This is a genomic window from Heminiphilus faecis (assembly GCF_008728965.1).
GTDB classification, from domain to species: Bacteria; Bacteroidota; Bacteroidia; order Bacteroidales; family Muribaculaceae; genus Muribaculum; species Muribaculum faecis.
In genome coordinates this window covers 1-57,671 of record NZ_VSMC01000018.1, presented here as the reverse complement: position 1 = coordinate 57,671, position 57,671 = coordinate 1, and the positions used below count along the sequence as shown (strand labels likewise).

40 protein-coding genes (1 of these 40 running past the window's edge) are annotated in these 57,671 nt (G+C 45.9%); 23 read left to right on the top strand and 17 right to left on the bottom strand.

The annotated features are described in order from the left end of the window. From FW767_RS08875 to FW767_RS08860, 4 genes are all read right to left on the bottom strand, one after another. Positions 1–1,139 carry the 5' portion of an AAA family ATPase gene (locus FW767_RS08875; RefSeq protein ID WP_150980528.1) on the bottom strand. 3,136 nt of this gene lie to the left of the window's left edge, so the window shows 1,139 of its 4,275 coding nt (coding positions 1–1,139); it begins with the start codon at positions 1,137–1,139; the stop codon falls past the left edge of the window. A gap of 108 nt (positions 1,140–1,247) precedes the next feature. Continuing rightward, complete coding sequence (locus tag FW767_RS08870) at positions 1,248–1,565, bottom strand: helix-turn-helix domain-containing protein (RefSeq protein ID WP_121699668.1); 318 nt, start codon at positions 1,563–1,565, stop codon at positions 1,248–1,250. A gap of 683 nt (positions 1,566–2,248) precedes the next feature. After that, a complete protein-coding gene (locus tag FW767_RS08865) occupies positions 2,249–3,220 on the bottom strand; it encodes a FecR family protein (protein WP_121699669.1) in 972 nt (323 codons plus the stop codon). Positions 3,221–3,249: 29 nt separating this feature from the next. After that, positions 3,250–3,816 carry a sigma-70 family RNA polymerase sigma factor gene (locus tag FW767_RS08860; RefSeq protein ID WP_205523878.1) on the bottom strand — a complete coding sequence of 189 codons (567 nt, stop codon included), beginning with the start codon at positions 3,814–3,816 and terminating at the stop codon, positions 3,250–3,252. A 166-nt stretch (positions 3,817–3,982) separates the two neighbouring features. On the opposite strand from FW767_RS08860, the gene FW767_RS08855 reads away from it, so the two are divergent. From FW767_RS08855 to FW767_RS08830, 6 genes are all read left to right on the top strand, one after another. Beyond that, positions 3,983–7,396 (top strand): SusC/RagA family TonB-linked outer membrane protein, encoded by a 3,414-nt coding sequence (locus tag FW767_RS08855; RefSeq protein WP_205523877.1) that lies wholly within the window; start codon positions 3,983–3,985, stop codon positions 7,394–7,396. A 9-nt stretch (positions 7,397–7,405) separates the two neighbouring features. Further along, on the top strand, positions 7,406–8,821 hold the full coding sequence (locus tag FW767_RS08850; RefSeq protein WP_150980523.1) for a RagB/SusD family nutrient uptake outer membrane protein: 1,416 nt from the start codon (positions 7,406–7,408) through the stop codon (positions 8,819–8,821). Positions 8,822–8,843: 22 nt separating this feature from the next. Further along, positions 8,844–10,796 (top strand): outer membrane protein assembly factor BamB family protein, encoded by a 1,953-nt coding sequence (locus tag FW767_RS08845; protein WP_121699673.1) that lies wholly within the window; start codon positions 8,844–8,846, stop codon positions 10,794–10,796. A gap of 86 nt (positions 10,797–10,882) precedes the next feature. Further along, entirely contained in the window at positions 10,883–11,869 is a 987-nt protein-coding gene (locus tag FW767_RS08840; protein WP_121699674.1) for an MBL fold metallo-hydrolase, read from the top strand. Positions 11,870–11,900: 31 nt separating this feature from the next. Further along, positions 11,901–12,803 (top strand): glycerophosphodiester phosphodiesterase family protein, encoded by a 903-nt coding sequence (locus FW767_RS08835; protein WP_121699675.1) that lies wholly within the window; start codon positions 11,901–11,903, stop codon positions 12,801–12,803. Between the two features lie 31 nt (positions 12,804–12,834). Then, positions 12,835–14,172, top strand: coding sequence for an MFS transporter (locus FW767_RS08830; RefSeq protein ID WP_205523879.1), 1,338 nt, complete (start codon positions 12,835–12,837; stop codon positions 14,170–14,172). A 189-nt stretch (positions 14,173–14,361) separates the two neighbouring features. Here the strand turns inward: FW767_RS08830 and FW767_RS08825 are convergent, their stop codons facing one another. Both FW767_RS08825 and FW767_RS08820 read right to left on the bottom strand, forming a co-directional pair. Further along, on the bottom strand, positions 14,362–16,839 hold the full coding sequence (locus tag FW767_RS08825; protein ID WP_147438791.1) for a hypothetical protein: 2,478 nt from the start codon (positions 16,837–16,839) through the stop codon (positions 14,362–14,364). Between the two features lie 210 nt (positions 16,840–17,049). Beyond that, positions 17,050–18,057, bottom strand: a complete 1,008-nt coding sequence (locus FW767_RS08820) for a glycerophosphodiester phosphodiesterase family protein (protein WP_121699677.1) — start codon at positions 18,055–18,057, stop codon at positions 17,050–17,052. Between the two features lie 254 nt (positions 18,058–18,311). Here FW767_RS08820 and FW767_RS08815 point away from each other — a divergent pair, with 254 nt between their 5' ends. Continuing rightward, on the top strand, positions 18,312–19,214 hold the full coding sequence (locus tag FW767_RS08815) for a glycerophosphodiester phosphodiesterase family protein (RefSeq protein WP_148464391.1): 903 nt from the start codon (positions 18,312–18,314) through the stop codon (positions 19,212–19,214). A gap of 63 nt (positions 19,215–19,277) precedes the next feature. Here the strand turns inward: FW767_RS08815 and FW767_RS08810 are convergent, their stop codons facing one another. After that, complete coding sequence (locus FW767_RS08810; protein WP_150980520.1) at positions 19,278–20,285, bottom strand: glycerophosphodiester phosphodiesterase family protein; 1,008 nt, start codon at positions 20,283–20,285, stop codon at positions 19,278–19,280. Positions 20,286–20,507: 222 nt separating this feature from the next. Here FW767_RS08810 and FW767_RS08805 point away from each other — a divergent pair, with 222 nt between their 5' ends. Next, positions 20,508–20,801: a RyR domain-containing protein gene (locus FW767_RS08805; protein ID WP_121699680.1), complete on the top strand. Its 294-nt coding sequence runs from the start codon at positions 20,508–20,510 to the stop codon at positions 20,799–20,801. Further along, positions 20,798–23,020 (top strand): hypothetical protein, encoded by a 2,223-nt coding sequence (locus FW767_RS08800; RefSeq protein WP_121699681.1) that lies wholly within the window; start codon positions 20,798–20,800, stop codon positions 23,018–23,020. Before FW767_RS08805 ends, FW767_RS08800 begins: the two co-directional genes overlap by 4 nt. On the opposite strand, the gene ypfJ is transcribed toward FW767_RS08800, so the two are convergent. From ypfJ to FW767_RS08785, 3 genes are all read right to left on the bottom strand, one after another. Then, complete coding sequence (gene ypfJ / locus FW767_RS08795) at positions 23,005–23,877, bottom strand: KPN_02809 family neutral zinc metallopeptidase (protein ID WP_121699682.1); 873 nt, start codon at positions 23,875–23,877, stop codon at positions 23,005–23,007. The genes FW767_RS08800 and ypfJ overlap by 16 nt on opposite strands. A 93-nt stretch (positions 23,878–23,970) precedes the next feature. Beyond that, positions 23,971–26,262 carry an NADP-dependent malic enzyme gene (locus tag FW767_RS08790; RefSeq protein WP_121699683.1) on the bottom strand — a complete coding sequence of 764 codons (2,292 nt, stop codon included), beginning with the start codon at positions 26,260–26,262 and terminating at the stop codon, positions 23,971–23,973. Between the two features lie 204 nt (positions 26,263–26,466). Continuing rightward, positions 26,467–27,699: an MFS transporter gene (locus FW767_RS08785; protein ID WP_235898092.1), complete on the bottom strand. Its 1,233-nt coding sequence runs from the start codon at positions 27,697–27,699 to the stop codon at positions 26,467–26,469. Between the two features lie 121 nt (positions 27,700–27,820). Here FW767_RS08785 and FW767_RS08780 point away from each other — a divergent pair, with 121 nt between their 5' ends. The 8 genes from FW767_RS08780 to FW767_RS08745 all read left to right on the top strand — a co-directional run bounded on the left by FW767_RS08780 (position 27,821) and on the right by FW767_RS08745 (position 40,414). Beyond that, the gene (locus tag FW767_RS08780) at positions 27,821–28,576 is read left to right on the top strand and encodes a glycosyltransferase family 2 protein (RefSeq protein WP_121699684.1); all 756 of its coding nucleotides are present in this window, start codon (positions 27,821–27,823) and stop codon (positions 28,574–28,576) included. A 14-nt stretch (positions 28,577–28,590) separates the two neighbouring features. Then, positions 28,591–29,316 (top strand): glycosyltransferase family 32 protein, encoded by a 726-nt coding sequence (locus FW767_RS08775; RefSeq protein ID WP_121699685.1) that lies wholly within the window; start codon positions 28,591–28,593, stop codon positions 29,314–29,316. 1,079 nt (positions 29,317–30,395) lie between these two features. Beyond that, positions 30,396–30,980, top strand: coding sequence for a DUF3575 domain-containing protein (locus tag FW767_RS08770; protein ID WP_121699687.1), 585 nt, complete (start codon positions 30,396–30,398; stop codon positions 30,978–30,980). 15 nt (positions 30,981–30,995) lie between these two features. After that, complete coding sequence (locus FW767_RS08765; RefSeq protein WP_121699706.1) at positions 30,996–32,426, top strand: DUF3868 domain-containing protein; 1,431 nt, start codon at positions 30,996–30,998, stop codon at positions 32,424–32,426. A 19-nt stretch (positions 32,427–32,445) separates the two neighbouring features. Further along, entirely contained in the window at positions 32,446–34,437 is a 1,992-nt protein-coding gene (locus FW767_RS08760; protein ID WP_121699688.1) for an Mfa1 family fimbria major subunit, read from the top strand. 12 nt (positions 34,438–34,449) lie between these two features. Continuing rightward, positions 34,450–35,502, top strand: a complete 1,053-nt coding sequence (locus FW767_RS08755; RefSeq protein ID WP_121699689.1) for a FimB/Mfa2 family fimbrial subunit — start codon at positions 34,450–34,452, stop codon at positions 35,500–35,502. Positions 35,503–35,542: 40 nt separating this feature from the next. Further along, positions 35,543–36,853 (top strand): hypothetical protein, encoded by a 1,311-nt coding sequence (locus tag FW767_RS08750; RefSeq protein WP_205523876.1) that lies wholly within the window; start codon positions 35,543–35,545, stop codon positions 36,851–36,853. Between the two features lie 135 nt (positions 36,854–36,988). Further along, positions 36,989–40,414 (top strand): DUF4906 domain-containing protein, encoded by a 3,426-nt coding sequence (locus FW767_RS08745; RefSeq protein WP_121699691.1) that lies wholly within the window; start codon positions 36,989–36,991, stop codon positions 40,412–40,414. Positions 40,415–40,828: 414 nt separating this feature from the next. Here FW767_RS08745 and FW767_RS08740 read toward each other — a convergent pair whose 3' ends face one another. Further along, a complete protein-coding gene (locus FW767_RS08740) occupies positions 40,829–42,301 on the bottom strand; it encodes a nicotinate phosphoribosyltransferase (RefSeq protein ID WP_121699692.1) in 1,473 nt (490 codons plus the stop codon). An 84-nt stretch (positions 42,302–42,385) separates the two neighbouring features. Between FW767_RS08740 and FW767_RS08735 the strand changes: the two genes are divergently transcribed. From FW767_RS08735 to FW767_RS08725, 3 genes are all read left to right on the top strand, one after another. Next, entirely contained in the window at positions 42,386–42,937 is a 552-nt protein-coding gene (locus FW767_RS08735) for a helix-turn-helix domain-containing protein (RefSeq protein WP_121699693.1), read from the top strand. Positions 42,938–43,027: 90 nt separating this feature from the next. Continuing rightward, positions 43,028–44,272 (top strand): SO_0444 family Cu/Zn efflux transporter, encoded by a 1,245-nt coding sequence (locus FW767_RS08730; RefSeq protein WP_121699694.1) that lies wholly within the window; start codon positions 43,028–43,030, stop codon positions 44,270–44,272. A gap of 83 nt (positions 44,273–44,355) precedes the next feature. After that, positions 44,356–44,679 (top strand): hypothetical protein, encoded by a 324-nt coding sequence (locus FW767_RS08725; protein ID WP_121699695.1) that lies wholly within the window; start codon positions 44,356–44,358, stop codon positions 44,677–44,679. 569 nt (positions 44,680–45,248) lie between these two features. On the opposite strand, the gene FW767_RS08720 is transcribed toward FW767_RS08725, so the two are convergent. After that, entirely contained in the window at positions 45,249–46,847 is a 1,599-nt protein-coding gene (locus FW767_RS08720; protein WP_205523875.1) for a tetratricopeptide repeat protein, read from the bottom strand. Positions 46,848–47,321: 474 nt separating this feature from the next. On the opposite strand from FW767_RS08720, the gene FW767_RS08715 reads away from it, so the two are divergent. The 3 genes from FW767_RS08715 to FW767_RS08705 are packed head-to-tail and all read left to right on the top strand — an operon-like array spanning position 47,322 to position 49,816. Next, entirely contained in the window at positions 47,322–47,693 is a 372-nt protein-coding gene (locus tag FW767_RS08715; protein ID WP_121699697.1) for a hypothetical protein, read from the top strand. Between the two features lie 12 nt (positions 47,694–47,705). Further along, on the top strand, positions 47,706–48,587 hold the full coding sequence (locus FW767_RS08710) for a peptidylprolyl isomerase (RefSeq protein ID WP_121699698.1): 882 nt from the start codon (positions 47,706–47,708) through the stop codon (positions 48,585–48,587). Then, on the top strand, positions 48,584–49,816 hold the full coding sequence (locus tag FW767_RS08705) for a M16 family metallopeptidase (RefSeq protein WP_121699699.1): 1,233 nt from the start codon (positions 48,584–48,586) through the stop codon (positions 49,814–49,816). The genes FW767_RS08710 and FW767_RS08705 overlap by 4 nt, the downstream gene beginning before the upstream one ends. A 64-nt stretch (positions 49,817–49,880) precedes the next feature. On the opposite strand, the gene FW767_RS08700 is transcribed toward FW767_RS08705, so the two are convergent. From FW767_RS08700 to FW767_RS08680, 5 genes are all read right to left on the bottom strand, one after another. Continuing rightward, positions 49,881–50,624, bottom strand: a complete 744-nt coding sequence (locus FW767_RS08700; protein ID WP_121699700.1) for a porin family protein — start codon at positions 50,622–50,624, stop codon at positions 49,881–49,883. Positions 50,625–50,645: 21 nt separating this feature from the next. Further along, positions 50,646–51,353: an SGNH/GDSL hydrolase family protein gene (locus FW767_RS08695; RefSeq protein WP_121699701.1), complete on the bottom strand. Its 708-nt coding sequence runs from the start codon at positions 51,351–51,353 to the stop codon at positions 50,646–50,648. A gap of 130 nt (positions 51,354–51,483) precedes the next feature. Beyond that, positions 51,484–53,850, bottom strand: coding sequence for a glycoside hydrolase family 127 protein (locus FW767_RS08690; protein ID WP_369863432.1), 2,367 nt, complete (start codon positions 53,848–53,850; stop codon positions 51,484–51,486). A gap of 1,937 nt (positions 53,851–55,787) precedes the next feature. Then, positions 55,788–56,495, bottom strand: a complete 708-nt coding sequence (locus FW767_RS08685; protein ID WP_147438792.1) for an RHS repeat-associated core domain-containing protein — start codon at positions 56,493–56,495, stop codon at positions 55,788–55,790. Continuing rightward, positions 56,492–57,520 (bottom strand): hypothetical protein, encoded by a 1,029-nt coding sequence (locus FW767_RS08680; protein WP_121699708.1) that lies wholly within the window; start codon positions 57,518–57,520, stop codon positions 56,492–56,494. The genes FW767_RS08685 and FW767_RS08680 overlap by 4 nt, the downstream gene beginning before the upstream one ends. Positions 57,521–57,671: the final 151 nt, after the last annotated feature.

The window sequence follows — 57,671 nt, the reverse complement described above, 5'->3', positions numbered from 1 at the left end:
TCTACTTTCTTAATAAGCCCTTCTTCCAGTTTATCAAGTGCCATGGCAACCTCCTCATCGGACAATTCTCCTATCTCAATAATTGTGGATTTATCCTTAAGGCTATTTAAAACAGAATCATATTCAAGATCATATTTACGACACGAAACAACAGCTTTAACATTAGTCCAATCTTCCAGTGATGATAGTACTGCCATTGTCATATTTAAGTGTGTTCTATCGTTAGTGAGAGATTGAGACAGTGCATCGATTTGATCTATAATCAGAATCACGTTCTCAGCTGATGAACTGTAATATGCCAATGTATCACGCAATTCGCCTAAAGTGATAGGATTACCATTATCATCAATAGAATCAGCTTTAATGCATAAATACTTGATACCATCATTCCGGTTCTTAGAAATCAGTTCTTTTAATACAGCTGACTTACCTACTCCGGCATCACCTGCAAGAAGACAAATGGATTTCTCATTTCTGCTGATATCTTTCGTAATCCATTGCATTACTTCATCAACCTGATACCTATATATATGGGAATCTTTTACACCGTGTAATTCAGAGGAAATGAGATTAAAGCACATCCTTTGTTTTGAAGCAAACTGATCTGCCAATTTTCGGTCATCCTTAATGGAATCCATTTTCTTTTTATATAGTTCACGCCAAAGTTCAATAGTTTCTTTTACATTGTTTTCTGAGCATTTTTCACTATCAAGAAAATGATATCTTGCTGTATTTTGTATGTGATCTGACTTATTTCTAAATTCTTCTATTGAAGTTTCGCTAATATTTCTCCAATAAATTTTTTTGCGCTCATAATCACAAGCAATAAATAAGACAAGTTCACCTTTATGTCGTTCTGCATATGCATAAATCGACTGAGGAATGTCATAATATACATCCCCATTTTTCTCTGGATAAGTAAGATGTTTAACTTGAACCACAACCTTTTCTCTTGCGGTACCATCAGGACACAGAATATCAAGATATCCATCAATATTCGGCAATGTACCTCCTTCCTGGAGCTGGCAACAGTCAACTAAATCATCCGGGAAGAAAGTCTTCAAAAACCGAATTGAACGGCTATCCAATTTACTGGATTCCGTAACATTAACATTTGGAATTAGTTCCCTATCGCTCATAATTAAAGGCCATTTTCTTGAATATATTTTAGAAAATTGCTCGTTGTCCTCAACAAGGCCAAACGACCGACCAAACGATTGTCATAAATGATTTCTATCTGCTTTATGCTATTCATTTTTCTTTCCTCTTTTACGTGTAACACTTTGCTCATTCAATACATCATCAAGAGTCTGATACTGCTTTTGCGCAAAAAGAGCATCAAAGTCAGTAAGTGCATTCAAGGCGAATCCGACTTGAAGCAAACCTTTCAAAGAAATTTCCCCAGTCTGCTCGAATCTCCGGTAAGTGGCGAACTTGACTCCTGCTCTTGCTGCCAACCCTTCTTGAGTTAAGTCCAATTCAAGCCTCCGCGTCTTGACTCTTGCTGCAATTTGCAAAGCAATATCACTGGGACTTGAAATATTAAAAGCTACTATATTATTCATAGCTTATATATTTACCAATAAACCAATAAAATATTATTCAATACAAAAATAAGACTTATTCCTGAATATACCGCCAAAATCAGAATTTATTTGCATCTCAAAATGAAAAACAACTTTACTTTATCCTCGTATTCATATATACGTGCATTAAAGTAAAGCCAACAGAGGGAGAAAAAGAGATGGCTTCGCCAAAGCCGAGCCGAACCATATTTGCCGATTTTCTCTTTTGGCTACAAAAGACACAGAAATCCAGTTCACAAAACAGGCATGATTCGAGCCCTTGTCAAGCCCAAAAGACAACCAGAAAATCTGTGAATACATCTCTGATTTTGCATCCATAATCGGCGAAATAATCACAGATAAGCTTTATCTTTGCGAACCGGAAGTTTCAAAGCAAACGAGGATTATTTTTCTCTTTTCCCTTCGTTTAAAGCAAACTAAGGTTAAAAACGTTAAATCTTCGATTTTCGGCGAAAAAACAAGTAAATTTTTGAGGCTTCTATCTTTTAAGTCGTAAACTATTGCTAATCAATTAGCATAATATGCTGCATCGAAATGTATTATAGCATTCGGTGCTTCTCACGGTTTCGTTACAATTGGATTTGTCACGTGAGGGTAGGGAACGCCATGATGTATGCTCCGCTATAAGTGTGAAGCATATGTATGAAACTATATTAGTTTAATTATGGCATAAAAGTCAGTGTATTATCGGCTTCGTTTATTGAAATCGATATATTTAATGTGTTTTCGAGCACGTACCTGACTTGTTTTAAGTCGTTTATGGGCAACGAACCGGTAAATAATATGTGTTTGATATCGTTATTCACTATAACTTCTTTGCCATAATATAGTTCTAAATCTTTTGCCACATCAGACAATGTGGAAGATTTAAAATAAATTATTGATTGTCCTGCAGTCCTTTTATAGTCTGAAGTATCATCAATAATCTCAATTTCTCCGGTTTCGTTATGTATAATTGCAGTTTCTCCGGAATGAAGCAATTTTTTACTGTCGGATATAAATGAGGTTAGTTGAAGGGAGCCTTCTTCCAGATAAATTTCAGTATTATTTTTATTTTCGCGTGCATATAAAGAGAATATTGTCCCTAAAACTTTGATTTCAAGATCCGATACTTTTAATTTAAATGGAGCATCCGTATTCTTTTTTATGTTGAAATGTCCTTCTCCTTTATATTCAATCTCTCTTTTTTCAAAATTGAAAGATTTTATGTTATATGATAATTTGGATTTGGGGTTCATTAAAATTCTAGACCCATCCGGCAGAATAGTCATGGAAGACTCTCCCTTGTCCGTTTCGATAATGATGTTATGAGAGATTATCGTGTCGTATTTTTTCAAATCATTGTAGTAATTAAAAAGCAAAATGCCTGATAGTAGTATTGCCGGCAGCGTAATGGCTGCGCACGCTTTATAGAAACGATGCAATATTATCTTACGTTTTTCAGTTTTGATTTCTTCATTTAATCTGTTTTGTATTGCATCAATGTCTGATTCTGTAAAGGTGAGATTGGACTCGCAATTGTTCAGACACTCATCTAGCTCTTTATCTGTCATTAAGTCTACTTCTTCCTTAAAATTGATGAGTTCTTCAGAATACATCTTACCGTCTTTGAATTTCCTGACTCTATTCTTCATATGCTTATACTATATAATCGATAAGAGAACTAAACTTTGTGATCCCTCCTTAAAATATCTAATTTTTTTTTTAATAATTTCAATCCTAAGGAGATGCTATTTCTAACGGTCTTGGATGATATTTTTAATTTCATAGCAATTTGTTCATTAGAGAGTCCCTTTATTCTTGAAAGAGTCAAAACTGTCTGAAGTCTAGATGGTAATAATTCTAATGCTTGGTTAAAAATATTCAAAAAATCATTATATTCTAGTTCATTATTTTCTTGACTTATCAAGTCATTTTGAAAGAGCATGTAGTCTTCATAGATCGGAACCGTCAAAGAATGCCTAAAGAAATCAATACGACGCTTATAGGCAATATGAAAAAGAAATGTTGATAAATCAGTTTCCAAATCAATATTTTTATGATTCTTCCATAGACTTAAAAATATATCTGAAACAATTTCCTCAGCATCTTCTTTGTTATTAGTAGCACTCGCAATATAAATTAAAAGTCTTTTCGCATATAATTGGTATATCATATTAAAGGCTTTGACAGACCCCTTTTTAAGAGATGCGACAAGCTCTGTTTCTGATATATTGATTGAATTAGCCAATTCTATAACAATTAGAAAATTTTGTCAAAAGTATAACAAATATTTGACTTCTCCTATATACTATGAGAATAAATTAAAACATGTTGTACAACATATTTTTAACACGGGACATAGCCTTGTGCAGTACGATTACAATAATAAATACTAATCATTTATCATTTTTCATATGAACAGTTTTCCTAAAAAAACATTTTCGGTACTGCTGTGTATTTTCGTTTGTGCTGCCATGTTTGCACAAACGAAAACCATAACAGTAGGCATTGAGAATGGAAATCTTAAAACGCTACTCGAACTTATAGAAAAGCAGAGCGATTATGTGTTTTCATATCGTGACGATGTAGTAGATAATAAAGTAATAACCGTTGACGTAAAAAACGCGCCTGTTTCTCAGGTATTGGATAAAGTTTTGGCTGGCACTAACTTGTCATACAAAATTGTCTCTGATAAATCAATAATAATTACGGAGACAACGGATAATAAACAACATAGTAAGGAATCTAAAATTACAGTATCTGGCAATGTTGTTGATTCCACAGGAGAACCAATTATTGGTGGTACAGTTCGTGTAAAAGGCAGCCAAGTGGGAACTGCGACTGATATAGATGGTAATTATACACTCAATAATATTCCTTCTGATGCGACACTCATATTCTCTTACATAGGATATAATCCACAAGAAATTATTGCTTCTGATACAGCTGCGCTATCAATTGTGAAATTGATAGAGGATACGCAAGTCCTTGATGAAGTTGTAGTCGTAGGTTATGGCGTTCAGAAAAAACGTGATGTCTCTACTGCTATATCCCAAATCAAGTCTGAAGACATCGCAAATCTACCAGCAAGTGACTTCCGTCAAGCTATGGCAGGAAAAATGCCAGGTGTATCTGTTATGCAAACTTCCGGAGACCCCGAGGGCAACAACATGATGGTACGAGTACGTGGTGTTAGCTCTGCAACTGCTGGTAATGACCCTCTATATATTGTTGATGGCGTACCTGTTGAAAATGGGCTTGGCAATATAAATCCGAACGACATCGAAAGCCTCGAAGTACTAAAGGATGCATCTGCTGCTGCAATTTATGGAAGCCGTGGTTCTAATGGTGTCATAATAATAACTACAAAGAAAGGCACAACTGAACGAGCAAAAGTATCATATGATGGTTATGTTGCTTGGGATAATATCACTAAAAAGATTGATTTGATGAATGCATATCAATACGCCGAGTTTTCTGCAGAAGCTCATACTAATGCATATCTTGATCTGCATCCAGGTGGAACAGCTCCAAATGGGTCTAGACCTGAGTCATATTCAAATTATCCAATCGAACTGGAACCTTATCTTCAGGGTATGAGCGGTTTAGTTGATACTGATTGGCAAGATGAGATTTTTCGTACAGGTATTTCTACTAATCATAATATCTCTATTAGTGGAAAATCTGGTGATACAAACTATTTTGTATCGGCCAATTATCTTAATAAGGAAGGTGTAATAATAAATTCTGATTACAAGAAATATTCATTCCGTGCGAATCTCGATGGTAAATATCAGAGATTAAGCTATGGTGCAAATATGTCTCCTTCATATTCAGAGAGTAATCGTGTGAATGCCTCAGGTTCGTATTCTAGTGGAGGTGTTGTTCAGTCTGCATTGACTTCTTGCCCAATTTGGCCAGTGTATAATGACGATGGCTCTTTTAACTATCAGGGAAATGGTTATTGGCGTGTTGGTAATGATTATCAGCATAATGAAATACTGAATCCGGTTGCTCTTGCCACACTTTGTAAAGATAAGGTAACTCGATTCAATTTTACAGGCCGTATATATGTCGGGTTTGATTTTGGTCGTGGTTTTAAATTCCAAACATCGCTTGGTGGTAACTACTATGGAGCGAACAACGAAACATATAGACCATCTACTTTACCTTTGCTTGGTAAAGATTACTTTGATAAACCTTCTAATCCGATTGCAGAGGCCTCAACTGGAAGTTACTATAATTGGTTGATTGAAAACCAACTCACATGGTATCGTGATTTTGGCAAACATTCGGTAAATGCAGTTGTTGTTCAATCAGCCCAAAAAGAGACTTATAAAGGTGTATATGTAAAGGCAACAGATTATCCCAATGACTATATTCAGACAATCACAGGTGGAACTGTATCTGATGGTACTTCTAAGACTACACAATGGTCATTGGCGTCATACTTAGCCCGTGCCCAATATTCTTACGATAGTAAATACATGCTGTCTGCTGCAATTCGTGCTGATGGTTCATCTCGTTTCGGCAAAAATAATCGTTGGGGGTATTTCCCCTCTGCATCTGCCGCATGGAGATTCACCCAAGAGAATTTTTTTCGCGATCTGACTTCAATGAATTGGCTTGAAGATGGAAAACTCCGTTTCAGCTATGGACAGACTGGCAATTTTAATATTGGCAACTATGAGCATCTTTCTACAATGGGTATTGAAGAATATATCTTAGGTACAGGAAATGGTCAATTGGTAAGTGGCTACAAGCCTACTTCTGTTGATAATCCTGACTTAACTTGGGAGAAAACCAGCATGATAAATGTCGGTCTTGATTTGCGGGCGTTTAATGGCTATTTGACATTTATAGGTGAATTCTATTACTCGGATACGCATGACATGCTGCAACAGGTACTTGTGCCACGTTCAACCGGTTATGGTACCACACTGATGAATATTGGCAAGGTCAATAACCATGGCTTGGAGTTTTCAATTGGTTCACAACACTCTTACTCTAATGGACTCTCATATAGCTTTAACGCAACTTGGGCTAAAAACTGGAATGAAGTGAAAGAATTAGGTCAAAATAATGCACCTATTATATCCAGTGGATCTGTAGAACATGCATATTATATCACCGAAGTTGGTAAACCAATAGGGTCTTACTATTTGATGGTTGTGGATGGTGTTTTTAAAAATGAAGAGGAAATTAAAGCATATCCTCACTTTGACAATACTCGTCCCGGTGATTTTAAGTTTGTTGATGTAAACGGTGATGGAGTTATTGATGTTAATACTGATCGTGCTGTTGTTGGTAATTATATGCCAGACTTTACGTATGGTTTCAATGGACAACTCATGTATAAAGGTATTGACTTGGCATTCTCATTCCAAGGCGTTTATGGCAACGAAATACTAAATCTCAACAGACGTTATCTTGATAATATGGAAGGTAATACGAATGGAACAATAACATCACTTGATCGTTGGAAATCACCTGAAAATATAGGAAATGGCTTAACAAACAGAGCTAACAGGAAACAAACAGGGAATAATGGCCGCACATCAACATGGCACGTTGAAGATGGCTCATATCTACGTTTGCAGAATCTTACGATAGGCTATACTTTACCGTCCAATTGGCTTAAACGTCTTCATATTGAGAAATGTAGACTTTATGTTTCTGGTAATAACCTTGTAACTTGGACCAATTATTCAGGCTACAATCCTGAAGTAAGCATGCGTACCGCTAACGCTCTTACTCCGGGAGAGGACTATGGAACATATCCTCTTTCTCGTACATTCATGATTGGTCTAAACATTACTACATTTTAAAGAATTATTATGACTGCATATTTAAAGAAAGTATTTCTACTTTTTGCCGTACTGGTGGCATTTATACCAGCCCTGACTTCCTGCACAGATAGTTTCTTTGATCTTAAGCCGGACGATGAAGTTATAGGTGACAAGGTCTATAAAACTGAAAACGACTTTGAGCTAGCTGTCAATGCCTGCTATTCAAAGTTGCAAACACAGATGGACTTCTACATAGAAATGTGTGAATATCGTAGTGACAATTTAACTCTTAAGGCTCCGACGGCAGGAACCCAAGATCGTTATGATATAGACATGTTTAGAGAAACGTCGGCCAACGGCATTCTTGACAAACTTTGGGAAAATTTTGACAATGGCATTTACCGTTGTAACAAAATACTCGATAAAATTGATAATGCGGAATTCAATCTAACCAAGAAGAAGCAGTTTAAAGGAGAAGCTATGTTTGTACGCGCTCTTACAACATTCAACATGTATCGTGCATGGGGAAATGTTCCTGTTGCGCGTCGTGTCCTCTCAGTCAATGATGCTTTGCTGCTTGGTCGTCCTTCAGACCAACAGATGTATGAGTACCTTGCCGGAGATTTGGAACAAATAATCACTGAAAATATGCTTCCTGAGAACTATGACAGTAAAGATGTAGGCAGAGCTACGTCTGGTGCTGCCAAAGCTCTTCTTGCGAAAGTTTATTTGACATTCAAACAGCCTCAAAAAGCAGCTAATTTGCTACAAAGTATGATTGGCTCTTACGAACTTCTTCCCAACATAGTAGATGTCTTTGATGTAAATAACAAGATGAACAGAGAAATTATTTTTGCTGTCCGTTATAACAAAACAATAGTTGGGGAAGGTCATGGAGCTTGGTACTCACTTACAAATTTAACGGATGATAATAATCGCACTGATGCGCTAAATCATCTTTATGATGGTACGGATGACGATCGTGCAGATTTATTGGAATACTTACAGGTTCCAGGCGTGAATACTTGTCTAATGCGTAAATTCTATGATACACGTGATGAATCAACTCGACAATATGGATCTGACAATATTCTGATCCGATATTCAGATGTTGTATTAATGTACGCAGAAGCACTTAATGAAGTTGCATATTCAGGTTCACAAGACTCTGAAGCATTAAAAGCTTTAAATATGGTTCATACACGAGCAGGTCTTACGCCAATTGATATTGCAGATGTGCCTTCGCAAGATGAGTTCCGAAAGGCGATTCTTTTAGAACGACAGAAAGAATTTCCATATGAAGGACACCGATGGTTTGACAGCGTACGTTTAGGCGGTGCAATAGAAGCTGCTGCCGCTGACGGTAAATCGATTAACGATTATCAGCTGTTATATCCGATTCCTTTGTCCGAGATTGAACGTATCAACAATACCGACATACTGTGGCAGAATCCCGGTTACTAATCATAATCAATAAAAAAACGACATGAAATTTAATATATTAGGCTTCGGCCTCCTATTTGCAACGCTTCTGTCTCTCAGTGCTTGCGAAGATGAGAACAGCTATTCGGCTCCTCTGTCTCGATTTGAAGTCGAAGATCTGACAGTGACTTCAGGCGATGAGTCTGTAACCATGCAATGGAAAAAACAGGCCGACAAACCTGACCCTGAATCGTATCTGATTACGTGGGTGTCAAGCAGTGCTGATGAAGGCGCTAAGAGTGAGGAAGTTGATGGTAAAACCACGTCCTATACCGTAGAGGACCTGACAAACGACGTAGCTTACACTTTTGGAGTTCAGGCTCGTTATGCCGATGGTCTGGCTCAAATGATCAAAGCTACGGCAACTCCTAAAACCACCCGTATACCTGTTACCGATTTTAAGGCAACTGCAGGTGATAAGTGTGTATTTCTCTCTTGGACTGAGCCGGTTACTGATCTTAATTACAAATACGAGATTATTGTGTTGGAAAACAATAATGCCTTGAAAACTCTTGAGGTGCCTCAAGGAACAAAATCACTTCTCGTATCAGAACTCAGCAACGATATCGAATATCGGTTTGACATCAGTGCCGTATATAACCATGGCCGTTCAGAGACATTGTCTTCTTCTGCCACTCCCGGTCATATTACAGCTATCTCCTGCTTGCCGGAAAATCCACATGTATTTGAGCTCTGCAAACTGGAGTATAACCCTGCATTCTTTATAAATGGTACCATCTCTTCGGTTCAATGGAGTGTTAACGGCTCGCCGGTATCTGCTAACGAGAGCTTGGTAACTATGTTTAGTATTGCCGGTAAAAATACTGTCACTGTTGAAGTTACTTTCACTGACGGAACAAAAGCAAGCGGAAGCATTGATATTAATGTTGAAAACTTCGCTTGGTCCGAATTTCCCAATGCCGGTTATCAGAAGGCTTCAAATTTTGCTTTCTCGGCCGATGGACAGACTCTGTATAGTGTATCTCAGACAAGCAAGACTCTTTTTGCAATAAATGCCATTACCGGTCTTGCCCGTTGGCAACAGACTTTTGAAGCGGCGACTTATGGTGCCGGTATTGCAGTAGGACCTGACGGCAAAGTATATATCGGAACTGAGGATAAAAATGGTTCTCTTTACGCTCTTACTGAAAATGGCACTATTCGATGGACGGCTACAATGGGAGCGGCAGTCAAAGCTGCACCTGCGGTGACATCTGACGGTTATGTTTATGCTCTGTGCGATGGAGCGAAGCTCATTGCATATGATGCCGACAATGGCAATCAGATCTGGTCGGCCCAGCTTTCTGGAAATGCCGGAGGTGTGGTTGTTGACGCTAACGGTAATGTATATGCAGGAACATCGGCCGGTGTATGGTCGTATAGCTCAAGAGGCGATAAGCGCTGGGCTTCGGAAGCTCTGGTTGTTACAGAACGTGGAGGTTCGCTCGCCATTAATAGCAAAGATAATATCATCTATGCCGTTCTTAAGGCTAAAGCTGGCATTGCAGCACTTGATATGAACAGCGGAGCGACAAAATGGACATATCCGACGTCTAACAATGACTGCTACCACCCTGTTGTTGACAATGACGGCAATGTATATTTCTGTGAGAAGAACGGTGGCCTTTATGCGCTTACATCATCCGGTTCTGTTAAATGGAAGTATACCGATAATCTGAATTATACCTACTCAGGTTTTGCTTTGGGCGAAAACGGTCATGCCTATATCACACAATACGGCTCGCCGTTCGCTATTCTTGATTTCGATCCTGATGGCAATGCCAATATCCTGTCAAATATCACACAGACAATGTCGCCCGTATGTATAGGTCCTGATGGACGTCTTTACTATGGTTGCAACGGTTCGATACAGTCATACAATATCGGAGTACAGCCGTTGCGTGCCGGATGGTACTGCTGTGGTGGCAATCTTCAAGGTTCAAACTCTCTTAGATAGCACCGATGAAAGTTGACAAACGGCTTCAATTTAGTACTCTGGGCTTTGCTCAGAGTACTATTTGGGTTCTATTCCTGTGCTGTTCCTTGACGATATCAGCTTGCGGAGGTAATGACGACGGCCTGTCGCAACCGGCTCCCGAAGAGCCCGATAATCATCCCTCGCAGGTTGAGACTGTGATGAATGAACTGTGGGAAACCTCATGCTTGTTATCTGATAAGTCAGTGCGTATAGCCAATTATAATACAATACAAAGTTGGGCTGATGTTTGTCCGTTTGATAATGTATTTCTGAAATATATTAAAACTGACAACGTCACGGCGGTAGCATTGGAAAAGTCATATCCTGCTTTGAAATGTTATGATATGGCTTTTGATAAAGTGCTCAATGCTCTTAAAACTGGATTGCCCGCCGGCGCTTCTCCGCGCGTCTGGGCATTATATAACATGGGTATAGTGGTGCAGACCCATAAAGGCAATTATGCTGTCGACGTTTATCATAGACGTGGTGCGGAATTGGCGCCGTATATTGATTTCTATGCAATAACACATATACATGCTGACCATAAATGGGAGCCTTTAGCCGTTATTATGTCGGAACTTGGGAAGCCCGTATTGACTAATTTTACTATTAATGGTGTGAATAACAGTCAGTATCTTTCAACCGTTGAGAAAGATTATACTATTGGAGAATTTAAAATTCACTCTTTTATTACTCATCACAACAGTTCTGATTTGGCCACTCTTGCCATTACCGCTTTCTATGTGGATGGAGGAGGACTGAAACTGCTTCATTCCGGAGATAGCAACTTCATTGCGGAGGAATTTGAGACAATGCGAGACAAAGAGGTAGACTATTATGTGTTCAGATATGCCGTCAATTCTCTAACTGAGAATAATGTGTTGGGAAAGATTGTGAACCCGAAAGTTGCAGTACTGAGCCATATACTTGAACTCGGACATAAAGATATCGCAAACAGCCGTTGGAGTTTTGAACTCGGTCTTGACCGCGCCGGTCGACTTAATTGCCGCACTGTAGCCATGCCTTTCTGGGGAGATTATATGTCTATGTGATGAAAATTATCTTTTATAAAACGATCAGATTATGAAAAAGATATTATTAGCCTGCTCAATGCTGCTGGCGATGACTGCTTACGCGTCAGAACCCAACCGGGCAGACGTACTGCGTGAAAAACTATTGTCCGGCGACACCTCTGAGGTTCTTGTGGTAGCTCATCGGGGCGACTGGCGCTATGCTCCCGAGAACTCGATTGCCGCCATTGAACATTCGATAGCTGTCGGAGTCGACATCGTAGAGCTTGACCTGCAGCTGTCGAAGGACTCCGTTCTCTTTGTGATACATGATTCAAAGCTTGAGCGGACTACCACCGGCAATGGACGTATCAGCGATTGGACTGCCGATTCCTTGCGTACACTCAAACTGAAAAACGGAGCGGGAATACGTACTATGCACTCTTTGCCCACTCTTGAAGAGGCCATGCTTGCTGCAAAAGGGCGTGTGTTGGTCAACTTGGACAAGGCCGACCGTTATTTCGACCTGCTTATGCCTGTACTGGAGAAAACAGGAACGTCTTCGCAGGTTATAATGAAAGGGTCTAAACCTGCGGCACAAGTGGACAGTCTGTACGGTGCATATCTTGATAAGGTTATTTATATGCCGGTGGTGAATCTTGACAAGCCTGATGCACGAGAACTCATGGACGGGTATTTTAACCGTTTAAAGCCTGTGGCTTATGAACTTGTATATGCGACAGATGATGATAACGGATATGCCATAGAGCTGAAGTCGCGTCTTGATGGCAAGGCATTGATATGGTATAATACACTGTGGGACACTTTGTGCGGCGGTCATGATGATGACCGTGCGTTGAGTGATCCTGACGGCGCTTTTGGGTTCCTGATCGATACTCTGGGCGCACGTATCATTCAGACTGATAGGGCTGAACTGCTGCTTGATTATCTACGCTCTCGTTCATTACATAAATAATATGGCTATGTCGGAATTAAACCAAGGAGGCATATTATCACGCATAACGAATTTTTATCGGATTTCAGCGCCGGCAGAATCTGCATCGACTTCTGACAATTTCAAAAAGTTGAGATGGGCTACCTTCCTGTCTGCGACTTTGGGCTACGCAATTTATTACGTATGCCGATTGTCTATGAATATTGTGCGCAAGCCTATTGTCGATGATGGTATATTTACCGAAACAGAACTCGGTATCATCGGTTCATGCTTGTTTTTTGTTTATGCTGTAGGCAAAATGGCAAACGGATTCCTTGCTGACCGTTGTAATGCCCGCCGGTTCCTTGCTACGGGATTATTGTTTACTGCATTGATAAACCTTGTGCTGGGTATGACGTCGATGTTTCTTGTGTTTGCTGTGCTATGGGGCCTAAATGGATGGTTTCAATCTATGGGGGCGCCTGCGTGCGTGGTGTCACTCAACAGATGGTATTCGTCACGTGACCGTGGAACATTCTATGGTTTCTGGTCGGCCAGCCACAATATAGGTGAAGCTATAACATTCATAACGATAGCGCTGCTTGTCAGCTGGTCAGGATGGCGTTATGGAATGATTGGTGCGGGAATAATTGGAGTGATCGGCTTGCTGATAGTGCTTCTTTTCATGCGTGACACGCCCCAGAGTCTCGGATATCAGCTTTCCGAGCCTAAAAAGGAGGTAAATGAAGGAAAAGCGGAGGATAAGGCCGATTTTAATAAAGCGCAAAAAGCGGTACTTCGGAATCCGGCGATTTGGTGTCTTGCTCTTGCCAGTGCATTTATGTATATTTCGCGCTATGCTGTGAATTCATGGGGCGTATTCTATCTGCAGGCCCAGAAAGGTTATGATACATTGGACGCGTCATTCATTATATCCATAAGCTCTGTGTGCGGTATTATTGGTACGGTTGCCTCGGGTCTTATCTCCGATAAAATTTTTAAGGGTAATCGCAATTGGCCGGCATTGATATTTGGCTTGTTGAATGTTAGCGCATTATGCTTGTTCTTACTTGTTCCCGGAGAGCATTTTTGGCTTGATGCTACCGCCATGGTTATGTTTGGCGTTGGTATCGGTGTCTTGATATGCTTTTTAGGCGGCCTCATGGCTGTTGATATAGCTCCGCGTGCGGCAGCAGGAGCCGCGTTGGGAGTGGTCGGCATTGCAAGTTATCTTGGTGCCGGTTTACAGGATATCATGAACGGCATACTTATTGAAGGTCATAAAACAATCGATGCATCCGGAGCCGAAGTATACAACTTCACATATGTGAGTTGGTTTTGGATTGGAGCGGCGGCACTGTCGGTCGTTCTTACAATGTTGGTTTGGAATGCTCGCCGAAATGACAATTAGTATTTATAAGCAGGTTAAGGTTATTTAGGTTTATAGCTACATATAATTCTCCGATATTCAGGGATTATGTGTGATTTATTCAGGCGATTGGTTAATACAAATTATACCGTAACCCTGACGATGATAAGAAGATTCTTATCAGACAAATAAAGTCGTCCGCATCGGACGACTTTATTTATTTAACAGGTTCTATTGTGTGGCTTCTCGGATATAAAATTTATAACCGTTGTCCTGACCGGGATCATACGGTCCTGTGCTCAGTGAGTTATTTGACTGTATCTTGTAGTCTGTCAGATGGAGATATCCGGAAACTGCATCGTCAAAAAGACTGATCTTATATACTCCCTCCTGATCTGTCGGGGTTATTTCCCATTTATATGCCCATTCATAATCAGGATTATATTTCCCGACAGCCACTTTATTATTGATTTCGGAGCTGCTTAAATCGGCATGCAGGTATAAACTTGAATCATCGACTTCAATAAAGTATGACGAGTCCGGGTTCTTTGTGATACGCCATTTAAAGGTTCCGGCTTCAGATTGAGTGCGGCTGTCAATGACCTCGGTCGTCTTATTGGCCAATGAATCTGTGCCGACACAGACGTCAAGGTTATGATTGTTCGCAATTATGATATTGTACACTCCTGTTTCCAGTTCACGTGTGACAGTCACTCTTTCAAATATCCATTTAAATGTGGACGGATCTTGCGACGGTCTATGATATGAAAATTTAATCGGAGAGTTGTCTTTGAGCGGTCCGGTTGGATATTCGAGATATTTCAACTTGTCTGCTCCGTTTTCAATGAAAAATGCGCCGGTCTTATCTCGCGTGGGCTCTAAGAACCATTTGAAGAAGGTCAAAGCATCGTCTTTATAGAAATTTTCCATGTAAATTTGAGCTCCTTCCGATATATCTTTGTTATGTGGAGCCATGTATAAATGTGCTGTGGCATGTTTTCGTATAATAAAACTTCCGTCTCTGATGGGATTTCCATGATTGTCAGTCTCATATTCGACCACCCAATATGAGATTGTCGGATCAGACGGGTCGAATCGGTCAAGTTCTATTTTTGTTCCGGGGGAAAATGAATAATTGGCCGGATGCATGCAGAAATTCTGGTCCGCAAGCGGTTTGATTTTGTATATTCCGGGAGTCAATGTGGCTATCTGCCTGTTTGCATTAGGATTAAGACCATCATAAAAGACTTGCCATTCACGTGCGCTGGGTTCTTTTTGATTCTTGTCTTTTGTGAATGTTACATTGTTGACCGTCGGAAAATTGCCGGAATAAACAGCCATTGTCTGGGCCATCACTGGTCTGATGACAATATGACGTCCTAATGGGTTGGGCTTTTCAACGATGTATTGATAATAAAGTTTGTTGTCGCTTCCGCCACGTTCGCGTATGTCAACTGCTGACCAGTTCGGTAAATTGATGTCAGCAGGATACATTGCCATATTAGTGTAAGAAGCATTATAGATCCAGTATGAATCGCCCTTGAATTTGTCAAAACTATAGTGACTCATTAACGACGGGTATGGATCTCTGGAAGCAAGTAATATTGTTGATGAAGTTGTTATCGGCCGGGCCGGTAAAAGTTCCATAATTGTATTGTAGCTGTCTATAAGCTGGTAAGTCCGTTTGGGCACAAATGCATTTAGAGAAAGTTCGTATGCAGACTTAAGCGGCCTGAATTTCCATTTATAATATGGAGCTTGGGCCGAGGTATAAGGAGTGATTCGAACTTCTCCTCTGATACCTTCTAAATATTTATCTCTATTTGCGTTTGCCCGTACAAAGAAATATCCGTCATTAGTAGGATCTATGTACCATCCAAGCAATCTGCCTTGTCCATAGTCTCCTTCTAAAATTACATATGGTTCCGATGTAGACTTTATTCCCATGAATAATGAAGTATAGGCCATTCTTATTCTGAAAACACCGGGTTTGTCCTCTACAGGTTCAAATACATATTGATATGTCAGCTCTTTATCCGGAGTTTTAGACACCATGTCAAAGTTATAACCGGGATCTATATTTTTATTTCGTGTTTGCACAACTTTATTTGTATCGAAAGCATATGACATCTCATACATACCGTTAGGAAGACTTTCTGTAGCATGCAATTCTAAGATTTGATCTTTTGTAATAACTTGATTGTATACCTTAAAGTCATCTAAATACCTATTGGAAGTGTCTGGAATACTTCCTAATCCCCAATTGGTTGCCAATTCGAGTGTTTGTCCTCCCATATAAAATAATGCGTATTCCAGACATGAATTAGGATAAAACATGTATAGATATGTCATATTGTTTTTACTGACAAGGAATACTTGATACCATCCTGTGCGGTGGGTGAAATTAACCGGATCCCAATACCAAATACCCCAATTCTTGAATTTGTGTTCTTTGACATTGACTGTATAACGGTCTACCACAGCCCGGTCTCTTCTATGATAGAAGCCAATCAGGTTGCAATTGTCATGAGCATAATAGCTGAAAAACACTCGATATATTTTATCGGTATCTTCCCATGGATAGACGCCTGAATATCTGGAATAGTCCGTATCAATGAAAATCCAAAAACTAATAGAGTATCCGTTATCAATTGATGCGCCTTCGAAGAAGCCGGGAGTCTCGATGTATGCGTTGGGCGAAAATTCCATGGCGCCTGCCACATTGCCGAACCGGTCGGCGAAAGAATAGGTGCTGCCTCGTTTTAAAGTACCGTCTTTACGATTTATGACATCCCTATAATCCAGATTATTGAGCGGATAAAAACGTATGGGCTTTGGCGGTTGTGCTATTGCGGCTTGCATCACAAAAAAGATGCCAAGTATGAGTGCGTATATACGGGTTTTCATAATTATGTCTGTTTATTTATGTCTGAATCCCAATTTTTCTAAAAACTCTATAAGGAGTTCACTGCGGTCTGTTATGACGTAGGTAGCGCCGTTTCCAAGAAGCCATTCCCAATTGCCCCGGCCATCGTCAAGGAAATTATTTGGATCTTTATCTTGAAAATCATATGGTCTTACAATCGGGTCGGTATCGGTCAGCGGTATCTTTTCAGCTATGACACCGTCGCCAAGTTCCGGCCAGAACGAGTATTGTCCTACCCATATCTTGGCGGCATCGACAATGGGTACATATCTTAATATCGGGTCTTTTGACTGCTTGTATACCAGTTCCATGGCATAGATGTTTTTCTGTCCGACAAAATCCATTATATAACTGTCTAAGTTAGGCGTTGTAGAAAAAGCTATCGGCGTATAGATAAAATCATCTAACGTTACATTAACCTCTTTTAGCAATGCCTGTAAATTCTGAAGGGTGAGTTTTCCTTTGACAATTGACTGATAGAGCATGTTTTTCTCCTTCAGCAGTGTTAGGACGCGCTTCATGGTCTCGTTAAATAGTTTGCCTCCTTCCTTTATGTCCAACGCTATGACCGCCTTGTCTTTTAGATAGTCGAGGGCGTCGGTTAACGAGAGCATAGGGTATTGCGATACGGAGCCGTCCTCATTACGCAGATTCAGGGAGTTTACGTATGACCAATTAGCTTCTCTTAATCGTCCATACCCTGTGGTGATTCTGTCAAGACAGGCATCGTGGAATACCACCATGACATCATCTTCTGTGATGCGGACATCCATCTCGATAATATCGGCCCCCAATTCGATAGCCATACGGTATGCTTCTTCCGAATTTTCAGGATAAGTCGACCAATATCCTCTGTGTGCTGATACCAGCACATATTCTTCATATTTTTCCCGGTGTTTGATAATGTCGAGAACTTTTAACAGTGAAGGGCTTTGCGCATTGGCATAAAAGCCGCTTGAAATGAGCAAAAGGCTCAGCTGGAGTAGTAATTTAAATTTCATAGGCCCAAATATTTTTTAAGAAGAAGCTCTAAATGTTAGACATATTCAGTATCTTATTTGTTTATGAAAATTTATCTTTTTTTCAAAAGTTTTCGTAGTTTGAGTGTTAAAGCATAATTACTTTACCATAATGCCGCAAGGACTAATTGCAATCATGTTGTATAACATGGTTTTTTAATGGGACAAGCTCTGCCGATACACGATTACAATAATGTGCGGGTTATCACATTATGGATAGATAAAACGATCAGATTATGAAAAATATATTATTAGGCTGCTCAATGCTGCTGGCGATGACTGCTTACGCGTCAGAACCCAACCGGGCAGACGTACTGCGTGAGAAAATATTGTCCGGCGACACCTCTGAGGTTCTTGTGGTAGCTCATCGGGGCGACTGGCGCTATGCTCCCGAGAACTCGATTGCCGCCATTGAACATTCGATAGCTATAGGTGTCGATATCGTAGAGCTTGACCTGCAGCTGTCGAAGGACTCCGTTCTCTTTGTGATACATGATTCAAAGCTTGAGCGGACTACCTCCGGCAAGGGACGGATAAGCGACTGGACTGCTGATTCCTTGCGTACACTCAAACTGAAAAACGGAGCGGGAATACGTACGATGCACTCTTTGCCCACTCTTGAAGAGGCTATGCTTGTTGCAAAAGGACATGTGTTGGTCAACTTGGACAAGGCCGACCGTTATTTCGACCTGTTGATGCCTGTACTGGAGAAAACCGGAACGGCTACGCAGGTTATAATGAAAGGAAATAAGCCTGCGGCACAAGTTGACAGTCTGTACGGTGCATATCTTGATAAGGTTATTTATATGCCTAAGTTAAACCTAAACAAGCCCGATGCGCGAGAACTCATGGACGGATATTTTAATGAACTCAAATCGGTTGTCTATGAGCTGTCATATTCAAACGACGATGCCATAGGATATGCCATGGAGCTGAAGTCGCGTCTTGACGGCAAGGCATTGATATGGTATAATACACTATGGGACACCCAGAGTGGCGGTCATGATGATGACCGTGCGTTAAATGATCCGGATGGAGCATACGGTTTCCTGATCGATACTCTGGGTGCACGTATCATTCAGACTGATAGGGCTGAACTGCTGCTTGATTATCTGCGTTCTCGTTCATTGCATAAATAACGGCAGTACTGTATGTCAGTATGATATACTAATTGCATGCAGAGGCTTTCGTAATTGTCGTATCTATTTATGCCTGAAGCCCAATTTCTCCAAAAACTCTATCAGAAGTTCACTACGGTCTGTTATAATATATGTAGCTCCGTTTCCAAGAATCCATTCCCAGTTGCCCCGGCCATCATCAAGTATGTTATTAGGATCTTTATCCTGAAAATCATATGTTCTTACAATCGGGTCGGTATCGGTCAGCGGTATCTTTTCTGCTATGACACCGTCACCAAGTTCCGGCCAAAACGAGTATATGCCTATCCATATCTTGGCGGCATCAACAATGGGTACATATCTTAATATCGGGTCTTTTGACTGCTTGTATACCAGTTCCATGGCATAGATGTTTTTCTGGCCGACGAAATCCATTATATAGCTATCCATGTTTGGGGTATTGGCATAGGCTTTAGGCGTATAGATAAAATCATCTAATGTCACATCGGCTTCTTTGAGAATTAACTGCAGGTTCTGAAGAGGATATGTGCCTTTTATAATTGACTGATAGAGCATGTCCTTTTCCTTCAGCATGGCGAGGACTCGCTTCATTGTCTTGTTGAGCAACCGGCCTTTTTCTTTTATATCCAACGCTATGACCGCTTTGTCTTTTAGATAGTCGAGGGCGTCGGTTAACAAGAGCATAGGGTACTGCGATACGGATCCGTCTTCATTACGCAGCTTAAGAGAGTTTATATAACTCCAGTTTGCTTCTCTTAATCGTCCATACCCTGTGGTGATTCTGTCAAGACAGGCATCGTGGAATACCACCATGACATCATCAGCTGTGACGCGGACATCCATCTCGATAATATCGGCTCCCAATTCGATAGCCATACGGTATGCTTCTTCCGAATTTTCAGGATAAGTCGACCAGTATCCTCTGTGCGCTGATACCAGCACATATTCCTCATATTTTTCCCGGTGTTTGATGATGTCGAGAACTTTTAACAGTGAAGGGCTTTGCGCATTGGCATAAAAGCCGCTTGAAATGAGCAAAAGACCCAGTTGGAGTATGGAGCCGAGTTTCATATAGACAAATTTTTATCAAGAAGAGTATCTATATGTTAGACGTATTCATCGTTTGATTTGTTTGTAAAAATTTTACTATTTTAAATAAAATTGATGCGTCAGGCAGCGATTGATATGATTGACTTGAGTGAAGTTGTGTTTTTTTCAGTTTAAAACTGATCATGTTCGATGCTTTGATTTCAAGGATTATCCTTATATTTGTGAAAAATAATTAACAGGATCATGACAAAACATTACATTCCCCAACCTATATCGACCGATGATGTGGTCCTTTCTCCCGAACTGCTTGAACTTTCCGAGTCAATAGCCCGCAACGTGCATGAGGTATGGGCGCAAGGACGCATGACCGAGGGATGGACTTACGGCGAGAACCGCGATGATATAAATAAAAGACATCCCGGTCTGGTGCCTTACGAGCAGCTCTCCGAAGGAGAGAAGGACTATGACCGCAATACGGCGGTGGAGACTCTGAAGCTGGTGACCAAACTCGGTTTTACAATAGAAAAGAAGTCATGAAGCACAAAAAGGCAGGACTGCTGTGCCGCATGTCCCGATTTATTGAAAATCTTGCGTGTCATCCGTTGAGGATGATTGATAACGCTGTTTCCGGAGGCATGGGAGTGCAGGTATTGACTCTTGCGGTAGTCGTTGTCGCAATACTTGCTCTGTTTGCTACGGTTATAGCTGTCTATACGCTCATAGCTGAAGGACGCGGCGATTTTGTCGGCTCGCGTCTATGGAAGATGTATCACGTCTTTGTCGATCCCGGCAACGGCATGGAGGTTTCCGGAGCTTGGACGGGATGGAAGCGTATAGGTGTGATGTGTATCGGCATAACGGGGTCGATATTTTTCGGCGGACTGCTTATATCTACTATATCAAATATAATCGAACGAAGGGTCGATGCGCTGAAGTCGGGACAGTTTCGTTATAAACGCATAAAGGAGCATTTCATTATTCTCGGTTATGATGAGCTTGTGCCGAGTCTGATAATGGATCTGCATAATGACGTTGCTACGTCGGATAGTCCCATCGTTCTTATGACCGGACAAAATGTGTCATCAGTCAAGGAGATGTTGTTTTCGCAACTGGACGATACCGTGACCGATAAGTTGATAATATATTCCGGCAACATAAACTCCAAGGAGGATCTTTCGGGCCTGAATTTCAATGCGGCCAAGGAGGTGTATGTATTTGGCGAGGAAGGGGAGATAGGCCGCGACTCAAAAAATATAGAGTCGCTGCGCTATATCAACGAATTGCGCGACAAGCCGCTTCATAATACTCCTCTTGTGACTTATGTTCAGTTCAGCCGCATAACCTCTTACTCCAGCATACAGAAGTTTACTTTGCCTCCCGAATATTATATAAGGAAGGAGGTACTCTACACCAACGCCTCCAAGCCCAATCTGTATTACAGACCGTTTAACTTCTATGAGTTGTGGAGCCGTCGCCTGTGGGGACTGTATCGCGACGAAAAGACCCGGATGTCGGGCGACTACGACCTGCTGGATTTCGTACGGACTGATGAGTCACTGTCAACATTTGCCTCTCGGTCATCGGAGTATTATGTGCATCTTGTCATTGTAGGCTTTAACCGCATGGGGCGTGCGTTGCTGCTTGAGGCGCTCAGGGTGTGCCATTATGCCAACTATGACGACTCCAAAACACCTGAACAGCGCGTCAAGACTCGCATTACCGTAGTCGACCGTTATATGGATAAGCTTAAGGATACGTTTGAGGCACAGTTCCCTAACATAGGCACGCAGATATATGATATTGACGTGGATTATGTAAACGATGATATAAACTCACCCGTAATGCGTAAGAAGCTTGTGGACTGGAGTCGTGACAAGTTGTGTAAACTTACTGTGGCGATATGTGTCTATGAGCCTGATCTCGGATTGTCGATGGGCTTGTCATTGCCGCCCGATGTATACGAGAGCGACGCCCGGGTGCTCATACGTCAGGAGAAGCTCAACGGTCTGGGGCAGTTTATACACAATGATTTCACCGGGCGCTTCAAGAATGTGAAGATATTTGGCATGCATGCCGGAGGCATACGAAAGAAAGTGCTTGATGATAGGCTGGCGGCCTACATAAACTACAGTTATGAGTCGTCAGGTTTTATTGACAGACATTATGAAAAATATGCGAAGGTGCTGTCAGGTGAATGTCGCCCCGGCGATTCTGATTATTGCGAATTTGAAAAGGAGAAGGCCGATGCTATGGCCGCGTGGTACAGGCTGCCGGAAAACATGAAGTGGGCCAACCGTTATCAGCTTGACTGCTATCCCAATTTCTGCCATGTGTTTGGCTGCGGCATAATACATGACGATGCCGCGACTGTCGAGACGCCGTCGGTAATTTCTAAAGATAAACTGGAGGATATGATGCGCATGGAGAAGTACCGATGGAATGCGGAGCGTACTATCGACGGATGGCGATATTCATCCGTGCGTGACAACAGTCGGTTCTGCCATAATCTGATCATACCGTTTGAACGCATGAAGGCTGACGCAGTACTGAGTAAGGACATATTTAAAGACCGTAATGTCATAGACAACATGCCCAAGATACTTGCATTGGGTGGCTTCAAGATTGTAACGCTAAAGGCCGTTTATGAGGCAGTCACAATGATCTGTGACATGATAGATTGTTACAGTGAATCGGTGTGTGTTTATAAGAAAATCACGGAACTTTGTGACATGATAGACTTCTACAGTGAACTGTAGCTGCCCGAGAAGGTATCGCCCTGCCTTATGTCGCCTGTGGCGAGACCTTTTTTGAGCCAGCGCATACGCTGGTCGGAACGTCCGTGGTTGAATGCATCAGGTACCACATAGCCTTGTGCTTTCTTCTGAAGATAATCGTCGCCGATTACCGACGCGGTGGTTATCGCCTCTTCAAGGTCGCCCTCTTCAAGCGACTGAAAGAGCCGGTTTTCATGATAGCCCCATACTCCGGCAAGAAAATCGGCTTGCAGTTCAATCCTTACACTTGTTTTATTGGCTTCTTTTTCGCTTTGTCCGGCCATAGCCGAGTGAGCCTTGTCAAGGGTGCCGAGCAGATGCTGTACATGGTGTCCCACTTCATGTGCTATGACATAAGCATAGGCGAAGTCTCCGTCAGCGCCGAGAGTCTGGCGCATACGGCTGAAAAAAGATAAGTCGATGTATAGTTTTTCGTCGGCCGAGCAGTAGAACGGTCCGGTCGATGCCGAGGCATTGCCGCATCCGCTTTGCACGGAGCCTGTGAAAAGCACCAGTGTAGGCGGACGGTATGTGCGGCCGAGCTTTGCAAACTCTTCGGTCCATACATCTTCGGTAGACGCAAGTACCTGACGCGAGAATAGGGCCAGTTCCTCTTCTTCGGCAGATGGGGTGTAGGTGGCTTCGGATTCCTGCACGCCAAACATACTTCCGCCGTTGCCTTTTACCACATCAAGCGGATTTCCTCCCATGACCCAATAAAGGATGCCCATTATGATCATGCCGCCTATGCCGAGACCTCCCGCTTTAAGAGGGAAGCCTCCGCGTCTGCCGCGGCGGTCGTCGATATTATTGCTTTCGCGTCGTCCGTTAAGTCGCATATCGGTTAAATTATCGTTATGATGTATTTAATACAAGTCAGGGAGCCTGTTGGTTTTGACTCCCTGACATTATTTTAATATGTAGGTCGCCGATTACTTGTCGTGGTCGTTGCCTATCTTTTCAAGTACGGCAGCGTCAAGCACGGCTACCGTGGCGAGGTTGACGATGTCGCGTACGGCAGCGTCGACATTGATGAAGTGTACGGGCTTGTTCAAACCCATCTGGATCGGGCCTATGGCTTCGGCGAGTCCCATCTCGAGCATCATCTTGTAGGCTGTGTTGGCCGCGCTGAGGTTGGGGAAGATGAGTGTGTTGACATCCTTGCCGTTGAGACGGCTGAAGGGGAAGTTGGCGTCGCGTACCTTCTTGTTGAGCGCATAGTGTACCTGCATCTCACCGTCGATGGGCAGATCGGGATATAGTTCGTGCATCTTTTCGACTACTTTGTGCACGACCTGCGGCTCTTTTTCCTTGTTTGACCCGAAGTTGGAGTATGACACCATGGCCATGACCGGTTCGTGGGCGAAATACTCGACCGAATTGCGTGCCAGACGTGCTATGTCGAGCAGTGTCTCCTCGTCGTTGTCGTGATTTATCATCGTGTCGGCAAGGAAGTAGACGCCGCGTTTGGTGCGCAGTATGTGCATTGTGGCGAAGTGGTTGTATGTCGGACGTATGCCTACAACCTCGCGTGCTATTTCCGCCGGGCTGTGGCTGCCGGAGTATGTGCCGGCAAGCATGGCATCGGCTTCGCCGCTCTCGACCATCATCATGCCGAAGTAGTTGCGGTCAAACATCATCTCAAGTGCCTCGGGATAGGTCATGCCGTCGCGTTTGCGCTTTTCGGCCAGCGACATGGCGAAGCGTGAACGGCGGTCGGCCTCGCGGTCATGACGCAGGTTGACGATCTGTATGCCTTCTATATTGAGGCCGAGACGTGCGGCGCGCTTTTCGATCATCTCCTCGTTGCCGAGCAGCACGGGTATGCATATGCCGTCCTGATATGCGGTGACGGCGGCACGAAGCATGTTGTCGGTATTGGCTTCGCCAAACACGACGCGTTTAGGATTGCGTTGTGCCTCTTCGGTGAAGCGGCGCATGAGTTTATTGTCGTAGCCCATCAACTGACGGAGTTTTTCGTTGTAGGCTTCCCAGTCGGTGATAGGACGTTTGGCTACGCCCGATTCCATGGCGCCACGGGCTACTGCCGGTGCCACTGTGGTTATAAGGCGCGGGTCGAGGGGTTTGGGCAATATGTAATCGCGGCCGAAGTGCAGATCCGACATGCCGTAGGCTGCGTTGACCACTGACGGTACGGCCTCTTTGGCGAGTGCCGCTATGGCCTTGACTGCCGCCAGTTTCATGGCTTCGTTTATGACTGTGGCTCCGGAGTCGAGAGCTCCGCGGAATATGTAGGGGAAGCCGAGTACGTTGTTTATCTGGTTGGGATAGTCGGAACGTCCGGTAGCGAAGATGAGGTCGGGGCGCGACTTCACGGCGAGGTCGTAGGCTATCTCCGGATCGGGATTGGCAAGAGCGAATACGATAGGCTTGTCGGCCATGGACAGCAACATGTCGGGTGTCACGACATCTTTTACCGAAAGACCGAGGAATACGTCGGCTCCTTTCATGGCTTCGGCCAGAGTGTCGAGGTCGCGTGTTGTGGCAAACTCTTTCTTCTGCGGGTTCAGGTCGGTGCGTTTGGAGTTGATTACGCCTTTGGAGTCGCACATCACCACGTTGGCCGGATTCACTCCGAGTGCTATGTAGAGTTTTGTGCAGCTTACGGCGGCCGCTCCGGCGCCGTTGACCACGAGCTTTACGTCCTCGATTTTTTTGCCTTGTATTTCCAGCGCGTTCAGCAGGCCGGCTGCCGATATTATGGCTGTGCCATGCTGGTCGTCGTGCATTACCGGTATGTCGCACTCCTCTTTCAGACGGCGTTCTATCTCAAAGCACTCGGGTGCTTTTATGTCTTCAAGATTGATGCCGCCGAATGTGGGAGAAAGCGCTTTTACTATCTGAATGAATTTTTCGGGGTCTTTTTCGTTGACTTCAATGTCGAAGCAGTCGAGTCCGGCGAAAATCTTGAAAAGCAGAGCCTTTCCTTCCATTACCGGTTTTCCGGCAAGGGCGCCTATGTCGCCGAGACCGAGTACCGCAGTGCCGTTGCTTATTACGGCCACGAGATTGCCTTTGTTGGTATATTCATATGCGTCTTGAGGACGCTGTTCGATTTCCAGACACGGATATGCCACGCCCGGAGAATAGGCGAGTGCCAAGTCCTGCTGTGAGGAGTAGGGCACGGTAGGTACGACTTCGATTTTTCCCGGCTTGCCCTCGCGGTGATATTCGAGGGCCATTTCTTTGGTTACTTTTGACATGTTATATTCTTTTAGTCTGATTACATTCTGTTAGCTGAAACGCGTTTGGGGTAACATAAATATCCTCTTTCGAGGCTGTATTGTTACATTCTGCTGCAAAATTATAAAAAATATATGGTGTATTTATGCTTTTTGCGATGTTTTTATGAAAAAAACGAAAAATACCGGCAAATAGTTTACCGGCATTGGTGATGCTGCACTTGTTTAGTTCTCGTTCAGCCTCCGGCGCATGTAGAAGTGCCGGGTGAAGAACAGAAACATCATTGTGCCGGCGCATTGCATGGCGGCAGTGACCCAAAACGCGGCCGAGTAGCTTATGTACTCGGCAAGAAAACCTCCGAGCAGTATGCCTATGCCCATACCGAGGTCCCATGATATGAGTATCGACGAGTTGGCTGTGCCGCGCTGGTCATGGCGCGCCACCTTTATAAACATATTAAGAAATGCCGGGTACATCTGACCGTTGCCGAGGCCTACAAGGAGCGCTGACAGGTAGAAGCTCCACTCTCCGAATGCGAGGGCGAAGAGTGTGTAGCCTGCCAGTGACAGCAGTACGCCTCTGGCGCAGTTGTGGGTGATTTTGCCCGCACGCAGCGACTTGGAACCATAGAGTCGCGATATAAACAGCCCGCCGGAGAGCATCATGAAGAATATGCCCGTGCCGTCGGCCACACCGAGTTCTTCCTGTTCGTATATGGCCACATAGTTGCTCATTATGCCCCAGCACAGACCAAACAGCGTGATATTGACAGCCATAAGCCATGCCCTGCCGAGAAAGAAGTGGTCAAGGCTCATCTTGGGTTTGTTTTTTATCAGTTCTCTTGTCGGTATTCTGACGCGCGAGGTGCATATGAAGCCTGCAAGGGCCAGAATGAGCGATATCCAGAAGAGCATAGGGAAGTCGCCGGTAACCGAATATATGTATATGCCCGCTGACGGTGCTATGGCCATGGCCAGATTGTTGCTGAGCCCGTAAAACCCTATGCCTTCGTTGCGGCGCGAGGAGGGGAGCACATCAATGGCCACGGTGCTGTTGGCCACTGTGGCCGCGCCGAAAGGTATGCCGTGCATGGTGCGTACTATGGCAAACATAAGAAGAGTGCCGGCGCCTATATATCCTGCGAAGCATATGAAAAACACGAAGAAGCACAACATGAGCACTTTCTTGCGGTTGAAACTGTCGACCATGAATCCGCTGAACGGCCTTATCATCAGTGTGGCCACGACATAACCTGACAGCACAATGCCTATGGTGTCCTTGTCGGCCATGAAACGGTCGTTAAGATACAATGGCAGCAGTGGAGCGATTAGATAGAATGCGAAAAACAGTAGAAAGTTGCTGCACATCACTTTCAGGTAGTCGGAATTCCATAGTTTATCCTCGGCTGCAGCCGCTGTTGATGAGGGGTGCTCCCCGTATGTCATATCGTCATTCATATTTTCGATATATAATATGTAATATGAAAATGAGGTGCAAAATTACTAAATATTCAGCTATAAGCGATAGCTATGAAATAAATTCGTATCTTTGCATGACTTACCTCCAGTTAGTTCGATTATGGAAGATATGCATAAGATATCGGTCGCCATCAATACGTATAATTCCGCAAAATATCTGCCGGAAGTGCTTGACTCCCTGAAGGGGTTTGACGAGGTTGTGGTGTGCGATATGGAGTCGACCGACGACACGGTCGACATAGCTCTCGCTCACGGATGTAGAGTCGTCACATTTCCCAAAGGCAATATAAATATATGCGAGCCGGCCCGCAATACGGCCATACGCAGTGCTTCCAACGAGTGGGTGCTTGTGCTTGACGATGACGAGCTTGTGACTCCCGAGTTGCATAAGTATCTGCATGGTAGAGTTATGTCTCCCGATTGCCCGGAGGGAATCGATATACCGTTTGTCAATAAGTATATGGGTGAGTTTGACAGACATGTTTCAGAGTACCATGTGCGCTTTTTCAGGCGCGACAAGGTCGACTGGCCCCCGGTCATTCATGCCCGTCCGGTGGTTGACGGCAGGGTAGGGCGTGTGTCACGTAAGAATGCGTGCATACTGCATATAAACGATGCCTGTATCGCCGACCGCATCACCAAACTTAACCGTTATTCCGACAATGAAGTGCCCAAGCGTGTCCACAAGAATTACGGCGTTGTGTCCATGCTTATGCGGCCGTTCTGGTTTTTCTTCAAGTGTTATATACTCAAGGGCAATATCCGTTACGGACGACGGGGAGTTGTCAGAGCTTATTTCGAGAGCATGTACCAGATGTCAATCATGGCAAAGGTCACTGAATGTCGGTTGAAATAAAAGAACAATAGATCATGATACCCAAGATAATACACTATTCGTGGTTTGGTCCCAAGGATATACCCGCCGACATGATTCGCCTTATTGACCATTGGCGTGAAGTCATGCCCGACTATGAATTTGTGCTGTGGAACGAGACCAACTTCGATGTGTCGGCATGTGCTTTTACCCGTGAGGCTTATGCTACCGCCAATTATGTGTTTGTTGCCGACCTTGTGCGTCCGGCCGTACTTTATAAATATGGCGGCATATATCTTGACACTGATATAGAAGTGCTGAAAAGTCTTGACCCGTTTCTGGATAATAAGGCTTTTCTCGGGTACGAAACAGAGGCTATCGGGCTTGGAGTTGTCGGCGCATGTCCGGGAGCTTCATGGCTCAAGAAGTGCGTCGAGTATTACGAGAACCGTCATTTTATAAACATGTTCGGTAAAACCGTGCGTACTCCATCGCCTAAGATTTTGACACCAAAGATTGCTCCTTACATAGATAATGAGGTAAAAGTATATCCTATCGACTATTTTTGCGCAAAAGACTGGCGAACAGGAGCCATATGTAAGACTGACAATACGGTCTGCATCCACCATTATGCAGGGGCTTGGCATCGTAAGCGCCTGTCGCCGTGGGGCAAAATATTGAAGCTCTTCCGCGGCCTCGCCACACGCTACAATTGCCGCTCGGCCGCCTCGTTTCTTGCCCTTCCCTGTGCCGCCAAGTGCCTCGGGTACACTCCCCGCTGATAAAACGTCGCCAATGTCGGTAGGGACGCCAGTACCACGGCGTCCGGCTTCGCCCCGTATGGTCATCCACAACCGCCTTACCCGTATGGCCGTCCTACAGCAACCCGTATGTCCGTCCGGTTTTGCGGGCGCCGTACTACTGGCGCCCCTACACCTACTTTATATCCATATATGAAGTGCCTCGGGTACACTCCCCGCTGATAAAACGTCGGCAATGCCGGTAGGGACGCCAGTACCACGGCGTCCGGCTTCGCCCTGTATGGTAATCCACAGCCGCCTTGCCCGTATGTCCGTCCGGTTTTGCGGGCGCCGTACTACTGGCGCCCCTACCTCCTGCTCTATATCCATATATGAAGTGCCTCAGGTACACTCCCCGCTGATAAAACGTCGGCAATGCCGGTAGGGACGCCAGTACCACGGCGTCCGGCTTCGCCCCGCATGGTCATCTACAACCACTTACCCATATGGCTGTCCGGCAGCAACCCGTATGTCTGTCCGGCTTTGTGGGCGCCGTACTACTGGCGCCCCTACCCTCAGCTGAACACCACGGTTGTTAAACGGCGACTGTCATTGTGCTCCCGGCGCCGATCTCACTGCCGAAATTTTCAAAAAATCGAAAATTTTCCAAATTTTTTGGATAAAAAAATTGGAAATGAGCTGATTTTTTTTTTAGCTTTGTCCCTTGAAAAATCATCGCTTGTGAATGGCGCGGAAGCCATAAATGATTGTTTGGGTTATTGTGCTTTATACAGGCTTGATAATCACCTCTGTAAGAGGTCTAAATGCGGAAAGATAAGACATGAATTGGCGGAAAAGTGCAAAGTATTTATTAACGTAGAATCCTTCTTATTTTGTAAGAGTGTGAAAAGACAAAAGTCGACACCAATCGACAAACGTCCGATTTATTGCCCGTTCTCATCCGTTTCTTTACTCTGAGCCGTCACTTTGTTGTGACCCGGCAGGGGGTATTGATTATGCGTCGGCCTTTTGGGGTCGGCCGGTTGTATCGTCTGACTGTTTCAGGCGTGACAGCCATTGTTGTGCAAAATAGTAAAGAACAAACCAGATATAATCTAAAGATGAAACGAACGATTTTACTACTGTTGATAGTGCTCTCGACAGGGTTGCTTCGGACAGTTAGAGCGCAGGATGTCGCGGTGAAGACCAATCTGCTCTATGACGCATTGCTGAACGTCAATGCCGGCGTGGAGGTGGGACTCGCTCCGCGGTGGACCTTAGATGTATCGGCCGACATGAACTTATGGACCGTCGGCGACCGTAAGTGGAAGCATTGGCTGCTTCAGCCTGAGGCAAGCTATTGGTTCTGCGACCGTTTTGCCGGACATTTTGTCGGTGCCCATTTGCTGGGCGGTCAGTACAATGCCGGTAACATACACAATTCACTCAACTTCCTCGGTACCGACTTCTCCGTACTTACCGACCACCGTTATCAGGGGTGGGCTGTCGGAGCAGGATTGGCTTACGGCTACTCTTGGATAATAGACCGTCACTGGAATATCGAGGCCGAGATAGGACTCGGATGGGTCTACACACGCTATGACGTGTACCCCTGCGCCAATTGCGGCACCAAAGTGGCCTCCGACAAGGCCCACAACTATGTAGGTCCTACCAAAGCGGCCATAAATCTAATTTATACCTTTTAAATCACTTCGATGAATATGAAACCGATCATTTCAATCGCAAATATATTGTGTTTCGCTATGTTGCTTTGCGGTGTGCCCTCGGCTGTGGCGCAGACCATAATGGACGGACGCGTAACCATGCGCGATGTAGCGGTGTCGCGCAACAACGATAAACTGTTTGTGTCGATGGACATCGATGTCTCGACACTCGATGTGTCAACCAACCGCGAGGTTATAATCACTCCGCGACTTACTGCCGGAGCCGACACTCTCGACCTGCCGGCTGTAATGGTAGCAGGCCGCAGCCGCTACTATCATCATCTGCGCAACGGTGTGCAGCCCTCTGATACTGAACTTTACCGCAGCGGCAAGACCTCCGTTATAAAGTACCGCACCGTGGTGCCTTACGTGGCTTGGATGGGTAAGGCCGTTTTGGGTGCCGCCAACGAGACTTGCGGCTGCTGCAGCGAGTCACTTGACGGTGGCTCTGCACCGCTGCTGGCGCTCGATCTCGAGCCGAAACACCCGAAGAAGTTCGCTCCCGAATTTATTTACGTTCGCCCAGAGGCCATGCAAAAGATCAATGTGCTTGAGGGCTCGGCCTATATAGATTTCCCTGTCAGCCGCACCGAGATCTATCCCGATTATCGCCGCAATCCCGTCGAGTTGCAGAAGATAATAGCCACAATCGATGCCGTACGCAACGACTCCGACTCGCGCATCATAGAGCTGACCATAAAGGGTTACGCTTCGCCCGAGAGTCCGTATTCCAACAACGAGCGTCTCGCCAAGGGTCGTACAAAGTCGCTAAAGAACTACGTGCAGCAACAGTATTCGTTTCCCGAGTCGATCATATCGACCGATTACGAGCCTGAGGACTGGGCCGGTCTTGAGCGTTATGTGGCCTCATCGTCGCTCGCTGCTAAAGACGGCATCCTTGCTCTTATACGCACTGATATGGACCCCGACGAGAAGGAGGCCAGAATCAAGCGCAATTATCCGGTTGACTATGCTTTCCTGTTGAAGGAGGTTTATCCCGGTCTTCGTCATTCTGACTATGCCGTCAAGTATGAGGTGCGCGCCTATACCGACATTGATGAGATCAAGCGTCTGATAAAGACGCAGCCCTCTAAACTGAGTCTTAACGAGATGTATCTTGCCGCACGCGACATGGTGCCCGGTAGTGCCGAATTTGAGGAAACCTTCGATATAGCCGTGCGCATGTATCCCGATGACCCCGTGGCCAATCTTAATGCCGCCAATGCCTCTATGCAGGCCGGCGATATGAAACGGGCGCAACGTTACCTCGATAATGCCGGTTCATCGCCCGAGGCAGGATATGCCCGCGGTGTCTATGCGGCCATATCAGGTGACTATGACAGTGCGCTGAGGCTTTTTGTCGAGGCCGAGCGCCGAGGTGTAGCTAAAGCCACCGCTATGATAAAGCATATAAACGAAATAAAATAAACAAAATCATTATATATCTATGGAAAAGAAATTTTGGAGCAAATCGTTTCTCGCACTTGCCGTGGCCTCCATTATGACAGGCTGCAGCAGCGACAGACTGACAGGCGATGAACCTTCACCGGTACATCCTAATGATGCAGTATATCTTAACATTGTGGCCAAACTACCGACCGGAAACAACGGCGGCCGTAGCGAAACCGATCCCAAGCCCGGCGGCGGAAGCACCGGCGGAGTGGAAGTAGGTAGCGATGATGAAAATCGCGTGAACAACATGATGCTTGTCTTTACTGACAACGATGACCTGATCATAGCTTATGGAGAACAGGACGGATCGGCTACACCTGAGAACGGAAAGACCAATCTTGTCAATTCTACCCAGAAAATCGACAAGTCGACACTGGCCGCATATTACGGCGGTGAGGACGGTGTGCTCGACGAGCAACGTCAGAAAGTGAACGTATGGCTGTTCTGCAATCCTACCGAGCGGCTTAAAGCTATTGTTGCCACTGCTTTTACCGCCCATGACAAGAAGTGGATCGATGAAGTGTGCACCAACATCGAGACTCCTGATGCCGGCTCGGCTTCGAACTCCGCTATATGGGGCGGTCCTGAACACAAAACCGGCTTCCTTATGACTTCGGCCGTAGCTGTGGTCAAGACACTTCCGAAGACTTATAAGGACTGGGAACACCACTCGTCTCCTTCTACGGCGTTCAAACTTTCGGGTAAAAATCATGAAGACGGTGACTCTGACAGTCAGATTGATAATAGCGGCGCTATTAAAGTGGAGCGTAGCGTGGCCCGCTTCGACTTTCGTGACGGCAGCCCCAAAGGTGCAAACACTTACGATGTAGTCACTGAGGGTGGAAAGACTGCTCTGCAGATACAGCTTCAGAAAATGGCTCTTGTCAATATGAGCAAGAACTTCTACTTCCTGCGCCGTGTATCGGACGACGGTATGGTTCCCGGTGCCAACAATGCCGGCGCTAACTATACTGTCGGAGGTCTGGAGTATTTCAACAGCGACGATGACTGCAATTATGTCGTAGACACCGATGCCGCAGCAAAATCCGACGGCTCCATCATCAAAAACAATACCTTTTCCGATAACTTCAACTTCTGCCTGTTTAATATAAGCGATAATGGCGCCTTTATCAATGAGATGGCTCGTAACCAGTGGTATACGTCGGTTATAACCGATGTCCTTGGCGGCCGTGAGGACAATGATGAAGGCTGGACGCCCGGTGATAACGTGGTGGCGGGCTACCATGTATGGCGCTATGTGACCGAAAACACTATACCCGGACCGGTGGCCAATCAGCAGGTCGGCATTACGACCGGAGTGGTGTTCAAGGGTAAGATGATTGTACCCGACGGCATTACTGGCACTCTTGCCGATGCTGTAAAGAATGCGGAGGGCAACTCTCGTCAGGATCCCATTCTGTACACTTATGCCAACGACATATACGTTACTTGGACCGAGGTACGCGCTGCAGCTCTTGCTGCCGGAAAGGGTAGCGACATGTACAAGGCCGCTTTCGGTAATCCTGCAGGAGCCAACGACCCTGCTGCCGGCGATACTCCCATATACAGCAATGACCCTGCCTCGCCCGACTATAAGTGGAATATATGGCATAATGACAAGAAAGCCAATGACAATCCTACTCTGCTTGACTTCAAGAAGGCTGCCACCGCCTGTGACTTCACGCTCTATGAGTCGAGCCGTGATGACAAGTACGGTCCCGGATACTATTGCTTCTACTTCTATTGGAACCGCCACAACGATAACGGCAACAACGGCGTCATGGGACCCATGGAGTTTGCCGTCGTGCGCAACAACGTATATAAACTTGCGGTGACCAACATACGCCGTCTCGGTCATCCCCGCGTGCCGGAGAATGATCCCGATCCCGTTGATCCCGAAGATCCTGACGAAGAAGGCAACGTTTACTTCGATGTTCAGTCCGAGACTCTTCCTTGGGTTGTACGCGTAAATGATATCGAATTTTAAACTTATCCAAACATGTTTGGCAAGAGATTAACCGTATTATCCCGGCTTATAGGTGCGATGTGCTGCATCGCATCTATGGGCTTTGCTTTCACGTCGTGCGAGAGTCTGTACGAAGACCTTGACCCGTGCCCCCATGGTGTCAGGCTCCGCTTCGTATATGACTACAACATGGAGTGGGCTAACGCTTTTCCAAAGCAGGTCGACTGTCTGTCGCTGTTCATTTACGACAATGATGGCAATTTCGTGGATAAAAAGACAGTCACCGGAGCCGAGCTTCAGGATGAATCCTACCGCATGACCCTCGATCTCGAGCCGGGAAACTATCAATTCGTGGCTTTCGGAGGACTTGCCTGTGACAAGGCCGCCTTTTCACTTGTTAAAGAGCCCGCGCCCGAAAGTCGCCGTATTGACTTGAGCACGCTCATGCATCTTGATCGTGTATACTCGCCGCAACCTGCCGAACGACGTCTCCATGACATGTTCTGGGGTGAGCTGTCGCTCGCTACGTCCGACCTCTACACCGAAGGCACGGTAAAGATGATGAAGAATACCAACAACATCCGCGTCGTACTTCAGCAGGAAAAGGGCGGTACGGTGCATCCCGATGACTTTGACTTCTCGATTACCGACTGTAATTCGCTCTTCGGCCATGATAACGATCTTATCACCGACGGCGTGGATCCGGTGGTGTATACGCCGTGGGCTACCGGACAGGCGCAGACCGGTGTGTCAATTCTCGGCGACGAGGTGGTGCCGCAGCCTGTGACTGTGGCTTATGCCGAGATGAGCACATCGAGGCTTATGACCAAAAACACTCCGCGTCTGCTCATAACACGTAGCGGCGACGGAGCCACAGTCATCGACTTTCCGCTGATAAAATATCTGGCGTTGCTCTGTAGCGACCGCTACAAGCAGCCTCCTTACAGTATAAAGTCGACGCAGGAGTATCTTGACCGTGAGAGCGACTATACTCTTTTCTTCTTTCTTCGCACTGACGGCACTTGGCTCAATACGCGCATCGTGGTCAATGACTGGGTGGTGCGTATAAATGATGCGGAGTTTTAAACACTTTGATATATACAATCAGTTCTGATTATATTCTTGAATGAATCGGTTGATGACATATTTTATTAAATCGGTGTCATGCACGGCAATCGTTCTCTCTGCGGCCGCTTGTTCCGGCTCCTATGATGAACCGCAGGCCGTCGGCGATGACGACATGGTCACACTGTCGCTCCACACAAGGGCTGTTGACGCCGACCTGTCCGACGCTGCCTCTGACATTGAGAAACTCCACAGCCTGCGTGTGGTCATACTTAGCCGTAAGTCAGTTGCCGAGCCGTGGAGGGTCGAGCATAACGACTACCAGTCGTTTGCAGGCGCCGTGAAGCTCTCCGACACCCGCAGTTATGAAGTGAAACGCAATACTCAGAAGCGTATTTACTTCATAGCCAACTGTGAGGACTACAAAATGGCGGCCGGCGGCAATCAGCTTGACATAAAGCTCGGGGCCATGTATCTGCCCGGCGATGACGGACTCGCACCGGTCGACAAAGCCGTTTTCAGCCTTCCCGCCGATCAAAGCGCCATTGCCTCTCTTCCCATGAGCGCCGTCTATGACTTCAATGTCACTGACAAGGAGCGCACCGAGGTTACGTGCTACATAGTCCGTACGGTCAACAAGCTGTCGCTGAGCGTCGAAAACCGCACTGCCGATCCGGTGAACTCCGATGCATCCGTGGCGCCTCAGAAACGCACCATAAAATTGCTCGGATGGCGGCTTGACCCTATAGCCGGCTGCAACTACCTTATGCCGCGTGTAAACCGTCACGGTTCTCCGGCATCTTACTGGGTCGCCGATACCGACCGCAAGACCGCAGTGGACCTTTCTGGCCGGTGGATTGACTGGATGGTAGAGGAGGTGAAGAAAAAAACGGAGGATGACATACCCGTTTATCAGTGGATGACCGATTACACTCTGCCCGACGGAGCGCTTCCCGATGCGTTTGACTACAGTTACGCCGATGCTCCGGTTATCGGCTACGCCGCCGGCTCCAACACATGGACGGCACCGAAAGCCGTATACATCCACGAGAGCCGCAATCAGGCTCTTGACGACGACCCTCTCATGCTACAGCAGTATATGCTTACTCTGTTTACCGAGGAGTTGCCTGAGGGTGAAGTCGACACCCCGGCCAATTGGGTGAAGCGCGAGTACACCGGTGTTATGCCGCAGCTGGCCTCGCTCTTCCGCGACACCCATGTTGTAGTCAATGTGTCGATAGGACGCTACTATAATATAATATTGAATGTCGAGGAGCAGCCCTATGCTTACGAGAACCTCGATCCGGAGTTTGGTCTTGATCGCGACCCCAACGGCGATATAAATGGTCCGGAACCACCGCAGAATCCCTGACCCATGACTGTTGTGTACACATTGTCGATATGGACGCCGGTTCGTCACGGTTTCCGAGGTTGCATTACGTCCGGCATGGCACGGCATTATGCACAGTGTTCTGCATATTTTGAATAAAAACAAATAATAACCAGCATGAATTGCTTCAAAACCTTTATAAGCTTCGCTACGGCTGCCGCCACCGCTTGTATGGCATCGCTTATGTTCGTATCCTGTGAGGATGACTTCCGCGACGATTCGCTTTTCATCCCCGAAGGCATCGGCACTATATCATTGCAGATGGAGTTTACTCCTATGTCCGAGGGACTCACCGGCAGTCGTGCCGCGGAGTCAAATGCCAAGGGCGACGCCCTTAACGGCATCGTCGACATGTGTGTGCTCTTCTACGACAAAGGCGGCAATCTGCTCGATGACTACATCTATTACTACAATAAAGAACAGGCCCAGAAGCCCGTCGATCTTCCCGACTCGCACTTCTTCTACGGCGTTGACCGCTTCAAGGATGTGCCCCGCGACCCCTCCGACGCTTCCAACGGCAAGCTCGCGCAGGACAAGTCAATGAGCGGACGGTTTGACGTTATCAAGATACCTTACGGGCAGTATTACATAGTCGGCGTGGCCAATCTCGGCAATGCCAAGTCCGACAAATATTCTGAGGCCACCACAACTTACCACGAACTGTTTGTTGATGCAGAGCGCAAAGAGGCTGTAAAAACTATCGACGGCCTGCGTGGTCTGCGCCTTGAGTGGGATGCTTCCTGTCTTGCCAACAACGCGGAGATGTTTGGCTGCTTCACGACCGACCAGACTTCGCGTGAAGCCTCTTCGTTCTTCTCCGGAGCGGACCTGCCATCCGTAGTTGTCAACCGCGACGGCATGCAGTTGAAGTCTTGGCTACGACGGGCAGCATCAAAGCTCACCATAGCCTTTGACGGATCTGACCTGCGCGACAATATATGGATTCATCTCAAGTCGGCGGCCATAAAGGACATTCCGGCCGGGTGCGACCTTGGCCGCAAAAGTTGTGTTACAAAAACCGACAGCCTTCTGTCGCGTCCCGCCGAGGAGCATCAGGTCGGCCAATATCTTGACTATACCCGCGGCTTGCCGGCTGCCGATGGCGGCAAGTACAACACCGGTTGGTATACTATAGTGAAGGGGCGTAAGTTTCCCTCGAAGGATAACGGCAGTCTTGCCGAAGATGACGAAAACCTCCGTGATCCTCACACCCCCGATGAGTTGTCGCTGTTCTTCTATGAAAACATGCAGGGCCTCGGCAAGGACAAGCGCCAGTATCCTGAACTCGACGGTGACGGCAATCCTACCGGCGCGGTAAAGGATGACGATATACTGAAAGATGACAAACCCTGCGGCACATATGTCGAGGTAAAGGCTTTCTATCGTTCGCGTGACGGCGTGGTGAGCAACGGCGACATAACATACCGCTTCATGCTCGGCAAGAACGTCATAGACGACTACAACGCCGAGCGCAACTACCACTACAAGCTCACCCTGCATTTCAACGGCAAGGCCAACGACTATGACTGGCACATAGACTATAATGAAGAGCCCGGCATCAAGGTGCCCATCCCGTACTACTACGTGCCCTACATGTACAATCAGTCCATGGTTTATCCTGTCACCATAATCGGTGAACTCGAAGGCGACCTCGAAGCCGAGATAATCCGCTCCGACTGGGGGCCCTCTACCCTTGATAATCCCGGCGAAATAGTTGCAGGTCTGGAGTATTATAGCGATACCGCTAAGGTTGTAGGTAATGGTCCGTGGCATGGTTTTCTGTCTCTTCGAATGGCTCCGCTTGAACCCGGTACTGATCGTGGTCGTAAGGCTTCTGTCGGTAAGGTTTCAGGTATTGCTAAAGAGTATAAATATAATCAGTCTCTATCTGATGGTCAATACAATGGAATACCTTATAATAAAGCATATTGGATAGGAGAGGGTGATCCTTCTTTAAATGAAAAAGTGAATCATCGCGGTCATCGGTTTTATAATGTTACTAAAACTCCGGTTTCGGGTCGTAGCGATAATGCTAATGATGACTTTGCCAATGACGGTGCTTATGAAGTGTCTACTACGACAGTCAATGGTGTGAAGCATACCACATTTCATATCCCGTTGTATTCCCGTGAGATAAATCTTATCAAGACAGCCGGTTACCGCGGCAATAATCCCTATATGGGCTATTATCGTTATGCCGAGATTAAGTTTACCGCAACTGTTGACGGTAAAAAGCAGTCGATTGTCGCCAAAGTGCTTCAGGTGCCGCGTATTGTGAACCCGAAGGGCATTTATCGCAGTTGGAATTGTACCGATCCGTTTAATGTCCATCTTATGCGTCTTGACTCGGAGGATGATGTGGACGGCATGAGCTATGTGCCTGTCATCTCGACGGGAGGACCGTGGAGTGCCGAGATTGAGTATATAACCGATGGCGGTGGTTGGCTGTCTGTCGGCGGTAAGACTGCCAAAGGCGACAGAATTGAAGGATATACTGACAGTGAGATTCAATTTGATGTCAAATTCTTGTCGAAATGCGCTAATAAAGAAGCCGTGCGTTGTGCTATTATAAAAGTATTGTACCATAATTATACCTGTACCCACCGTATAATGGTGCGGCAGGGCTACGCGCCTGTGGCTATGGCTACGGGGTCAAATACAAAGTGGCATACTTGCAATCTGCAGTATGCGATAAAGAACGGCGACGGTTCATTCTTGGGACATGAATATGAGTATCCGCGTGGCGAGGGCTCTATGTTCAAGTGCGGTAACCTGTTGGAGGCTATTGCTTCTGTCAACAATAAGCGTGATGCACGTTACAAGAGTTATCCTGACGGACAGAGCGCCTACTACCTTGCTCCATATGACCTCAGTCCCGATAAAGCTGATAAGCCTATGGCTAAGTGGGAAGATATAAAGTCCGATATACCGGCTGTATTCAAGGGCGTGACGTTGGACGTCAACGGCAAAACGTGTCGTGTACCGAAATACGAGGATTTTGAGAATCTGCGCAAGGAGTGCGACTTCGGAGCCGGAGTACTTTATGGCGACGGAGCCACACAGACACAGACCGATGTTGTCAAGGCTTGCGGTTATGCCACTTATCTGGACATGAGTGAACGTCAAAGTTACGGCATGCGTGGATGGTTTGTCTATAATGTAGGTAAAGATGGTCTTAACCTGTTTTTTCCGATAGGTGTTTCCGGCAACGGTCACCGTAAAGATGGCTCAAGAAAATCGGGAATGAACCATATATATGAGCCGGGAAATGCCCGTGGGGTATTAAGATATGCCGCTCGAGCCGCCAGAATGCCTGATGGAGCCGGTAACTTTGCCGAATATCGCCCGTTGTTGTATACGATGTATACTCAGTTTGGTGCTACATACTGGGTAAGTGGCGATGGAGAAGAGGTCGGCACTACTTCTGGAACAACGGCATGGGATATCAATTATACTACATTTGATTTCAATACGTATAGTAATGATGCTACTGCATTGTTTGGTGACTCGGATGCCGCATTTATCAGGCTTGTCGAGGACTGATATGCTTAGCGAGGAGGGCCTGCTTCGGGTCCGCTCCGCAGGCCGGCGAAAAACGGAGTCCGAACGGACTCATGCTATTGTTAGCCGGGGACAAGACGGCCAACGGCCGGCACAGTCTCTGGAAAAGAGGAAAATAAAGTAAATCCCCGAGCCTGTAAAGGCTCATGACTATCCGGACCCGCGCAACTATCGGGGAGACAAAACGATATAAATCAATCTCATGATTGGTGTTAAAAGAAAGCGTCGTGATGACGCGATTGTGTGTAAATAAATGTATTTAGGAGTATTGCGATGATTATCAATTCCTAAATATCAGTCTTTGTGAAAAGACTCAATGTAATACTTATGTTCTTTGATGCCGTGGGTTCCGCCCCACGGCTTTTTTATTTTCACACGTACGTTGCATGCGCCGCGTCATTCTCCGCCGAGACCTGCTTCGGTCTCTTTAAGAAGGGCCAGTTTGCGGTTGTAGTATCCTGATGTCATGGCGAGGGTGTGTATGTCTGGGTTGTCAAGGCGCTGCTCTTCTTCGCGCACTTCGCGTATCATCTGCTCCCTGACGTAGTCTTGCAACTGATGCAACGGGCGAGGTTGCGATATGCGTTGTCCTCCGGCCACCACCTGATGCTGCAGTTTTTTGAAGGTACACCCGAGGTAGTCGAGGGTTTGCCATGGGCGGTCGGCACATACAAGCTCCGGCACCGCGCCGTTTACTGGTTCGCCGTGGTCGGCTATCAGTTCCGCTATGCTTTTGCCGTCGGAGTCATAGACTCTGTAGAGGTCCTTGCGTCCCGGGTTGGTTATTTTCACCACATTGTCCGATACCTTTATCTTAGGCACCCAACGTCCGTCCTTTTCAAGTGCGGTAAGTTTATATACGCCGCCGAATGTGGAGTCGCTCTTGGATGTGATAAGCCGTTCTCCGACACCGAAAATGTCCACACATCCGCCCTGCGATATTATTGACCTTATGTTGAACTCGTCAAGACTGTTTGACGCCACGATACTGCAGTCTTCGAGTCCTGCCTCGTCAAGCATGCGGCGCGCTTCCTTCGACAGATAGGCTATGTCGCCTGAGTCTATGCGTATGCCTTTGAGTTTCTTCCCGGCCGGAAGCAGAATGTCGTGGGCCGCCTTTATGGCGTTGGGCAGTCCCGACTTTAACGTGTTGTAAGTATCGACGAGAAACACCGAATTGCTGCCATAGACCTGTGCATAAACCTTAAACGCCTCATACTCGCTTGCAAACGACATGATCCAGCTGTGGGCCATGGTACCCGTCACCGGTATGCCGAACATCTTGCCTGCAAGCACGGTGGCGGTAGCCTCCACGCCCCCTATGTAGGCCGCGCGGGCGCCGTATACCGCCGCATCGGCGTTGTGGGCGCGTCGGGCGCCCATGTCCGATACCATGCGTCCTTGGGCGGCGCGTACTATACGGTTGGCCTTCGTGGCTATGAGTGACTGATGGTTGATCTGCGACAGCATGGCTGTCTCTATTATCTGCGCTTCGATAAGCGGTGCCACAACAGTCACCAGCGGTTCGTTGGGGTATACCACAGTGCCCTCGTCGACGGCATATATGTCGCCCGTGAAACGGAATGTGGCGAGATAATCGAGAAATTCTGCAGTGAAGAGTCCGAGCGACTGCAGATAGGCTATGTCGTCACCGTCAAAGTGTATGTGCTCCACGTAGTCGAGCGCCTGTTCAAGCCCGGCGAAAATGGCGAATCCCCCGTCATCCGGATTGGAGCGGTAAAAAAGATCAAATACTGCCCGGGTGTCCTTGGCTCCGGCCGTGAAATAGCCGTTGGCCATGGTGAGTTCATAAAGATCCATCATCAGGCTGAGGTTGCGAGGGCTGAAAAGTGTAGTCTGCGCTGTCATTTCGGAGTCTATATATAGTTGTTTGTTATAAAACGGACCATACTGACCCTATTGTTCATTAAAAATGTGTAGTTTTGTATAATTATGACACTGAATATTGAAAATATGGTGTGCGACCGCTGCATTATGGTTGTGGACAGTCTGTTGCGGCGGCTTGGCTATACTGTGAGCAGTGTTACCCTCGGCAGTGCGCAGATAGCCGAGAGCCTTGACAGTGATGCGTTGGCGTCACTTGCAGGAGAACTCCATAATCTCGGCTTCGAACTTATCGAGGATGCTGCCAAACTGACGGCGCAGAAGGTCAAGACACTGCTAATAGGACTTGCGCGCTCCGGCTCCGGTACAAGACTGAAACTGTCGGCTTGGCTCGAGGAGCGCACCGGTGTCGACTACCGTACTCTCGTCAGTGCATTTTCAGCGGTCGAGGGGCGCACTATAGAAAATTACTTTATCAGTCAGAAAATAGAATATGTCAAGGAACTGCTCGACTACGGACGTCTTACTGCCTCCGAAATAGCTTACCGCACTGGATATTCGAGTGTGGCCCACCTGTCGCGTCAATTCCGTGCTGTTACGGGCATGACCGTCACGCAGTATCGTCTCGGCGGCCGGCGTCGTCCCCTTGACAAGGTATAGCATGATGCAACATATTTGAAAAATTGTGTAACATGTTTCAGCCACATGTGTCGTAACTTTGTACCGTAAATAATAGTAATACTGTTGCAGATGGATATTTTCAACGCTTTCATAAACATGCTCAACGAGATGTCGCCATACATACTGTTGGGGCTTCTCATAGCCGGACTGCTTCATGCCTTCGTTCCCGCACAAGTCATGAGCCGTCATTTGTCGGGCTCCGACTGGCGTGCGGTGTTCAAGGCAGCCATGATTGGAGTGCCGCTTCCGCTATGCTCGTGCGGAGTGCTGCCTACTGCAGTGGCAATGAGGCGCAACGGTGCTTCGCGTGCGGCTTCAGCCTCGTTTCTTATATCGACGCCGCAGACCGGTGTCGACAGCATAGCTGCCACTTATTCGCTGCTTGGTCCGGCCTTTGCGGTGGTCCGGCCTGTAGCTGCTCTTGTCACGGCGGCAGTAGGAGGATGCCTTGTAGGTGTGTCGGAGAAGCATGACGACCGCGATACTGACGGGGCTTGTCCTATAGCCGGTTGCGGAGCCGGTGCGGAGTCGCAGCCGGCAGGTTTTGGAGCCCGAATGAAAGAGGCCTTGTACTATGGTTTCGTGCAGATGGTGCAGAGCATAGGTAAGTGGCTCGTGCTCGGACTTGTCATAGCCGCGCTCATCACCGTACTTGTACCGCAGGACTTCTTCGTGTCGCTCGGCGACCGTCCGTTACTGGCTATGTTGGTGGTCGTAGCCATAGCGGTGCCGATGTATGTCTGTGCCACCGGATCGATACCCATAGCCTTGTCGCTCATGTTGAAGGGGCTCTCTCCGGGAACGGCGCTGGTGCTGCTTATGGCCGGGCCCGCGGCCAACTTTGCCTCGATTGCCGTCATCTCCCGTACTATGGGGCGCCGCAGTGCCGCCGTGTATATATCCTCGATTGTACTGGGTGCCATAGCATTCGGATTGGCTATAGACTATCTGCTGCCACGCGAGTGGTTTGTAGGTCCTCTTGCCGCAATGCCCAACGGCGCCTGTCATGTCGGCGTCTCATGGTTTGACACCATGTGTTCGGTCATACTTGCTGGCTTGCTGATTACCGCATTTGCATTAAAATTCTACAATCGCAGACATCAAACAATAACAACTATGAGCAAAGAGTATAAAATCAAGGGCATGAGCTGTGCCCACTGCAAAGCATCGGTAGAGAAAAACCTCGCCCTTATACCGGGAGTGACCTCGGTCGTTGTAGACCTTTCCGCCGGCATAGCCTATGTGGAAGGTGACCACGACCCTGCAGCCGTCATGGAAAGAATCAAGTCGCTCGGCTTCGATCCTCTTCCGTAATCATTCCTGATATTAACGGTGCGGTGGTGATGGATAACTTTTTGGTACGCGGCGATGTTATACTATAAAAATCGTTAGTTGTCATGATGAAAGTTAAATTAGGAGTCACCTCGGTACAGGTTGGTTATACCGATGATGAGTTAAGAATCAAGGTCCTCGGTTATATTGATGCGCAGAGTGATGGAGTGGGGTTCCGTGACATATGCGACAACGTGCTTACGTTTGCAGAAGACGAAGGCCGCATTGCTCCGGGAGGAAACGAACAGTATCAATGGATGCAGCTTGACCGTGCCGACATACTGCGGATAGACCGTATATTATGCGATGAGATACGTGGCGGACGCCTTTTGATTGACTTCGATGTCACTCACTACCGTGCTGCCGACACATATTTCATAAGGCCATAGATATTAAGGAACCACGTTTAGTGCTACGTGATTTTGGTGCTGACTCCGCATGTCGCCTTTGATACGGAATTAGTACGTGAAGCCGTAGAAGCAAATAAGCCCTTGCCGGTTGTTGACTCACGTCACCGTACCGTCAGGGGCTTTTACTAAATGCAAATGATGATATTTTTGTGTGTTTTTCTCAACCATTCTAAAAACAGTTCTTATTTTGAGTTGTATATACTTTTCAGTGCATAATTAAGCTGAATCTTATATCACTTTTTATAACAGTAAATGTGATATCTCTCCTCTGTGAAACCATATTTATCAGAAGGAGATATGACCTTATAATTTAGGGAAACACTTCATAAGTATAATATATTCACTATACAAAGTTACGACATCTTTTTATTATATGAGCGATTGGCTGATGTAATAAATTAGGCTTTTGGCCTTTGCAATATGTTTATATACAGGAGTTTATCGCCTCGGATTCTCTTAAAATTAGGCTTGTGTATTTTACATATGTAACATTCTGATAATCAGTGGAGTAGTGGGTGTGATGCTGTAACTTGCTTATATACTGCAAGTTAATTAAGGTATTGTAGATACTCGTCTTTTCTGCCGCTTTCTGACTGCTTTATCTTTATCTTCAGGCGTTTTTTGCGGTCATATACGGAGTTTATTTTGTCGACTTTCAGAAACAGGGATATGGCTGTAGTTGAAAAACCGAGTACGGAATAGAGAAATAGACGATAGTCCGCTACTTTAAGATTGGGCATGTCATGACGGAAGTGCGACATTATGCCCGAGCAATGTTCATCTATGTCTTGTTCAAGTTGGAGTGCTGTAGATGAGTCAGACGAGAGTGTGTCGATGATTCTCTGGACCTCGTTGGATATGTGCTTTTTTGCCGATGTGGAATGCTGGCTTTCGTAATAAGCCTTGAACAGATTGTCGAACAGGTCGAATTTTGTGTTGATCAGTTCACGTATAGAGTGTTGGGCGGCTGAACATTCATGTTCTTTAAGAGTGAGGATTTCCTTCATGTTTTCTGCAATCAGCATGCTTTCCGATATTTGCCGTTTCTGTTTCCTGTAGTAGCGTAGTGCTATATAAACTATGATTGTCAGCACAATCACGCCTATTATCAGGATGATAATCATCCTGAACTTTGCAAGCTGTATGTCGTTTTCTATTAGTTTGTTTTTGTAGCTGTAATACCCTATCACCGAGGTGCCGAGATCGGTTTTTATACGCTCGTTAAGGTTAAGTGAGGCTATGCTGTCGTAGCTTTTGAGAGCTGTCAGCGCATCGGTTAAAGAGCCGTTTGCTTTGGATACATCGTATTTCAGATAGTACGAATGCAGATCTTTGTGCGCTTCTATGGCATCCGATATTTTCTGAGCTTTCTCGAGCTGACCTGTACGTGAGTATACCAATCCGAGAAAAGAGGAGTCTTGTGAGCTTGCCATGTCGGTCTTGCATATGTATTCAAGATAAGGCACCGCTTCTGTGTATTTATCCTGTTCAATCAAAGTCTGGCCTATGTTTTTCTTTGCTTCATATTCGAGGGTCTTGTCGGGACGTATGGCCAAAGTGTCAAGCAGTTGTCTTGACAAGTCGATTGACCGGTCATAGTCGCCGTAATAGAGGTGAGCCTGAGCAAGTTCGCTCATTGACTGGTCGAGATAGGGTTGAAGCTTTAGCGCGGCAAAGAAGTCATACTCTATATGCGAGTATATCAGGGCTTCGGTAGTCTTGAATGTAGCGTTATAAACGGCGGCGCATCCTTTTGCTGTCATTGCGCACCAGAATTTATCGTTGATGTCGGTGGCTGTTTCATGGGCGTTGTGCATTGACAGCAGGCTGCGGGGATAGTCGGCGGCATTGAAGTGGACGCGTCCGAGATAGTAATGCGCGAGCATGTCACGATGCCGGTCGTCTTGGTGTGAATAGTAGTCGGCAGCTATGGTTATGAGCGAGTCGTCGGTTACATTGATGTGGTTTTTGTCGAGAGCCTGTGTCATAAGCAGGGCAAATAGAGCCCGGTCTTTTTCCGAGCTTATAGAGGTGCTGTCGATGGCTTGAAGGATTGCAAGAGCGGAGTCGGGATGCTCGGTCATTACCGACTCGGCCGTTATAAGCCGTCGGTCATAGTGTCGGCTGCATGCTGCAAGGCATGCCATGGTAATGATGATAATGATGTGCAGTGTGTGTCGCATAAAAACTCTTTGACTGCAAATTTACTAAAAAATATTAAAAAAGTCACTGTTTTGTGGCTTGTCTAAATTTTATGGATTAAAAATTTGTAGTAGCGAAATCAACCTTTTCTTATGTCGACCTTACATTCATTATCTTACAGCCGCTGGTGTCAGCGGCAAAAAACGGTTGACTTGTTAAAATTCAGCCGACATACATGTAGCCTCAGTCTTCGAGCCTGTAAAAGCTATTAATCTATGCCGTCATGGTGCGGAGTCAGCAACTATGCCGCCACGTGCTGTATCAAACCGGCAGAATAGACGGTTTTATTTGTCATAACTCCCGACTTATTCGTATCTTTGGCTCCGTATTGGATACTCTCGCTCGGCAAAAAGCAAATAAATTTGCTTTTGCACTTGACTTATTCGTATCTTTGCATATCAACTTTATTTATCATTACGATGAACGAGGATATTAAACGGCTTTTGGGAGAGGATACCGACGGACTTCTTACCTATGAATATATAGCCAATCATATTGACTCAATCGATGATATCATCGACGAGTTGGTCGACAACATGATAGCGGTCGACCTGAACGGGCAGTTTACGGTGAGCGCAGCGCGCTATCTGTATGCCATAGACAAGGATAAGTATAATGATGCTATATCGCGCCTTATCGGTGCTGCGATAATAAAAGATCGCGAACGTCGCTATATCGGTGATCTGCTTACCCTCTGGGGTGATGACTACGAGGAGCATAAAAATGAATTAAGCGCTGTCGACGATAATTTCCGCCGTATATACAAGCGTATGTATCCTACCGGTATCTAACCGTACTCTGTCATGTCAAGATTGAAAACATTGTTGCTGATTGTAGCGTTAAGCATCAAATTGGCATCCTGTACCGAAACAAAATCGGCTGCAGCTACTGAAACTACAAAAAACGAAACCAAAACCAAAATGACGGTAATAGACAAAAATGATGTCGTTGTAAACATGTCGACGACAATGGGCGATATAAAGATTCTCCTGTTTGGTGACACCCCAAAACACCGCGATAACTTCGTGAAGCTTGTCAATGAGGGCTATTATGACGGCACTCTGTTTCACCGTGTGATAAACGAGTTTATGGTGCAGGCCGGAGATCCGGAATCAAAGGGTGCGCCGGCAGGCAGGCAACTCGGTAGCGGAGGCCCGGGCTACACGATAGAAGCCGAGTTTGTCTATCCCAAGCATTTCCATAAACGCGGCGCTATCGCCGCTGCGCGTCAGGGTGACAATGTGAATCCTGAGCGCAAGTCCTCGGGCTCGCAGTTCTACATCGTTACCGGCAAGGCATACAATGAAGCCCAGCTCGCACAGATGGAGAAGCAGATGATCATGATGCAGCAGCAGGATGTATTCAACCGGCTGGCTTCGGAGCGACGTGACTCTATCATGCAACTCCGCCGCAACCGCGATCAGGCAGGTCTTCAGGCGCTTCAGGACGAGCTGATAGCTCTTACGGAGGCCGAAGTCGCCAAGAAGCCGGCTAAACTCACTGCCGAGCAGCGCGAAGCTTACTCCACAATAGGAGGCACGCCGCATCTTGACGGTCAGTACACGGTATTCGGCGAGGTCATAGAAGGCATGGATGTCGTTGAAAAAATAGAAAAAACGCCCACGCTTCCCGGTGACCGCCCAAAGGAAGATGTGAAAATAATAAAGATGACTGTCGAGAAATGATTCCGGTCAACCGCTTCACCCTCTCCAACGGGTTAAAAGTAGTACACAATCAAGATAGTGCCACTGCAATGGTGGCACTAAATTTATTATATAACGTAGGCAGTCGTGACGAGTCGCCCGACCTTACGGGGATGGCGCATCTGTTTGAACATCTGATGTTTGGCGGATCGGAAAACATTCCCGAGTTTGACAAGGCGCTCGAAGCGGCCGGGGGCACCAATAATGCATGGACCAACTGCGACTTCACCAACTTCTATGACATAGTTCCGGCTCATAATGCTGAGACTGCATTCTGGCTCGAGAGCGACCGCATGAACGCGCTTGCATTCAATGACAAGTCGCTTGAGGTGCAACGACAGGTAGTAAGTGAGGAATTCAAACAAGTGTGTCTCAACCAGCCTTACGGTGATCTGCATCATCATCTTAACGCGCTTGCCTATAAGGTGCACCCTTACCGCTATCCGGTAATAGGCAAGGACATTTCACATATAGAAAAAGTACGTTCTGTTGATGTCCGCGACTTTTTTTACCGGCACTATGCGCCCAATAACGCCGTGCTTGCAGTCACGGGAAACATATCGCTTGATCGCACAAGAGAATTGGCGGAGAAGTGGTTTGGACCGATACCTGCACGACAGGTAGCGCCGCACGTATATCCGCAGGAGCCCGTGCAGACGGAGCCGCGTCGCGCTATAGTATATGGCCGTGTGCCACAGACCGTAATCTATAAAGCCTATCATATGCCGGGCTACAACGACAGGGCATACCCTGTCTGCGACACGATAACCGACCTGCTGTCGGCAGGTTATTCGTCGCGTTTTTACCGCGACCTGCTCATGGGCACTACGCTTTTCTCCAAAGCTGACGCTTCAATCACCGGCACAAGCGATCCGGGGCTTATACTTCTGAGTGCTCATCTGCGTGATGGTGTCAGTGTGGAAGAAGCCGAGGAGGCTGTCACTGACTCTGCCTTGTCGCTGATAGCGTCGCCGCCGTCGGCTCACGAGCTTGAGCGGGTACTGAACCGCTTTGAGGCGAGCCATATGTTCGGGACGCTCGGATATGCCAATCTTGCATCTGCCCTCGCACAGTGTGAAGCGCGGGGCGAAGACATAAACGATGTTGTGCCGAGACAAAGGACCGTAACGACCGACGCTATAGTCAATGCAGTATCGGCCTATATTACCCCGGCTAATTCATCGACCCTCATCTACTCGCCGCGTCAGTAACGGCAATGTGCAGGTATTCCGCAGCCGGAAGGCTGCCACTGTTAACACCGGTTGTTACAGCATTTTAAAAGTTGTATCCGAGAGTGAAAGTCCATGCCTTGTTGTGACCGTTGGGACGTTTTGCCGCGCCTTCAAGCTCTTTGAGCACGTTGCGGCAACTATAATTGAAGTGTACGCCGAGGTAATAATGCTGGAGCAGAAGCAGACCTATGCCGGTTTTAAGACCCCAGTCATAACGCTGTACCATGCCATTGTCGCCGAAATAATCGGCCTTGACGCTTTTCTGGGAAATCTCGGGCTTCATAGGGTCCTGCGTGTCGGTCTTAAGCTGATTATATCGTACTTTGCCGCCAAAACCTGTTGCGAAGTACGGACCGAGGTCTATCTGAAGTTGTGCGAGTTCAAATACGCCGAGACGGAGCGAAGCCAACAGCGGTATCTCAAAATAGTTGCCGCGCCACTTTCCGTCTATTGCCACAAGGTTTTCGTTATCGTTGACAAGATAGTGGAAGTCGTTGCCGCGCGATTTGTAAAACAGTCCCGACTGGATAGAGAAGAAATTGCGCAGGTTTATATCTACAATCGCTCCGAGTGTCAAGCCTTGGCGCCACTGGGTGTGGTTCCATGTTATTTCGGGGAATGCCTTGTCGTAATTGGTTGCAAGATTGGAGGTGTTAAAGCCTGCACGGACGCCTAACTGTATGACTTTGGACGGATGTCCTTTGTCAAACATAACTATTGACTGTGCTTGCGATACAGTAACACACATGGCTATGAGTGTAGCCATAATTGTAAGAGTCTTTTTCATAATACGGGCAATATATAATTTTTATTTGTCTTGTTTGTGACATTTGCGTCTGCAGCAACCGTTGTCGTGCAGAAAGTCGGTGAGCTGGTCGCTTATCTGCAGCATGCCAGCTTTGTCGGGGTGTCCCTGACGTTTCGATATGTTCTGAAGCTGAAGACACGCTGTATTGTTGTCGCGGCATAATTCTATGATGGCTTTGCGCATGTCGCCCTGTATCTCGTCGTTGAGCATGAATACTATGCGGGCGTCGGGATAAAGCGAGGGAAGTTCGCGAAGCATCTTATCCATGGCCGGTATGAAAGTATAAAGGTCATCGGAGCCTTTCTTGCCGAGAGGAACCTTTGCCCAGCAGTCGTTGGTCGCGCCGAATACCAATATGAGATCGGGCTTGCCGAGGCTGTCCATGCGTCTGATAAACGAACGGTCGCTATAATCGTTGCCTTCATAACCGAGATTGCACACTGTCGCTCCGGAAAACGAGTTGTTTTGTTCGAGTTGCAGGCCGCTGCGCGTTATGAAGCGCATCCACCAAGTATCGTCAACTGTGGCCACGTCGGTACGGTCGGGTTCGTTGGCGTCGGCAAAGTACCATACATAGTTTGTGTCAGGAACGACATGGTTCTGAAATGTCGAGTATGAGTCACCGAGAATTGATACTTTTGCAGGGCAATGGGCATAAATACATAGTGCAAACAGAATGCCCAAGATTGAGAATGACACTTTTTTCATGACAAACTTGAAAATTAAGGCCTAAAATTAGATAAAAAACCTCACACGACAAAAATCATGTGAGGTTTATGGGCATTATGTGACAATTATTCTACCGGTGAGGCTAATGAGCCGCTCACAAACGCAGTGCCTAAAAAAGTTCCCATTCAAATACTCCCGAGGAGTTGTCGGCAGGCTGGACTACTTCTAGTTTTACCGCTGAAGTCTTGACGGGACTGAAGTTTACCGTGTTGCCGGTGCCCTTTGCTGTGCCATAGTTGTCGGCGTCTTTTACCGGCTGCCACTCGCCGTAGGCATCGCGGTACAGGATTCTCCAGCTGTCAGGCACGCGGCATCCTCCCCATGGAGCATCGTCATACCAGTACACGGTGGAGCCGCGTACCTCCTTTGCTCCGGGAAATTCATATATAATCCACTCAACGGTGTTTTTAGCCGGCCACCAATGGTAGTAGGGTAGTGACCTGTCATTTACGTCTTTGGGCAGCAGGCGGTCATTGACGGCACTCAATGAGGGTGACGGGCGCGATGCGCTCAGTTTGCCGCCTGTGGCGAGTGTGGACGGAAGCACGGGATTGGCGGCGTTTACCTCCTGTGGAAGCCATACGGCCATCTTGCCGGGGCCGCGATGGGCCCATGCGTAATAAGGTATGAGAGTCAGTTTTACGTCATCGGCAGCAAGGCGTCCGTCGTCGCCATATTTAAGTGCTTGAGCATCAGTTACGAGTTTGTTTATGCCGTAAAGCATCTCGCGGTCCTCCTCGACTTTAAAGTGCGGATGTCGGTTGACGAGCACGGAGAGCACATCGAAGTCATTATCGGGCCACTCGGCGCAATATACTATGGGGCCGCGTTCTACAGCTATTCGTCCGCGGTCGGCTTCGACCCGGCTGTCAGCTTTAACTGTGCGGGGCTCCATATCGAAGTGTATCTCCACGCGGTCGCCTTTCTTCCAGTTCCGGTCAATGCTCAGATAGCCGTTTTGCAATGTTCCGTCAACTGTCTTGCCGTTTACTGTCACTGAATATAAGGGGCGTTTGTTGTCGGCGTATGTGTAAAGATCGCTCGGTACCGGTCGGTTGCGTACCCATCCCGGTATGCGTATCATCATTCTGAACCGGCCGGCTTTGTTGCGGTCGACAGTTAGGTCGATGTCGCCGTTCCATGGATAGGTGGTGTTTTGACTGATGGATACCTGTTTGCCGGCTATGTCGAGCCTGACGGTGTTTGACATGAATAAGTTGACATAGACGTCACGGTCTTTGACTGCATATATGTAGCCGGGAAGCGATGGAATGAAGCGGCATATATTGGACGGACAGCATGCACAGCCAAACCAAGGCTGACGCTGATGTTGTCCGGCTGACTCAAGAGGATTGGGATAGAAGAACCCGCCTCCGTCAAGCGATACTCCTGAAATAAGCCCGTTGTACAGGGTGCGCTCCAGTACGTCGTAATACTTCGAGTCGCCGTGGAGCAAAAACAGACGATGGTTTACATATACGTTTCCGATGGCGGCGCATGTCTCGCAGTATGCCGACATGTTGGGAAGTTCGTAGTTGGCGCCGAAAGCCTCGCCGTTGCTTGTTGCGCCTATTCCGCCGGTTATGTAGTATTTTTTACCTACGATGTTGTCCCATATTCGGTCGATGGCATGTATATAGGCGGAGTCGCCTGTGAGTGCTGCAACATCGGCCATACCTGCATACATATATGCCGCTCTGACGGCATGGCCTACGGCTTCGTCCTGCTCGGTGACAGGTTTGTGGGCCTGACTGTAGGCGTCGCGTCGCGATGTATGTCCGCGCTTGTCAAGAAAGAATTTGGCTTGGTCAAGATACTTTCTGTCGCCGGTGACGAGATACAGTTTGGCAAGGGCCATTTCCGCTATCTGATGCCCCGGTACAAGTGTAAGTTGTCCGGGATTGCCGCCTATTTCTCGACACACGCAATCGGCATATTTTACGGCTATGTCGAGAAAGTTGCGTTTGCCTGTAGCCTGATAATGAGCTATGGCTCCCTCTATCATATGGCCGAGGTTGTAAAACTCATGGCTGAGTTCTTCGACTTTTTCCCACCGTCGTGAACCTGCCCATTGGTGTGGGTGTTTAGGGTTCATTGTGCGGCTCGTGTACAGGTATCCGTCGGGTTCTTGCGCGGCGGCCACGATGACAAGCACGCTGTCGATATATCGCTCGAGCTGTTTGTCGGGATAGGTCTGTAACAGATAGCTTGCCCCCTCGATAGTCTTGTATACGTCTGTGTCGTCAAACGATAAGCCTCCTACCTTTATCGTGTCGTTAGGATGAGCTGCGTTTATAAAGTTAAGATAGCGTCCTGTCTCCTCGCATTTGGAGAATGCGAGCGGTATAGTGACTTCGCGACTTGCTTTAAGGCGCTGTCCCCAGAAGCTGTCGGTGACTTTGACTGACGTAAACGGCACGGGGTCTATCGGATAACCGTGAGCTTGTGCCGGCTTTTCTGCCCGGCTGTTTGTCATTGCGGCAGCTAATAGCAATAAAGTTAAGATACTTTTTTTCATTGTGTATGAAGATTTGTGATGTATGAGGTGATTGTGAAATGCAAATATACTCAAACATATCGTAATAACAGTCGGTATAACGGTGAAAACGACCTTATATAGAGGCGTTTTTCTTAATCCATGCCATCGGTCTGCATGCGGTTTTATTCCGGGTGTACGAGCCTGTTTAATCCGCTGCACCGGTATAGTGCGTATATGTACGCCGCAGCACCGGTGTACTATTTGTCTGCTTTTGCGACTAAGGCAGTGGGCCATATTTATTCTGATCTGTGTTTGCTATTGACGCTATCGTCGAAGTATGCTTGTTATGTGAAAAGAACAATTCTTTAAAATCGGCAACTCTTTTTTGCGCGTCATTCTTGCATGTCAAAAAAAATATCCTTACCTTTGCGCCTACTTTAGGTTTTGACCTGAGTAAGAGGATTGTCTTATGGTGTAATGGTAGCACTGCAGTTTTTGGTTCTGCCTGTCTAGGTTCGAATCCTGGTAAGACAACACAAAAGGAGCGAAGTTAAAAACTTCGCTCCTTTTGTGTTTAGGGCTCAATGTAAAAATGCGGTTGTTAAACTGGCAATGTAGGTAGGGACGCCGATATATCCCTTTCGGGGATTTTGGAGTTGTCGATCTTGCGTATGCCGTGAGCAATTAGATTGCCTATCGCCAATCTACAAAGGCAATCCACAACTATTTGTTTCTCAAAGCTCATGACCGGGTGTGATGGTAATAGTCTTAGACATAGTCCTTTGGAGATATTTTTGGTGTTGGTAATCTTCATACCTCACGTCACTAATTACCAGAGTTAACATAGCGGAGAATAGTAATGCTTCAATAACTATCAGAAATCGATTCGATATTATTCTTCTTATAAGAATGTGATTTATAGTCACATATGCAATAAAGCAAAGTACTGCGATGAACAGCATTATCGCCCATCCCAAAGGCTTAATTGCTATACGAATGTTATATGAAATAAAATAGATTATACATAAAAAGCCGGTGAAAATGTATAAATAGGAGAGTAGCTCACGGAGATAATTTGGTCTTTTCATTTGTTTGGCATATAATAATTAATAATTTAAGGGCCTATTTTCTGGTAGTAATATTTGTTTCTCAAAGCTCATGACCGGGTGTGATGGTAATAGTCTAGGCGTAGTCTTTCGGAGATATTCTTGGTCTAGGTAAACTTCATACCTCACGTCACTAATTACCAGAGTTAACATAGCGGAAAATAGTAATGCTTCAATAACTATCAGAAATTTATTCGATATTATTCTTCTTATAAAGACGTGATTTATAGCTATATATGCAATAAAGCAAAGTACTGCGTTGAACAGCATTATCGCCCATCCCTCAGGCTTATTTGTTATACGAATGTTATATGAAATATAATAGATTATACATAAAAAGCCGGTGAAAATGTATAAATAGGAGAGTAGCTTACGGAGATAATTTAGTCTTTTCATTTGTTTGGCATATAATAATTAATAATTTAAGGGCCTATTTTCTGGTAGTAATATTTGTTTCTCAAAGCTCATGACCGGGTGTGATGGTAATAGTCTAGGCGTAGTCTTTCGGAGATATTCTTGGTCTAGGTAAGCTTCATACCTCACGTCACTAATTACCAGAGTTAACATAGCGGAAAATAGTAATGCTTCAATAACTATCAGAAATCTATTCGATATTATTCTTCTTATAATAATGTGATTTATAGCTATATACACAATGAAGCAAAGTACTGCGTTGAACAGCATTATCGCCCATCCCAAAGGCTTAATTGCTATACGAATGTTATATGAAATAAAATAGATTATACATAAAAAGCCGGTGAAAATGTATAAATAGGAGAGTAGCTCACGGAGATAATTTGGTCTTTTCATTTGTTTGGCATATAATAATTAATAATTTAAGGGCCTATTTTCTGGTAGTAATTTACCGGAAGGATTGAATTTGATTATAGATTGAAAGGCGGAACTTGGCCTCATTTGGATATCACATTTCATCTTATATCCATTAAAGACATCAACAATGCCAAATGGAGTAGCCATTGGAATATAGGATGGCACCATTGTCGGTTGGGAAACGGGAATGCCAGCTTCTACCATGGCTTTTTGTACTGCTGTTGCACAGTTATTGTTAAAAAGGTTGTATTCAGTTTTTGCTATCTTGGAAAAGCTATTTCTCATTGTTTCGTCTTGTTCAGGTGTGGTAGAAATTTGATAGCCCTCTGAAAAGCCAAAATGATTCATAGATTTATCTTTCTTGCTATCATTATTTCTAACATTATATGATGAATTGAAAAATTCTTGAGGTGAATCCCATGAGCCAACCGCAACATCATTAAAGGGCCTGCCACCGAAATGCGAGCCTGAAAAATATAAGTTATTCCCATTTACAGAATAGTATTGCCATTTTCCTTCCTCATTCTGAATCAGCATTGCCATATGCATTCCTTTAGTATAATTCAAAACGACTATATCTTTTCCGGTCGGATCAACGCAGTTAACAGGGTTTCCGCCGCAATATGAATATGGCGACAGATGGGAATATGCATGGCTGCTTAGTGGATAAAGCAGCGCAATTAATAATAAATTTAAATATTTCATTTTGACAGTGTTTTTTCGCGGATGTACTTTTGAGCCTCTACAGCTTGTTGTTTTCGTCGTTCTCTGATTACTTCAGTTTCTTCGGTCATATAAGTTTTGTAAAAACTCCGTTTTGTTTCATCCATCAAATGTATCAAGGATGCGACATAATCGTCTACGGAATTCCCGTTTCTCTTGATGTAATCATGAATCATTCTTTCAATTGATTTACCTCGTATTATCCACGCATTTGGATTCATGGGATACAATTCAAGAGAGCGACTTGCACAATAGTAGGTAAACTTATCATACCGATGAAACTTTTCTTTATATCCAAATGCAAGTTCGGCCATTTGGCAAGCGACGGTCTCGGTATCAGTCAATGGTGTCATATATGTACCGACAATCACAGCAGAATCACATATTTCAAAATCCTGCTTAATCCACCATGATGGATTCATCTGATTGGTCGTCAATTCGAGGTTTATCCATTCTTCCGGCGTAAACTTATCCTCATCTTTGTACATAATATAACAATGCCGCGGAGCGTGAGCTAATGATACATTGGCATTTAATTCATTTGCAAGGATTTTGTACATCCACGGAAGTGAACGACACTGACCTTTATGGGTTTTTAGCGTCTTGCTGACAAATTGACGTTCCCATGACTCATTGTCCATTGAAACAAAGTCATAGGTGTATGGTGTATATCCATTCCCGGAATATGGACTTACTATATATGAACTGATAGCCATCTGCATACCAGTTTTGTATGTATGCAACTTGTTTTCCTTATATAAATCAAGGATAAAAGTCTTTATTCTATCAATCTCATCGCAGAAGTCGGTCTTGTAGTCTAATTTTCCTTCATAAAATGCCCATTCAGCAAGATAGACGGCTCTTTTTATGGACAGAGTTTCTCTGCCGGCGAGCATATCTGACATCTCATTAAAAGCGGATACATAGTAATCCTCAGCTGTCATTGGTTGCGCTTGTACCGACAGTTGTAGCGGAAGTAATAGAAAGTATAACCACAACTTCTTCATAGATATGCAAATATAGTAAAAAAAGGGTCAATCCGAAATTCCGGTGCATGGAATTTCTGAAAAGTGTTAAATTTGGGGTATGAAAACAACAGATGCAATATGGATGTGCCTTCCCGAAGGGATGGATGAACTGTTTGAGATGGTTCGGTTC

Excerpts from the sequence above, each read along its gene's own strand:
- FW767_RS08695 (WP_121699701.1), bottom strand. The coding sequence starts at position 51,353 with ATGAAAAAAGTGTCATTCTCAATCTTGGGCATTCTGTTTGCACTATGT.
- FW767_RS08760 (WP_121699688.1), top strand. The coding sequence starts at position 32,446 with ATGGAAAAGAAATTTTGGAGCAAATCGTTTCTCGCACTTGCCGTGGCC.
- FW767_RS08800 (WP_121699681.1), top strand. The coding sequence starts at position 20,798 with ATGAAGCACAAAAAGGCAGGACTGCTGTGCCGCATGTCCCGATTTATT.
- FW767_RS08790 (WP_121699683.1), bottom strand. The coding sequence starts at position 26,262 with ATGTCAAAAGTAACCAAAGAAATGGCCCTCGAATATCACCGCGAGGGC.
- FW767_RS08710 (WP_121699698.1), top strand. The coding sequence starts at position 47,706 with ATGTCAAGATTGAAAACATTGTTGCTGATTGTAGCGTTAAGCATCAAA.
- FW767_RS08740 (WP_121699692.1), bottom strand. The coding sequence starts at position 42,301 with ATGACAGCGCAGACTACACTTTTCAGCCCTCGCAACCTCAGCCTGATG.
- FW767_RS08865 (WP_121699669.1), bottom strand. The coding sequence starts at position 3,220 with ATGAAGAATAGAGTCAGGAAATTCAAAGACGGTAAGATGTATTCTGAA.
- FW767_RS08870 (WP_121699668.1), bottom strand. The coding sequence starts at position 1,565 with ATGAATAATATAGTAGCTTTTAATATTTCAAGTCCCAGTGATATTGCT.
- FW767_RS08770 (WP_121699687.1), top strand. The coding sequence starts at position 30,396 with ATGAAACGAACGATTTTACTACTGTTGATAGTGCTCTCGACAGGGTTG.
- FW767_RS08810 (WP_150980520.1), bottom strand. The coding sequence starts at position 20,285 with ATGAAACTCGGCTCCATACTCCAACTGGGTCTTTTGCTCATTTCAAGC.
- FW767_RS08820 (WP_121699677.1), bottom strand. The coding sequence starts at position 18,057 with ATGAAATTTAAATTACTACTCCAGCTGAGCCTTTTGCTCATTTCAAGC.
- FW767_RS08775 (WP_121699685.1), top strand. The coding sequence starts at position 28,591 with ATGATACCCAAGATAATACACTATTCGTGGTTTGGTCCCAAGGATATA.
- FW767_RS08815 (WP_148464391.1), top strand. The coding sequence starts at position 18,312 with ATGAAAAATATATTATTAGGCTGCTCAATGCTGCTGGCGATGACTGCT.
- FW767_RS08845 (WP_121699673.1), top strand. The coding sequence starts at position 8,844 with ATGAAATTTAATATATTAGGCTTCGGCCTCCTATTTGCAACGCTTCTG.
- FW767_RS08725 (WP_121699695.1), top strand. The coding sequence starts at position 44,356 with ATGATGAAAGTTAAATTAGGAGTCACCTCGGTACAGGTTGGTTATACC.
- ypfJ (WP_121699682.1), bottom strand. The coding sequence starts at position 23,877 with ATGCGACTTAACGGACGACGCGAAAGCAATAATATCGACGACCGCCGC.
- FW767_RS08745 (WP_121699691.1), top strand. The coding sequence starts at position 36,989 with ATGAATTGCTTCAAAACCTTTATAAGCTTCGCTACGGCTGCCGCCACC.
- FW767_RS08720 (WP_205523875.1), bottom strand. The coding sequence starts at position 46,847 with ATGGCATGCCTTGCAGCATGCAGCCGACACTATGACCGACGGCTTATA.
- FW767_RS08805 (WP_121699680.1), top strand. The coding sequence starts at position 20,508 with ATGACAAAACATTACATTCCCCAACCTATATCGACCGATGATGTGGTC.
- FW767_RS08780 (WP_121699684.1), top strand. The coding sequence starts at position 27,821 with ATGGAAGATATGCATAAGATATCGGTCGCCATCAATACGTATAATTCC.
- FW767_RS08685 (WP_147438792.1), bottom strand. The coding sequence starts at position 56,495 with ATGAAATATTTAAATTTATTATTAATTGCGCTGCTTTATCCACTAAGC.
- FW767_RS08785 (WP_235898092.1), bottom strand. The coding sequence starts at position 27,699 with ATGAATGACGATATGACATACGGGGAGCACCCCTCATCAACAGCGGCT.
- FW767_RS08765 (WP_121699706.1), top strand. The coding sequence starts at position 30,996 with ATGAAACCGATCATTTCAATCGCAAATATATTGTGTTTCGCTATGTTG.
- FW767_RS08680 (WP_121699708.1), bottom strand. The coding sequence starts at position 57,520 with ATGAAGAAGTTGTGGTTATACTTTCTATTACTTCCGCTACAACTGTCG.
- FW767_RS08715 (WP_121699697.1), top strand. The coding sequence starts at position 47,322 with ATGAACGAGGATATTAAACGGCTTTTGGGAGAGGATACCGACGGACTT.
- FW767_RS08825 (WP_147438791.1), bottom strand. The coding sequence starts at position 16,839 with ATGGAATTTTCGCCCAACGCATACATCGAGACTCCCGGCTTCTTCGAA.
- FW767_RS08755 (WP_121699689.1), top strand. The coding sequence starts at position 34,450 with ATGTTTGGCAAGAGATTAACCGTATTATCCCGGCTTATAGGTGCGATG.
- FW767_RS08835 (WP_121699675.1), top strand. The coding sequence starts at position 11,901 with ATGAAAAAGATATTATTAGCCTGCTCAATGCTGCTGGCGATGACTGCT.
- FW767_RS08750 (WP_205523876.1), top strand. The coding sequence starts at position 35,543 with ATGAATCGGTTGATGACATATTTTATTAAATCGGTGTCATGCACGGCA.
- FW767_RS08735 (WP_121699693.1), top strand. The coding sequence starts at position 42,386 with ATGACACTGAATATTGAAAATATGGTGTGCGACCGCTGCATTATGGTT.
- FW767_RS08850 (WP_150980523.1), top strand. The coding sequence starts at position 7,406 with ATGACTGCATATTTAAAGAAAGTATTTCTACTTTTTGCCGTACTGGTG.
- FW767_RS08690 (WP_369863432.1), bottom strand. The coding sequence starts at position 53,850 with ATGACAAACAGCCGGGCAGAAAAGCCGGCACAAGCTCACGGTTATCCG.
- FW767_RS08855 (WP_205523877.1), top strand. The coding sequence starts at position 3,983 with ATGAACAGTTTTCCTAAAAAAACATTTTCGGTACTGCTGTGTATTTTC.
- FW767_RS08700 (WP_121699700.1), bottom strand. The coding sequence starts at position 50,624 with ATGAAAAAGACTCTTACAATTATGGCTACACTCATAGCCATGTGTGTT.
- FW767_RS08730 (WP_121699694.1), top strand. The coding sequence starts at position 43,028 with ATGGATATTTTCAACGCTTTCATAAACATGCTCAACGAGATGTCGCCA.
- FW767_RS08705 (WP_121699699.1), top strand. The coding sequence starts at position 48,584 with ATGATTCCGGTCAACCGCTTCACCCTCTCCAACGGGTTAAAAGTAGTA.